This window comes from Brenneria sp. L3-3C-1 (assembly GCF_016456245.1).
Lineage (GTDB): Bacteria > Pseudomonadota > Gammaproteobacteria > Enterobacterales > Enterobacteriaceae > Brenneria.
The window spans coordinates 172,538-230,208 of the sequence record NZ_JAEMHF010000005.1; the positions used below are offsets into that span (position 1 = coordinate 172,538).

Below are 57,671 nucleotides of genomic sequence, written 5' to 3' on the forward strand. Positions count from 1 at the left end.
TGGTCAAGGCGATTATCGACCTGCATAATGGCAAACTGTATCTGGAGTCAGACAATCCCGGATTAACCGTCTATCTGTGCCTTAAACGTGGTTGAAAGAGTGAATATCCCTGCAAAAAAAGTGCATATCCAACCTTGCCGCCTTGACCGTGGATTTGTATTACTATTTGATTTTTATTGTTAATTTTTCGTATTGAAAGATTAACTAATATTAATGTTCTGCATCTTGTAGTGTTTGATAATAAGTCTCATTATTACTCTTATTAGCGTCATGGCGCCCGATATTCGCCATGATCCCTTTGGCTGCGGATAAGAGAATCTCCCCATGAATAAAATGAAAACCCCATTGCGTACTTTCCTGCGTGATGAAAGCGGTGTGACGGCGATTGAATACGGCATTCTGGCGGCGGCGATGGCGGCGGCGATCGGCGCTATTTTCGGCAGCGACGGTATTTTCGTTCAGGCCCTGAATGAAAAGTTCAGTGAAATCGCCGACCAGATTACCGGCGCCGGCACCAGCGGATCCGGCACGTCAGGGACGGCGAAATAAATCCAGTGGCGGCGCATTACGCAGACTGGCTGCAAACGGCGTTACTGGCAGGCTGCCTGTTGTGGTGTATCAGCACCGATCTGTTGGCGCGAAAGATCCCGAATCAGGCGGTGCTGATGCTGGCGTTGGGCTGGTTGGCTTTCAGCGCGCTGGATGTGTTGCAGTCCGGCCTGATTGACAGGCTGAAACTGTATCAGACGTTGTGGGCGTTGCCGGGCGCCGCCGTCGTGCTGGTGGTCGGTTTTTTGCTTTTCCTCACCGGCAGGCTGGGCGCGGGCGATGTGAAACTGATGAGCGTGTTATGTCTGTGGGTGGGACATGGGCATCAGATCGTTTTTGTCATGGTAACCGCGCTGGCGGGGGGCGTATTGGCGCTGAGCCTGCCGTTGCTCAATACCGTGCCGGCCGCGGTGACAATGGGAATTCAAACCACCAACCGGATGTTTAAAAGCCGGTTACCCATTCCGCCCGCGCTGCCCGCCGACCTTTTGCAAGGGATCCCTTACGGCATCGCCATCGCATTCGGCGCGACGTACGTCCTGATTTTTCCCTTGTTTTAATTCCGTCGCTGTTTTTTAAGACGCACACACTTGGGTAGGCAAGTTGAAATGAAAGTTAACTCTACGTACGTACTGTCAGGCGCCTTGATCCTGGCGGGTATTGTCGCGCTGATGGTGCGCAGCCATTTGTCGTCACCGCCGCCGGTTCCCCAGCAGGTTGCGGTAAAAGCGCCGGAACAGATTGCCGTGCTGGTGGCGGCGAAAGATCTTCATCCCGGCGATTTTCTGGATTCTTCCTCGCTGCGCTGGCAGGTAACGGCAGAGCCGGTATCCCGTACCTTCAATTTCATTCGCGGTAAAGACAGCCAGACGCTGCTGTTGGGCGCCACCCTGCGCGAGTCGATTACCGCAGGCACGCCGCTGACCAGCAATGTGGTGGTGAAGCCCAACGAGCCGGGTTTTGTCGCCGCCGTGTTGCGCAAAGGGATGCGCGCCATCTCGATTCCCACCAACGCCGTAGCCAGTAACTCCGGTCTGGTCGCCGCCGGTGATCGGGTGGATATCATCCTCAGTTTGCGCAGAGACGAACAGCCGGAACCGCAGACCGGCGGCGGACAGACGGCCGCGCCTCTGCTGGCGTCGCAAACCATCGTGCGTGATTTACGGGTTCTGGCGCTGAACAATCAAACCGACACCGACGTGCGTCCGCGGCAGGACGTGGTGCAGGAAGATGACGCCGAGACAACGGCCTCGAATAGAAGCCGTACGGCCGCCGTCGGCAATCGACCGCGTTCCGTCAGTTACCAGACGGTAACGGTAGAAGTGACGTCGGAACAGGCGGAGATTTTGGCGGTGGCAAAAGAAGTGGGAATGTTGCATCTGGCGCTACGCAGCTCAACGCCGGATGAATTGGACAATGCCCGGCAGGGCGCATCGCCGGTTACCACGCTGTCGCAGAGCACCAGCATTTATAACGGTCTGTCCGGCAGCGGCCATCAGGTAAAAGTGTTTCGCGGCGCGCAAAAAGATGTGCTGACGTTCCCGGCCCGTTAGGACGGGCGAGCAATCCATCCGGCAGCCTCTGAATCGCTCAATCAGCCGGTTTACGGAAAAAATGAAGCCTATTACGGAAATTAAGTAAATGACGATGTTTTCCCTGTTTTTGAAAGCGGATTCCCGGGGTGCGTGTAAACGATGGTTGGCCGCCGGCTGGCTGGCAATGGCATTGTCGCCCGCCACGATTTTCGCCGCGGGCATTTCTGAAGTCGCTGAAACCAACGTGGTGCATATGACGGTGCATCAGGGGCGTTTATTACAGTTGGATGCCTTACCGGACAGCGTATTGGTGGCGGATCCGGAAATAGCCAGTTTCGAACTGCCTTCTCCCGGCAACCTGTTTATCTATGCCAAGAATGTGGGAACCACCACGCTGTACGCCATGGATGAGAGCGGCAATGTCATCAATGCCATCCGCATCGTTTCCGAACACGATCTGAAAGCCTTAAGCCAACGGATGAAGCGGGAATTTCCCAATGCGGACATTCAACTGGAAGCGGGGATCCCCAGCGGCGTGATTGTGCGCGGCAGCGTTGATACCCCGCAAGACGCCAAACGGGTGATCGACAGCGTACAGGCTTATATCGTCGCCTCCGCCTCTACGGCCGGCGGCAGCGGCGGCGGAGCGAATGGCTTGCCCGGCAGCAGCGAATCGTCCGGCAAAGTGATCAACCAGTTGAAGATTAAAACCCCCTCGCAAATCAATATCCGCGTCCGGGTGGTGGAAGTGTCCCGCAACCTGACGCACGAACTGGGTTTTAACTGGGAAGCCTCGCTTAACCGGGGCGGCGCCAACTTTGGTTTGGGCACCGGTACGCTGGGCGGCTTTTTTGATTCCAGCACCGGGGCGTTTACCGGCGTCGAGGGGAGCAGCTTCTTTGGCGCCAACGTCGGCGGCGGAGAAGGATCGCTCAGCGGATTGTTGTCCGCCATGAACAAACAGGGCATGGCCTCCGTGCTGGCGGAACCGAACCTCACCGCCATGTCGGGCGAAACCGCCGCCTTTGCCGCCGGCGGTGAAGTGCCGGTGGTGGTGATCACCAATAACAACGTCAATATCGATTACAAATCGTACGGCGTGATCCTGCGCATGACGCCGACCTTACTGTCCGCCAACCGCATCAGCCTGCACATCGCCCCGGAAGTCAGTGAGTTAACCTCGGTCGGGGCGGTCACGCTGGAAGGCGGATCAACCATTCCGGCGCTGACCGTGCGCCGCGCCGATACCACGGTGGAACTGGCCAGCGGGCAGAGTTTCGCCCTGGCCGGCATGTTGCGCAGCTCCAACAGCCAAACGGTGACCGGCGTGCCGGGGTTAAGCCGCATTCCGATTATCGGCCGTGCTTTTGAAAACGAATCAGCAAGTCATGAGGAAACCGAACTGGTGATCATCGCCACGGCGTATGTGGTGGAGCCGGTGAATGCGGGCGATCTTCAGATGCCGGGGCAGGGCGTCAAAACGCTGGACTCGGTGATGCCAAGTTATGGCGCTGTGGGCTATCTCTACTGAGCCTGATGATTAATGGTGAGCACAATGCATAAACACAATATTCACACATTCCCGCGCGCCGCGCGCCAGCCGTCCGGCGGGCCGATTTTCGGCCTGACGCTCTGCGCCCTCTGCTTGCTGCTGACGGCCTGCGGCGATAGCGCCGTCAACAGCCAGCGCTTGCAGCGCTATGACCAGCCCGCGCTGGCGCCGATTGACGTCCGGCCTTCTTCGCTGGCGGTCACGTTGCAGGTGGCGGCAAACGGGCGCGGCTTTACCCCGGAATCGCTTAAACAGCTCAATGTGATGCTCAAGGATCAGGGGCGGCTTTCCAAACAGACGTTAACGCTGATCCCCCGTAGCGCCCGCGGCGAGCAAATGGCCGCCAGGCTGGCGAGCGTGCTGAAGAACGCGGGCGCCGATGCGCAAAAAGTCAAACTGATGCGCGCAGCGACGGCCGGCGCTCAGTCCGGCGATGTGGAGGTGATTTCCGAGGCGCTGGCGGTAAAAACCACTCGCTGTCAGGTGAACGATCCTGGTTTGCTGATGGTGAAACCGTTTGAAGGCATCGGCTATCTGGGCTGCGCCACGCAAAACAATCTGGCGATGATGGTGGCGGAGCCGCGCGATCTGATTCAGGCCAAAGCGCTGGATGATGCGGACGGCGTGGTTGCGGTCAACAGCATCGAACGTTATCAATCCGATGAGGTGAAAGAGCTCATCGACATTAACTTTGATGATTAAGGGCCGGCATTCCATGAGTGAAATTACCCTTAACGACGGTGAAGAGCTGGCGCTGCCGCTGGTGGCGTTTGTCCATACCGAACACGACGTCGCTGATATCAGCGACCAATTGGCCCGCCTGAAACAGCCGGAGGCGCCGGTTATGCCCGGGGGCATCGCCGCCGCGCGGCAATGGTGCGAGCGGAATGCGCCGCCGCGCATTCTGCTGGTGGATTTGGACGGCGCGCACTGGCCGTTGCCGGAGCTGGACGAATTGCTCAACGTTTGCGGCCCCGCCAGTCAGGTGATCGCCACCGGCAAAGCGCAGGATGTCGGTTTGTATCGGGCGTTGTTGCAGGCCGGCGTGGTGGACTATCTGCTAAAGCCGTTCACGCTGGATTTGCTGGCGTCGACGTTGGCGAAATGCGAAGGCCAGCAGGCGGGGCCGGAGTATGCCCGTATGGGGCGCACCGTTGCGGTGGTCAGCGCCAGCGGCGGCAGCGGCGGCAGCGGCGGCAGTACCGTGGCCATGGGACTCAGCCGGCTGATGTCCGGCGAGCGGCACTTACCGGTCGCGCTGGTGGATTTTGACCGTCGCAATGGCGATCAGCTGTTGCTGCTGGGGCAGAACGAAGATGCCGGGCTGGCGGCGGTGCTGGGTACGCAGGAGCTGGATACCCGGCTGTTGCAGCGCGCCATGCTGCGGGTGGATACGCGTCTGCACCTGCTGGCGCAGAAACCGGAACTGGGCGAGTTAAGCCCGGTCGAGGTGGACAACGTGCTGAACCTCGGCGGGGCGCTGTGCCGCATGTTTAATCAGGTGATCTGGGATTTACCCAGCAGCTACCCGCCGGGGGCGCTGGACGTGCTGACCTACGCGGACTTACGCATCATCGTTACCGAACTGACGCTACAGGATGCGCGCAATATCCGCCGGGTGTTGCATGAAATCGGCGATGAAAGCGAAGGACAACGCCTGTTGCTGGTGCATAACCACGGCCGGTTTGTCGGCAACACGCCGCTCAGTCGCGAGCAGTTTGAACAGTTTGTCGGCCGGAAGATCGACGCGGTGCTGCCGAACGCCGGCCATGCGCTGGCGCAGAGCCTCAGCCTGGGCGCGCTGAATCTGGCGGCGGCGCCGGCGTTCCAGCAAGGGTTGCGCCAGCTTGTCGATCTGGCCTGCGGCGTGCGCGCCCGACCGGTGGAAAAACGCTGGTTTTCGCGCTGGTTGAAACGGGCATGAATACCGCTGACATTGCCGGTTTATCAAAAGGTTAAACACTATGCTGATTCGTAAAAACAATTTATATAAAAACAACCAGCAAAAAGGCGAGGCGCATAACAGCGCGTCCCAGCCTGCGACGGCCAGCGTAACCGAACTGAAAGCCCGTCCGGCGGCGGAAAATCGTGCGCAGCCGGCGGTAAATAACCCGATGGTCGCCACGCCCGCGGCAAGACAAACGGACGGTCGCACCAGCCAGCGGCGTCTGATTCGTTCTCAGCTTTACGATCAGATCGATGCCGGCAAGGCCGCCATCATGGGGCGCGACAAGCTGCTGGTGCAGATTGAAACGGTGATCCGCCGTATCTGCGACGAACAACGTTTACAGCTTTCCCGGCAGGAAGAAGAAGCCATCGCCACGGAAATGCTGGACGAGATGACCGGGATCGGCCCGATCCAGCCGCTGCTGGCGGACGATACCGTCAACGATATTCTGGTTAATGGCGCGGGTCAGGTGTTTGTCGAGCGTTTCGGCAAGCTGGAACTTTCGCCGATCACCTTCATTGACGAAGAGCATGTGTTCAATACCGCCCAGCGGATTGCCGCGGCGGTGGGGCGGCGTATCGATGAAGCCAGCCCGATGGTCGATGCCCGTCTGCCGGACGGCAGCCGCGTCAACGTGATTACCTATCCGCTGGCGATCGACGGCACCACCATCTCCATTCGTAAATTCATGCGTCGCAACCTGTCGCTGGAAGCGCTGGCGGAAAGCCGCTGTATGTCATACGCGATGGCGGATGTGTTGAACAAGGCGATGCAGGCGCGGGTGAATGTGATTGTCTCGGGCGGCACCGGCGCGGGGAAAACCACGCTGCTGAATGCGCTGTCGCAGAAGATCGGCAGCACCGATCGCATCATCACCATTGAAGACGCCGCCGAGCTGCAATTGCAACAGGAACATGTGGTCAGGCTGGAAACCCGCCCGATCAGCGCCGAAGGCACCGGACGCGTCGATCAGCGCGATCTGATGCGTAACGCGCTGCGTATGCGTCCCGACCGCATCATCCTCGGCGAAGTTCGCGGCGGGGAAAGTTTTGACATGTTGCAGGCGATGAACACCGGCCATGACGGCTCGCTGTGCACCGTGCATGCCAACACCTCGCGTGATTCGATACAGCGGCTGGAAAACATGGTGATGATGGCCAATATGCAACTGCCGCTGATGGCGATCCGCCGTCAGATCGCCAGTGCGGTGCACCTGATCGTCCAGATCGAACGTATGCGCGACGGCATGCGCCGGGTGGTGTCGATTACCGAAGTGTGCGGCATGGAGAATGAAGTGATCCAGCTACAGGATCTGTTTACTTTCCAGATCAAAGGCATGGACGCGCAGGGGATACTGACCGGCGAATACGTTCAGCATATTCAGCGCCCGCAGTTCTACAGCGATAAAGCGCATCTGTTTGATGCGCAGTGATGGACTGAGGAGACGCCGATGACCCCGTTATTGCTCAATCTGATTACCTTGCTGGTGTTTTGCTGCGTGCTGCTGGCGCTTTTGGCCTTTCATGGTTGGCAACAGGCGCGCCAGCGCCGCGCGCGCAGTGAACAGCGTTGGCGGCAGATTTTAGCCGAAGCGGCGCCGCAGACGGAACAACCGGTCTCCGATTCCATTCTGCGTGATGAGATAAAAACGCCGTTGATGCGGGTGCCGGTGTTGGGACGCTGGCTGGCGGGGATCTGGGCGCAACTGGCGTTTATCGGCTGGAAGAAGAATTTACGTCAGCGGGCGCTGCTGTTGGCGCTGCCGGCGCTGATGCTGGGAATGATGATGGGGCAAAAAACACTGCTGCCGTTAACGCTGGGGCTGATGTTCTCCCTGCTGCTGTTCGCCGCCATCGGGACGTTGCTGTTTCGCGCCACGCTGCAAAAGCACCTGAAAGCGCTGCGCGAAAGCCTGCCGGAAGCCATTGACGCCATTACCCGCAGCTGTCGGGCGGGGGTGCCGGTGGCGAATACTTTCGCCATCGTGGCGGAGCATTTAACCGGGCCGCTGTCGGCGGAATTTAAAACCATCGACCACTGGCTGAAGTTGGGGATCCCGCTGCGTCAGGTGATCCAGACCTCGGCGGGTCGCGTACCGATGGCGGAATACCGTTTCTTCGTGGTGATCCTGATTATCAATCAGGAGGCCGGCGGGCGACTGGGGGAAACGCTGGAGCGGCTGTCCGCCACGCTGCGCGATCGCCGCGAGTTGCAGCTTAAGGTGCAGTCCAAAACCTCGGAAGCGCGGGCGTCGGCGAAGATCGTCGCGGCGCTGTTTCCCTGCTGCCTGGCCTATTTGTATATGAAATCTCCGGATGATTTCAGCTTTCTGTTTTCCGATCCGGTGGGAACGACGGTGCTGATTTATGCCTTGTGCAGCGTCGCGCTGGGGATGCTGGTCACGCATTTTATGGTCAAGCGGATAAGTTAAGGACGAGGGAAGAGCCAACATGACGATATTTAGCGATCCCTTATTACTGCTGGCGCTGGGTTTGATTGGCGCGGGGATATACCTTGCCCGTTACCACAACGGCCAGCGGCGGCACCGCCAACTGGCGGAGCGCATGCAGGCGCATTTGCCGGCCTCCCCTATAGGGGAGGCCTCTCAGGATACTATCCTGAGAGGCCAGGGAACAACCCTTACTCCCTGGCTGGAAAAAATTCTTTTACCGATAGCGCAACAGGGCTATCGCCTCTCCGGATCCGAACGGGATCGTCTTAATTTACGCCGCCTGCTCGATCTGGCCGGCTTACGCCGCAGCGAAGCGGTGGGTTGGCTGGTGATGGGCAAATTCCTGGCGGGTTTCCTGTGCGCCATAAGCCTGGTGTGGGGCTGGCTGCCGCCTGCCGATCGTTTGGGTATGACCGGCATCGCCGCCGGGCTGATCGGCTTTTTCGTCGGCGCGCTGCTGCCGGAATGGTGGCTGAAATGGCGCGCCGCCGGCCGGGGCGAGAAGCTGGCGCGGGCGGTGCCGGACGCGCTGGATTTAATGGTGGTCTGCGCCGAGGCCGGGTTGCCGATTGGCCGCGTATTACAGGTGGTCTCGAAAGAGCTGGGGCTGTCGTCGCCGGAAATGGCCGATGAGCTGCACTACACCGCGGCCGAGTTGCAGATCCTCGCCGATCGTACCCAGGCGATGGTGCATCTGGCGGAAAGAACCCGGGTGGCGGAAATCGAAAGTATGGTCGCCACGCTGATTCAGGCCGAACGTTACGGTACGCCGCTGTCGCAGGCGCTGCGCACCATTGCGGATGAAAGTCGTAAGACGCTGATTCTGGGGCTGGAAGAAAAAGCGGGGAAATTGCCCGCGCAGCTCAGCATCCCGCTGATGGCGCTGATCCTGCCGCCGATTATCGCCATTATGGCCTCGCCGGCGCTGGTGCGGGTGATTCGCCTGCTGGCCCAATAACGATGCTTTCCCCGGCAATATTGACCGGAAATGAACAGACAATAACGGATGGAGTGCTCGACGATGGTCGGTCTGATAACAACATATAAACGCGGCGCGTCGTTTCTGGCGTTGCTGGTGATGAGTACGCTACTGGCGGGGTGCGCCAGTTCCACGGCGATCAAGGGCACCAAAGACGAAGGGCTGCGGCTGGCGCGCTTACTGCGCGATCAGGGACGGATTGAAGCGGCCACGGAAGTCTATGCCCGTATCGACAGCCGCGGCGAACTGAAAGGCACCGAACTGCTGGAATACGCCAGCGTGGCGGCGCCGGTTCGTCGGCCGCAGCAAACGCTGGAGCTGTACGGCCGCGCCCGGCATGCGCTGGGCGGCGACACCAACCAGTTAAAACCGCAGGAAGCGCTGGCTATCTGTTTAGGCATGGGGCGCGCGCATCTGGCGCTGGGACGCAATGCGATGGCGCAGAAAGATTTTAGCTGTGCGCTGCAAGCCCAGCCAGACAACGCCGGGGCGCTCAATGGCATGGGCGTGGTGATGGATGCGGCCGGTAAACACACTGAAGCGCGTCAACTGTTTGAAAAAGCGTTGCAGGTCAACCCGGCCGATGTCGCCGCCATCAACAATCTGGCGCTTTCCTGGCTGGCCAGCGGCGATGCGGATCAAGCTATCGGCTTGTTGCGATCGGCGGATAACGCTAACCCGGCCGGCAAGCTTAACCTGGCGCTGGCCTATCTCGACAGCGATCGGGAAGAGGACGCCCGCAGTACGCTGGCGACCATCGCGCAGCCGGATCGTATCGACGGGCTGATCGACGCCTTGAATCAACGCCTACAGCAACTGCGTCAGGACGGCTCCCGCGGCGAAACCCTGTTGCTGTCCAGTCGTCAGCGCCTGCAACTGAGCAGCCCTGAGTAAATGGCGATGATCCCGGTTAACGAACGGAACTGGCGCAGTACGCGCGGCGTGATCGCCACAGAGGTGGCCTTTTTGATGCCGGTGGTGCTGGTCGGCGTGATGATGCTGTTCGAACTGGCGCGTATCGCGCTGGTGATTGCCGTGGGCAGCGCGGCGCTGGATAAAGCGGTGCAGACATTTCGTCTTGACGATCTCCAGAGCGACAGCGCCGAACAGATGGGCGGCAATCTGAAAGAACGCATGATCAGTTCGGCATACGGTTATCTGCAAGAAGAGGATTTAACCGTCAGCGTGTTGCATTTCGACAATCTGAGTCAACTGGGCGGGCTGACGATCAATAGCGACAGCGAGGACAGCGGCACGCTGCCGGTCTGGTCGGTCACGGTGCAGATCACCAAAGCGTTTATTACCCCGTTGCCGGAGGTACTGACGCTGGGGGATACCTTCCGCTACCAGTACAAGCATGTTTTCGGCACGGAACTGCGTAATGACTAGTTTCCGCCCGCGCGGCTGGCGTCGCTTCCGCTCTTCCGTCCGTGCTTCCGTCGCCGTTGAAACGGCGCTGGCGCTGCCCATCGTGTTGGCAATCGGCGCGCTGTGCGCGGATATCTATACCGTCGGTCTTGAACGTGAACGCATGGAGCAGCGGGCCGGCGCCATCGTCTCAATTCTCGGCATGCAGCGGGAACTGACGCAAGAAGGGTTGCAAGGTCTGCTGGATGCGGTGCTGCCGGAGGAAGGACTGGGAAATTACCAGTTGCTTATCAGCAATGTGCGCCAGACCGGGGAGCTGTACTGGCAGCTTGATCGCGGCAATTCGGACCAACTCTGTACCGCCAATCAGGCCGGTTACGGCGAACACTATCCGGGCGATTTACCGGAAAAAGATCAGGAAACCGGCAGCGAGAACATTTCTATGGTGGTGGTGGAACTGTGCCGTGAAGGGAAAGACATCAGCCTGGCCGGCGGGCTGTCGCTGAGTAACCTGCTGAACGTCACGATGGTAAACCGGACCGGGGATGGCGTGATTGCGTTGGATAGCGCCCTGGGGCAGGAAGCCGGACAGCCGAAAGAGGAATACGAAGACAATGAAGGATAATTCCGGTGGCCGTATGCGGCGTTTGACGCATGCCCTGCGAGTTTTTGCGCGGCAGGAGCGCGGTGCGGGCGCGTCGCTCTACGTGTTGGGCGCGATGGCACTGCTGGTCAGCGCGGCCTTCATTGTTGATTCTTCCACCGCGACGGGCGATGCGGCGCAGATTAAACGCGCCGCCGATGCCGCGGCGCTGGCGGTGGGGCATCAGGCGCTGCTGAGCGGAAAACAGAATGAAAACGTCAGTCAGGAGCAACTGACGGAGCTGGCGTTCGATTATATCCGGGCGAATCTGGGCGTGAACAGCAAGCTGGCCGAGGATATTACCTTTGATAAGGTGAGTCTGAGCGAAGGGCGCAACGGCGACAACTATCCGACCTATACCGTGACGGTCGGCTTTACCGCCTCTCCGGAATTCTTGACGCTGGCATCCTCCGAGCAGCAGATCCACTCCACGGTGGAGGTGGTCAACCGTTCGACGGAAGTGTCCCTGATATTGCCCAATACCTTGAATGAGGACAGCGCTAATCTGGCGGTGTTGCGCCGTATCGGCAATGAGTTCGCGGAGAATCTGATCGGCGACAGCGATAACGTCTGGCTGGCGCTGGTGCCGCATAGCCAATCGGTTAGCGTCTACGACAATGATCATAGCAACCGCATCCGGCAGTGGGCCGCATCCGGCGCGCTAAGACCGGTGGAACTGACCTCGCTGTTCAGCGTCGGCTACAGCGGACTGGCCGATGCCCGTATGCCCGATCGGCGCGCCAAACTCCTGTGTATGTACCGGGGACTGGCGCGGGGGGAAAACTATTTCTGGGACGAAGCGCCCAGCGGGCAGTTCAACATTTATTACCGCGCCGATATACCGTCGAACGACACCAATTTCGGCATCGAACCCTACACCATCAGTTGGATCGGCCCCAACCCTGATTTTGGTCAGGCTACCGGCGTGAATGATACCCGCACCTTGATCACCGATCGCGGCTGCCCCAGCGCCGCTCTGCTGCCGCTGACCAACGATCTGGACAAGATCGCCGAACGCCTCGACGAGATGTCCCGACGTTTCAATACCAACTACGCCATCGCGCTAGGCTGGGCGGCCATGGCGCTGGCGCCTGAGTTTCGCGGCAGCGCCGGTTGGGATCTGGATGACGATTTGCCTAAGGATTTTGACGAGGGCAACGGCGAACGCATCAAGGCTATCGTCATGCTGGTTAATTCCACCGGTCAGCGCTGGTTCGACACTGACAGCTACAACAGTTATGTGGGCAACCCCATAGACGGGTGTTCCGTCTCCGCCAGTGAGGCCAATTGCAACAATTACGCGGCGCTTACCACTGAGCGTTTCGCCAACCTGTGCGCCAGCTTTCGTGCTCGTAATCTTAAGTTCTACATGATTACCACCGGCAACGACGAGGCGACGGATGAAGACGGCGCCATTGCCAGCGCTTCGGAATTTCGCCGTATTGCCGGGGCGGGATTACAAAGTTGCGCCGAGAAAAGCAGCGATCTGACGTATTACAACGGTGAGGACTTTGTCGCCTCGGAAAGCAAAATCAGGGATCGCCTAAGTGACATTGTTGACGAACTGCATCAGAAAAGCAGTTTCGTTCGATTGATTGAATAACGGCCCATGTGCCTTTTGACTGACAGGATATGACACCATGACCTATTCACGTTCCGCATCGCGCGCGGCACACCGGCGCCTTCCTCAGCAGGCATGGGCGCTGGAACCTCGCATGATGTTCGACGCCGCCGCCGTCGCCACGGCGGAAGCGGTGGTGGCCGCCACCGACACCGCGCCCGGCGTTACCGCCAGCGGGGCCGAAGCCACCGTTACCATTGATGAATCCTCCGGTAGCCAAAGCGTGGATATGTTCAGCGGCGTCAGCGTCACGCTCGACAACAGCAGCGAGTCATTATCCTCGTTGGTGATAACCGTGGATAGCAGCGGCGGCAACCAGGCGCTGATTATTGACGGCAGCGCTATCTCCCTTGAGACCGGAAGCGGCGCCACGACCGGCAAAAGCTATTTCTATTCTGTCGCGGTCAGCGGCAATACCACCACCGTCACGATCGCTCTCGACTCGGTGGAAGACACCACGGCTTCCGACGTCGCCAGCCTGATCGACGGTATTGCCTATAGCACGCTGGATAACACGGTGGAAAGCGGCACCGTCACTGTGACCCTGTCCACTTTGAGCGACAACAGCGACACGGCGCAATTGGGCATCAGCTCCACCATCACCATCGACAGCCAGATCAACGTCGCCCCGGTGTTGTCGGATGATGGCGCGCTGGAAGCCGCCGAATCCATTACCGTTGGCGACATCGCGGAGGTCGTCTATTCCGGCGACGGCAACTACGCCTACGCCGCCGGAGAGGGCGTAGTTGCCGTCTTTTCCATTGATGACGGCGGGCGTCTGATGCTGGCCGACACGCTGGCTGTCGATGGAATGAGCAAAGCCACGGAAATGGTGATCAGCGCGGATGACCGTTCGATCTACGTCATTGACGGCAGCAGCAACGTATATGTCTTCAGCGTTGGCGACGACGGTAAGATCGATAATGTATCAACCGTCGCTACCGACAACGGCGACGTAACCGGCGGGATGGCGATCGCTGACGATGACGCCTGGGTCTATGTCGGCACCGAATCGAACGGGGTGGTGATCTACAGCCGCGATGCCGCCACCGGCGCGCTGACCTATGTAGGGCGCGCGCCGGACGACAACAGCCGCGAGGGTGTGATCGCCGCCGCCGGCGACTATGTTTACGTGATTTACTCCGGCGCAGGTAATTTCGGTTCAGTCAGCCTGAGTGTTTACCAGCGCAATGACGACGGTTCACTTGACGCCATCACCAACGTGACAGTCAGCGACCTCGATACAGACTGGGATAATATTGACTGGAATAACCCGAACTACACCAACGATGTCAGCGATGCCACTCTGGCGGTTTCGGCGGATGGTCAGTATCTCTATATTGCGGCGCCGCTCAAAGAGGTGGTTTTAATCTATCAGTTCAGGGATAACGCCCTCACCCAGCTTGATACCCTTTCCATCAGCGGCATATCCAGCATCGCCTTAAGTGATGAGGACGGTTTGCTCTATGCCGTATCCGTCGACGGCGGCATCAGCGTCTTCTCGGTCGCCGGCGACGGCGCGCTGACCCTGAGCAGCCGTATTGCCGGCGGCGGCAGTGATATTGCTATTTCCGCTGACGGCCTGTCCATACTGGTGGCCGGCGGCAGCGTAAACCGCTATACCAGCGCGCAGACGTTGGATCAGGGGGAGGCGCTGACCTTTGCCGCCGGCCTGACGCTGAAAGATAGCAACTATGACGTGCTGAGCAACGGCGCGGGCAACTACAACGGCGCCGGTATCACCGTCAGCGCCAACGTTGACACCGGCAGCTATGGTTTCGCCGATGGAAACGGACTGAGTTTGTCGAACGGCGTTATTTCCCTGGACGGCAGCGCCATCGCCGCCTTGAGCGCGAGCGATGATGGCGTGCTGACGGTGATTTTCACCGCCGACGCCACCACGGCGGTCGCCAACCAGGTGCTGCAACAGCTCACCTACGCCAACGCCGGCGCGACGGTCGGCAGTTTTATCCAGCTCAGCGTGATCGCCAGCGACGCGACGCTGGCCAGCAGCGCCGTGGCGATTACCCTGCGGGTGAATGCGGCGCCGCAGGTCAACATCGATGCGTCCACCGGCTATAGTCTGAGCGCCGCCACCAGTGAGACGCCCTACAGCTTCACGCTGTTCTCCGGCCTGTTCGGCGATGCCGACGGCGACAGCCTGACCTGGAGCGTCAGCGGTTTGCCTGAAGGTCTGACTTTCGACGCCACGACCCGTACCATTTCCGGAGCGGCGCTGGCAACCGGCAGCTTTATCGTGACCGTGACCGTTACCGACGTCTCCGGCGCCAGCGCCGCGCTGGAACTGGATTTGACGGTCGAACAGATCGCCAACCGCGCGCCGGAAATCAACGAGAACGTCTCCGCCACGCTGGCCTATGCCACCGAGGGCGCCGCCTACGGCACGACGCTGGACAGTACGATGTTCAGCGACGCCGATAGCCTCTACGGCGACAGCCTGACCTGGCGCGTCAGCGGCCTGCCAGACGGTTTCACCTTCGATGCCGCGACCCTGACCATTTCCGGCTCTTCCAGCGCGGTGGGCGACTACACCGTCACCGTGACGGCGACTGACGAGTCGGGCGCCGGTTCTTCAGTCGAATTGACGCTGCGGGTGATCACCACGGATGAGGCCAACAACAGCGCGCCGTCGCTGGATGCGGATGACAGTGAGCTGGCGTACACCGTCGAGGGTAATCTGACCGGGTTCAGCCAGTACGTTTACAACCTGGAGCTGTCTTCCGACGATCGTCACCTGATCGTGCTGGGCAATGACTCGAATTCCCAACTGCTCTCGCCTTCGGGCAATAGCACTCTGTATGTTTACAGTCGCGACAGCGAAACCGGCAACCTGACGTTGGTGCAGACGTTCGTGCAGGGTACGGCTGACGATGGCGACGACTCCAACGGCATTGAGATCAATGGCCTGGACAGCGCCACCTCGGCGATCTATTCCGCCGACGGCAAGTATGTCTATCTGGTGGGCAAGAACGCTGCCGGCGTTTATGCCATTACCGTGCTTGGCGTCAACGAGGGCGGCGCTCTCAGCGCCACCGACCTGAGCGTCGAGATTACCGACGCATCGCAAATCAAGGGGATGGCGGCATCGGACGACGGCGATTCGCTGTACATTATTTCCAGCAACACTCTCTATGCCTATTCGGTCGGCGAGAACGGCAACCTGACACTGGCCGGCGCCTATAGCGACAGCTACAGAAGCAGCGACTACACGGCCGGCGCAAGCGCCATCGTCATCGACAACGCTTCCGGCGTGGTCTATGTGGCAGGCGACTCCAGGATCGTCGTCTACACCACCAACGACGACGGCACCCTGACATACGCCACCACCTATACAAATGGCCTGAGCAACTTTATGCGTAGCATGGTCGTCTCCGACAGCGGCTACCTCTATGTGGCCACCGGCGCGGGCGGGAAGATCGTCACGCTGCATTATGACAGCGATGCCAATAGCGTCACCCAAATCGCTTCTATTTCTGTTGCGAACGTCTGGGGTGTGTCTCTTTCGGCCGATGGCACTGCGCTCTATGCGGGTTATTTTATCGGCAACATCTATGTCTACCGCGTCAACGAAGACGGCTCGCTGTCCCAGATCAGTACGCTGTCCAACAGCAGCGGCCGGGCTAACCGCTTTGCCGTTTCCTCGGACGGCTCCAGCATTTACTACGGCGGTTTCTACAACGCTGCCGGCCTGGGCCAGATCAGCGCCGGCGCGGTGGCCGCGTCCTACACCGAAGGCGCCGCCGCCCAGCCGCTGACCGCCATCACCTTGTCCGACGCCGATTACGACGCGCTTAACGGCGGCGCGGGCAACTACAACGGCGCGAGCATCACGCTGGCGCGTGCAGGCGGCGCCGACGCGGCGGACAGCTACAGTTTTAGCGACGGCAACGGGCTGACTCTGGCCGATGGGGTGATTTCGCTCAACGGTACGGCCATCGGCACCTTTGTGAGTGCGGACGGTACGCTGACCGTGACGTTCACCACAGACGTTACCACCGCCACCGCCAATCTGGTGCTGCGCCAGATCGGCTACAGCAATACCAGCAGCGATCCGGGCGGCAGCATTGCGCTTACGTTGACCGTAGCGGACCAGTACGCCTCATCGAGCCTCGATCTGCTGCTCAACGTCACCGAGATTAATGATGCGCCGATTGTGGAAACCACCGGCGGCAGCGTGGTTTACACCAGCGGCGGCAACGCGGTTAAGTTGTTCGACGACAGCGCGGTTTCAACGGTTGAAGCCGGCCAACAGGTCAGCAGCGTCACCCTGACCGTCTCCGGCCTGACGGACGGCGAAAGCGAAACCCTGACGGTGGGCGGCATCAGCGTGGCGCTGATCGACGGCGCCAGCGCCAGCGGCAGCATTGACGTCGCCGCCGATGACGGCAGCACCGTCAGTTATGGCTATACCCTTGCGGTCAGCGTGGTCGACGGCATCGCCACCGTGACGCTTAGCGGCAATCTGCCCGCCGCGGCGACCGCCACGCTGCTGGATAGCGTCGGTTATGCCAATAGCAGCGACAATCCGACCCTCGGCGCACGAACCATCACGCTCACCTCGATTCAGGACAGTGGCGGCACCGACAATGGCGGCGTCAACAGCACGACGCTGGCGATCGCCAGCACGGTCACCGTCAGCCTGACCAACGCCGCGCCCGCCGTCGCCGCGACCGGCAACACGGCCACCTTCACGGAGAACGGCGAAGCGGTGGCGCTGTTCGACGGCGTGACGCTCTCCACCACCGAGCCGGGGCAGGCGATTGCCAATATTACCCTGACCGTCTCCGGCCTGACCGACGGCGCGAGTGAAACCCTGACCCTCGACGGCAGCGTGGTGGCGCTGGTTGACGGTTCCGGCGTCACGGCCGGCGGCTACAGCTATAGCATTACTCTGGAAGGCGGAACGGCCATCGTGGTTATCAGCGACAGCGACGGGATCGCCGTGGACGATGCCACGGCGCTGATCGCCGGGCTAAGCTATGCCAATCAGAGCGATGATCCCACGGCGGCTACGCGCACCATCACGTTGACTTCCGTTCAGGACGACGGCGGTACGGCCAACGGCGGCAGCGATACCGTTTCACCGGCTATCGCGGCGAGCATAACGGTGGTTGCGGTTAACGATGCGCCGGTGATCGATGCAACAGCGGCTGATGTCACTTACGCCACTTCCGGCAGCAACGTCAGTCTGTTCAGCGATGTTTCCCTATCGACGGTGGAAAGCGGTCAGACTCTATCCGCCATCACCTTTACCGTTTCCGGCCTGCTCGACGGCGGCAACGAGTCGCTGACCGTCTCGGGCACACGTATCGGGTTGGTCGATGGCAGCGGCACGCTCGATAACGGTTACGCTTATAGCGTTACCCTTGACGGCGATACCGCTACCGTGACGATTGTCAGCGACGGCGGTATCGCCGCCGATGCCGCCATCGCGCTGATCGAACAGACCCGCTACGCCAATCTCAGTAATACCCAGACCGCCGGCGTGCGCACTATCGCCCTTAGCGTGCGGGACAGCGGGGGACAGGACAACGGCGGCAGCGATACCGCCGCGTTGCAGGCGGTCTCCTCCGTTGACGTGGTGAACAACTCAGTACCTGAACTCAGCGCCGCCGCCGATTACACCAATCTGGATGTCGCCGCCAGCCTGACGGCGATTAGCGGTCTTGCCGACATTACGGCCGGTGCGCTGACCACAGCAGGCGATTACCTGTATGTGGTCAGTAGCGATGGCGATATTGCCGTGTTCAGTCGCAACGCCCACACCGGCGAACTGGCGCTGTTGCAGACGCTGGATAGCGGCGTCTCGTCCGTCTCGCTGATCGAAGTGAGCGACGATGGCGGCACGGTGTTTATGCTTGGCGCGGACGGGGGCAGCGTAACGGTATTCAGCCGTGATAGCCGCGACGGTAGCCTGACGCTGGTTCAGACGCTGACCACCGAAAACGTCGTCGACCTGACCCTGTCCGCTGACGGCAGCGCGCTGTATGTGGTGGACGGCAACTACTCCGGCCTGTTGGTCTACACCCTGGATACCGACAGCGGCCAGTATGCGCTGAGCCAGTCCGTCGCCGCTTCCACCAGCAGCGAACCTTATCTGTTCACTGCGGTGGGCATTGAGGTGGTGGGCGACTACGTGTATGTGATCACCAATCCGGCCGCGGAAACGGTCGCCAATACGCTGATTGTCTATCAACGCGCGACGGACGGCACGCTCAGCGCGGTCGCCTGGCTGCGCGACGGCGCGGCCGCGGGCGAAGACGCCGTTGCCATGTCCAGCCCCGTCGCCATCGCCGTTGCCGGCGATGGCGGCACGATTTATGTCGCCAGCCAAGATGGCGTCGCCGCATTCAGCCTTGACGCCGCCAGCGGCGCGTTGAGCTATCTCGGCGCGGTTGGCGACTTGTCCAACGTAACGGATATCGCGTTGTCCGGCGACGACGGCACACTGTATGTCACCCGTTCGGACGGCAGTATCAACCGCTACAAGTCCGAGGGCGGTACGCTGACGCTGATTGAAACGCTCTCCAGCGCGTCGACGGCCGCGCTGGCCGGCGCGCAGCGCGTGGCGACCGGCGCCCATGGCGCGGTGGTGGTGATTGGCAGCGGCGGCGTGGTCAGCCTAAAAGACGCGCTGACGCAAATCACCATTGATTACCACGAGCAGGGAACGGTTCTGCCTGCCGATGTGATTACCCTCAGCGATGCGGATTACGACGCGCTGGCCGACGGCGCGGGCAACTATAACGGCGCGGTTATCACACTCGTGCGTGAAGGCGGCGCCAACGGCGACGATGGTTATGGATTCGTAGACGGCAACGGTTTGACGCTGACAGACGGTACGCTCTATCTGGACGGCGCGGCCATCGCCGACTTCACCAGCGACGGCGGCGCCCTGACGCTGACCTTTACAGCGGATGTGACTGGCGTCATCGCCAATCGGGTACTGCAACAGATCAGCTATACCAACGCCAGCGACGATCCGGGCGCGAGTATTCGGCTGGCGATCGCCGCGACCGATGCCTATGCCGCCAGCGTCAGTGCGATATTGGCGCTAAACGTCACCGAAGTTAACGACGCGCCGGTGCTGAACGCCACCCCCGCCGACACCGTTTATGTGGAAGGCGCCGCCGCCGCCGCTCTGTTCAGCAACGCCGGCGTTTCCACCGTGGAAGCCGGGCAGGCGCTGAGCGCTCTGACGCTGAGCGTTTCCGGTCTGAGCGATGGGGACAATGAAACCCTGACCCTCGACGGCGGCGTGGTGGCGCTGGTCGACGGTTCCGGCGTCACCGCCAGCGGCTATGCCTATAGCATCTCGCTCAGCGACGGCATCGCTAGTGTGGTGATTTCCAGTGCGACCGGCATTTCCGCCGCCGACGCGGCCATACTCATCAACGGCATGGCGTATGCCAACGCCAGCGACGATCCGACGGCCGGCGCGCGAACCGTCACGCTGACGGCGATTCAGGATAACGGCGGCCTGGATAACGGCGGCAGCGACACCGCCGCGCTGAATATTGTCGCCACCGTCGGCGTCACCGCGGTCAACAATGCGCCGGTACTAACGACCACGCCCACCGATGCCAGCTACGCGGCAGGCGATAATGGCGCACCGCTGTTCGATGGCACCCACGTTTCCACCGTGGAGGACGGCCAGTCCATCGCGGCGTTGACCATCACCGTCTCCGGCGTGGTCGACGCTGCCGAAAGTCTGCTGGTCGACGGCACGACCGTGACGCTGACCGATGGCGTCAGTGTGACCACAGTCGGCGGTCTGAACGTGACGGTCGCCGTCGATCAAGGCACCGCTACGCTGATTATCACCAGTAACGCCGGACTCAGCCAGGCCGACGCGCAGGCGCTGATCGACGGCCTGACTTACGCCAACACCGACGGCACGGTTTCCACCGGCGAGCGGGTCATTAGCCTGACGGCGGTACGGGACGACGGCGGCACCGCCGCTGGCGGTGAGAACACCACTGCGTTGTCGATCGCGGCCAGGGTAAATATCGTCAACAGCGCGCCGCAAGCGACGGACGCCGAGGTAGAACTGCCGACGGCGACGCGGGCCGCGGCATATAGCGCCACGCTATCGGGCGATCTGTTTAGCGACGTCAACGGCGACACGCTGAGCTGGCGCGTCGACGGGCTACCGGACGGTCTGGGCTTTGATCCCGACACGCGAACCATCAGCGGCAGGACGCTCGCCGTCGGCAGCTTCGAGCTGACGGTAACGGTAAGCGACGGACAGGGCGGAACCGCCACCCGGAACCTGACGTTGGCGGTGGATAAACAGCCGGTATCGCCGGTTTTCCTGCCTCTGTCCAACGCGCCGGGCATGATGGAGCGAGGATGGGACGCCCGGCAGGAAGAGGAGCGGCCGGAAGAGGCGATAGGCGGCGCCTCCCGTCCGGTTACGCGCGCAATGCCTTCCGTATCCAACCTGGCGACAGGGGCGACGTCGTTGTCCGGCGACGCGTTGTCCACCGAGCGATATCCGCTGGTGAACGGGGAAATGGATTACGCCGCAACGCCCTGGCAGTTGGATCCGGTGATGGCGACGCTGATGCCGCCGCTGGACGCGGTGGATTTTTCATCTCTGCGAACCACACCGGAAAACGCGCGACTTGGGCAGCAGATGCCGCAGTCGGACGGGCCGGACGCCAAAGTCGCTTTCTCCGCGCAACTGCAACAGGAACAGAGTGCATATCAGGCGCAGAAAGAGTACGACGAATTACTGAACGCCTTAAGTCAGTTAACGGAAAACACCGCGTCACCGGCGGCGTGACGTGAATTTAGCGCCGCATAAAAACAACATAAACACACTACATTGATGGGGAGAACCCTAGTGAATCAGCACATAGCAAAACTCCGGGATAGCAAGCAACAGTCTGCCGGTTCCCGGGCGCTGAAAGTAGCGGTAACGCTGGCCTGTCTGGGGCTGGCCGGCTGTGCGGTCAAGCCTGAACCGGTGACCACGGAGCAACAGGTGGCGCAGGCGCTAAGCGATCGGACGCAGATGTTCGCCAATCAGGAGCCGGTGCGCGGCACCATTACGCTGGACGAGGCGATTGCCCGGGCGCTGAAATACAACCTGCAACAGCGGGTGGCGCTGATGGAACAGGCGATGGAAGATAACCTGATCGGCGTTTCCAGTCTGGACATGTTGCCTAAGCTGGCGGCGCGGGCGGGGCTGCAAACCCGCAATAACGTGGCCGGATCCAGCAGCGAATCGGTGACCACCGGCGAGCAGTCGTTGGAAGCCTCCACCAGTCAGGATAAAACGACGCGCACGGCGGATTTGTCGTTGAGCTGGAACGTGCTGGATTTCGGCATCAGCTACTTCAACGCCAAGATGCAGGCGAACAAATCGCTGGCGGCCGAAGAGCGCCGCCGCCGCGTGGTGGCGGATATTACCCGTCAGGTGCGTACCGCCTATTGGGAAGCGGCCACCGCCCAGCGCTTGCAGCCGGAAGTGACGGCCGCGCTGGTCGACGCGCGTCAGGCGCTGGAATATGCCCGTCAGACCGAGCAACAACGTTTGCTGGCGCCGGTAGACGCGCTGCGTTTCCAGAAAAATATGCTGGAAATGGTGCGCCAGCTTGAAATCGTCGACAGCGATCTGGTGATGGCCAAGTCCCGTCTGGCTGCGCTGATGAACCTGCCGCCGGCCAGCAAATTTGATCTGGCGGCGCCCGTCGAAAGCAGTCTGGCGGCGCCGAAAATGGCCTATACCCTCGACGATCTGGAAAACTTCTCGATGGTGAAACGGCCTGAAGTGCGCGAAGAGAGCTATCTGGCGCGCAATGCGGTATTGGAAACCCGTAAATCGCTGCTGCGGCTGCTGCCCGGCGTCTCGCTGTTCGCCGGCATCAATGGCGACAGCAACAGCTATCTGGTGAACCACCAGTGGGCCAGCGCCGGGTTACAGGTCAGCGGCAACCTACTGAATGTGCTGGCATGGTCGCCGGTAAAGCGCGCCGGCGAGGCCAACGAAGAACTGGCGGAAGCGAGGCGTCAGGCATTGCGCATGGCGGTGCTGACGCAGGTGAACGTCGCCTGGCAGGAGTATCAGCAAAGCACGCGCATGTTTAACCGTTATCAGGAACTGGCGCGTATTCAACGCGGCATTCTCAATCAGACCGAGTTAAGCGTGCATAATCAGGCGGCGACGCAGATGGAGCAGGTGCGCGTCAGCACGGAAACCATCCTCACCACCCGCGCCCGCGACCGCAGCTTTGCCGATGTGCAGAATGCGCTGGGCGCGGTGTATCAGGCCGCCGGGCTGGACGTGCTGCCCGATCATGTCGGCGATACCAGTCTGGCGGCGTTAAGCAATACCATCGCCCGCACTACCAGCAATATTGAGACCGGGAGCGTGCCGGTGCCGCGTCTTTCACTGGCTGCGCCGGGCGCGGCGGCGACAACCGTAACGCCGGTGGTCGCTCAGCCGGTCGCCGTCGCGGCGACGCCGGCCAAACCCTACCGTACGGTAAACACCGACATGTGGGACAACCTGCAATCCTTACAAGCCGGAGGCGCCCATTGATGAAAGCGCGGCAGTTTCTGTTGGCGGGGGCGCTGCTGACGCCGCTGTGGGGGCAGGCGGCCGATAACAGCGATATTCGCGTGCAGCTCAGCGCGGTGCGTTACACCACCCTTTCCAGTGAAATTTCGGCCAAAGTCACCGATATCGCGGTGAAAGAGGGCGAGCATTTTAAGCAGGGCGATACGCTGTTGAGCTTTGACTGTACGGTGCTGAAAGAAAAGCTGAATTATTCCGCCGCGGCAGAACATGCCGCCCGTAAAAAACTGGCTATCGCCAACCGGCTGGACAAGCTGAACTCGATCAGCCTGTCCGAGGTCGATCAGGCCCGTTCGGCGGTGGCGATGGCGCAGGCGGAAAGCGGCGTCAACCGCGCCATGCTGCAACGCTGCGCCATTAAAGCGCCGTTCTCCGGCCGGGTGACGGAAAGCAAAGTGAAGCGCTGGGAGTCGGTGCCGGAAGGCAAGGAACTGCTGGCGATTTACGATGACAGCGCCTTTGAGCTGGAAATGATCGTGCCGTCGCGCTGGCTGGCGTGGCTAAAGCAGGGGAATCCCTTTCAGGTGACGCTGGATGAAACCGGGCTGAGTTATCCGGCGGAAATCAGCCGCATCTCTTCGGCGGTGGAGCCGGTCAGCCAGTCGGTCAAGGTGTTTGGGCGTATTACCCAGTCCACCGCCGGGCTGCTGCCGGGCATGAGCGGCGTCGCGCTGATTGCCCCGCCCGCGCCGGACGGCGCTGCGCCATGACCATCAATCATCCCGCCGGGCAGACAGCAAACGAGGCGGATAACCGTCTGGCGCTGCTGGCCGAGCTGTTGCAGTTGCAAAGCCGCGCCAGAGCGCGGGAAACGCAGGATGAGCTGGCGTTCTTCATGGTGAATGAAACGCACAATCTGGTGAAGTACCGCCAGGCGTTGCTGTGGGACTGCGAAAAGCAGCGCCTGCGTACGGCGTCCGGGCTGGCAACCCTCGATCCCAATGCGCCGTTTTGCAGCGAATTCAGCAACTTGTGTCGCCAGTGGCAACAGCAAGGGCGGCAGACGCAATCCCTGCGCTGGCTGGATCTGCCGGCCAACGATCGGTTGCTGTGGCAGGAACATCTGCCGGAATTTTTGTTGTGGCTGCCGCTGCGGCGTCCGCAGGGGGAACAGCCGCTGGTGCTGATTCTGGCGCGCGACCGCCCATGGCAACCCGCCGAGCTGGTGCTGCTGGAAAAGCTGGCCGACGCCTATTCCCACGCCTGGCTGGGGTTAGGCAGACATCGGCGCGCTACAGCAGACGTCCGTCCCAACCGCCGCCGCCTGATGCTGGCGGGGGCGATCGCGTTGTTGCTGATTATGCTGATCCCGGTGCGCCAGTCGGTGCTGGCGCCCGCGGAGATCGTCGCGCATCGTCCGGTGATGGTGCGGGCGCCGGTGGCCGGGGTGGTGGACGACATTCTGGTGCGCCCCAATCAGCAGATCGCGGCCAATCAACCGCTGGTGCGTCTGGACGCCCGCGAACTGGAAAACCGGCTGGAATCGGCGCGGCAGGCGTTTGCCAGCGCCGATGCGCAATTCCGTCAGGCGCAGCAGCAGGCGCTGTTCGATGCCAATAGCAAGGCCAGTCTGGCGGTGCTGCAAAGCCGCCGGGGACAGGCGCAAAGCGAGATGGATTTTCTGCAACGGCAACTGGCGCGTATGCAACTGGTTTCCCCGCGTGACGGCGTGGCGATTTTTGATGATGCCAGCGACTGGATCGGCCGTTCGGTGGCGATTGGCGAACGTATCATGATGATTGCCGATCCGCACGATGTCGAACTGGAGATCCAACTGCCCGCCGCCGACGCCATCGCGCTGGAGAAAGGGGCTGATGTGCGCCTATTCCTCAACGTGGCGCCAAATTCGGCGCAGTCGGCGCAGTTGGAACACATCGGCTACCGTTCTGCTCCCACGCCGGACAACATTATGGCTTATCGGCTGCGGGCCAGGTTCACCCAGGATGATCCGCTGTTGCGCGTGGGGTTGAAAGGCACGGCGAAAGTGTATGGTCATCGCACCGTGCTGTTCGTCTACCTGTTGCGTAAGCCATTGGCGACGCTGCGCGTGTGGCTGGGCGTATGATGATGCCGTTTCCGCCATGAACAACCGTCCGGTTCCTGCGCTTAGCCCGCTGCGGGATGAACTGATCCTGCATGCCGGGCCTGCCAACCGTGACGGATCGCCCAGTTGGACGCTGGAAGATCCGTTGCGCGGGCTGTTTTTCCGCATCGGCTGGGCGGAAATGGCGATGCTGTCGCGCTGGTCGCTGGGGGATGCGGCGAAAATTGCGGCGGCGATCAACCAGACGCTGCCGCTGACCGTCGATGACAGCGACGTACAGGATTTCAGCCGTTTTTTGCAGGCCAATAGCCTGACGCGGGCAACGGGCGATGAGGCGCTGGCGCAGTTTGGGCGGCAATTGGCGAAAACGCGGGTGTCGGTGTGGCGTAAGTTGCTGAAGAACTATCTGTTTTTCCGTATTCCGCTGTGTCATCCGGATCGCTTTCTCAGCCGTACCCTGGCGTGGGTGGAACCCTTTTTCAGCCGTTTATTTTTAACTCTGACGCTGATGGCCGCGGTGTTGGGGCTGTTTCTGGCCGGGCGGCAATGGGAAACCTTCAAGCACACCTTTATGCACTTTTTTACTCTGGAAGGGGCCGCGCTGGCAGGCATCACGCTGTGCTGCACCAAAGTGCTGCATGAACTGGGGCATGCCTATACCTGTAAGCGCTTTGGGGCGCGGGTCGCCACCATGGGCGTCGCCTTTCTGGTGCTGATGCCGGTGCTGTATACCGATACCTCCGGCTCATGGAAGCTGACCCGTCGCCGGCAGCGTATGGCGATCGGCGGCGCCGGGATGCTGACCGAACTGGCGCTGGCGGCCTGGGCGACGCTGGCCTGGAGCTTTCTGCCGGACGGTATGCTGCGCAGCGCGGCCTTTATGCTGGCGACCACCACCTGGATTATGACGCTGGCGATTAACCTCAGCCCGTTTATGCGCTTTGACGGCTATTTTCTGCTGTCGGATTGGCTCCAGATCCCGAATCTGCAAAACCGGGGGTTTGCCATCGGCCGCTGGCAGATGCGTGAATGGCTGTTCGGATTGGGCGATGCCCCGCCGGAGCCCTTTCCCCGCTGGCTACGGCGCACGCTGGTCGGCTATGCCTTCTGCGTGTGGATATACCGGCTTTTTCTGTTTACCGGCATCGCCATTCTGGTTTATCACATGGCGTTCAAGCTGCTGGGTATGCTGCTTTTCGCGGTGGAGATCGGTTATTTCGTCATCATGCCGGTGGTGAATGAACTGCATGAGTGGAGCAAACGCCGCAAGGATTATCGTATGAATCGCAATATGATCGTGACGCTGACATCAGGCTGCGTATTACTGCTGCTGCTGGCGATCCCGTGGCAGAACACGGTGTATGCGCCGGCGCTGTTGCGCGCTGAACAACAGAGCAGTTTATATATGCCGTTGCCGGCGATGATCGACGGCATAGCCGTTCAGGTCGGGCAGCCCGTTCAGGCCGGACAGACGTTATTCACGCTGGCGGCCGATACGTTAGTGCATGAGCGGCAACAATTGGAGCGCCAAATCGCCACCCTGAGCTGGCAAGGGGCATTTCAGGTATTCAATAAAGAGACGGTGGGCGAACATCAGCGGGTGAATCAGGAACGCCAGGCCGCGTTGCAAAAGCTGGCGGTATTAACGCGGCAGTCGGCGCAGCTGACGGTACGCGCCCCGATAAGCGGCGTGGTGGCGGACATGGCCATGCCGCTGGCGACCGGGGAGTGGCTGGCGCAGGGCGAATGGCTGGCGGTGATTACCAAACCCACCGGCGGGCTGGTGGAGGCGTTCGTCTCGGAAAAGGATTGGCAGCGGCTGAAAACCGGCGGGCAAGGGCGTTTTTACCCGCGGGATGCCAGCCGCCCGTCGTTGCCGGTGACCATTGTGGATATCGACCATACCGCCACCCGTGATTTAAGCGCCGTACCGGAACTGGCTTCTACATACGGCGGCGATATCGCCACCTTAAGCGATGCGCAGCGCAAACTGCATCCCGAGCAGGTGGTTTACCGGGTAGTGCTAAGTCTGCCGGCCGACAGCGACAGTCAACCACAGATGCTGCGCGGCACGGTGGCAATGGACGGCGAAGCGCAAAGCCTGCTGGTGCGCGGCTGGAAAGTGGTATCGGCGGTATTGATACGGGAATTGTCGTTTTAGTCATCATTCTAACTATACGCCATTGACGTATATAAGATGGCGCATTATATTCGCTTTAAATCTACGCCACTGACTGATACTCATGCTATTTATTGAAACGGATATTTTCACCGAAGACGTCAAGGAGCTTCTGAGCGACGACGAGTATCGCGAATTTCAGGTGTTTCTAGCCGATAATCCCGATTTTGGCGATGTCATACAGAATACGGGCGGGCTGCGTAAAATACGCTGGTCGTGCAGAGGTAAAGGAAAGCGCGGCGGTGTAAGAGTGATTTATTTTTATAAAGTCTCCGCTTCTCACATTCGACTCTTGCTTATCTACAAGAAGGGCGTACAGGATGACCTTAGCGAAGATGAGAAACAACAACTTAGAGCACTTAACGAGGGTTGGTAGATGGATAAAAAACTTTTCGAACGTCTCACCCAAAGTATGGGCCAAGTAAATGAGATTATTGACGGTAAGCGTAAACCAGCGGCGCAGACTATTGTGACCTCGGTTCAGGTAAAGGCTATTCGCCACACAACGGGACTTTCTCAAACCAAGTTTGCCAAACTGATAGATGTTAACGTTGCAACGCTTCAGAACTGGGAGCAGGGACGTAGAGATCCTACCGGGCCGGCAAAAGCTTTGCTGCGTGCTATTGAGCGGGATCCTGAACACGTTATATCGGCCCTGGCCTCGGGTCATTAACCCTGTTATGACCCGGCCAGACAGATTGCGGGACAACATCTTACTAGCGGTTGTGCTCTGGCATTCGCCCAACGGGGCGGCGTCACTAAGTGACGAGCACCGTAAAAATATTGCCCGCGTCCGGCACGGGCAAGTTATTTGTCCACGCTTAATGCGAACCGCTGCGCGAAGCGCCGACGCCGGTTTGTGAACGCACAAACTGTGAATGGAAACGGGCGCGCTCTTGCTGACCTGCGGCGGAGCGATCGGTGATGGAGAATAGCCAGATGCCGATAAAGGCCACCAGCATGGAGAACAACGCCGGATATTCATACGGATAAATCGGCGTCGCGTGGCCGAGAATTTTCACCCATACCGTCGGCCCCAGAATCATCAGAATCACCGCCGTCAGCAATCCGGCCCAGCCGCCGATCATCGCCCCGCGGGTGGTGAGTTTCGACCAGTACATCGAGATGATGATGATCGGGAAGTTGCAGCTAGCGGCGATGGAGAAAGCCAGACCGACCATAAAGGCGATGTTCTGATTTTCAAACAGAATCCCCAGCGCGATGGCGACGATGCCCAGCACCAAAACGGTTATTTTCGAGACTTTCAATTCGTTACGTTCGGTGGCTTTGCCTTTTTTGATGACGTGGGAATACAGATCGTGGGAAACCGCCGATGCGCCCGCCAGCGTCAGCCCGGCGACCACCGCCAGAATGGTGGCGAAGGCGACGGCGGAGATAAATCCCAGGAAGAAATTACCGCCTACCGCATCGGCCAGATGAACGGCGGCCATGTTGTTGCCGCCAATCAGCGCCCCGGTCGCATCCTTAAAGTCAGGATTGGCGCTGACCAGCAGGATTGCGCCAAAGCCGATGATAAAGGTCAGGAAGTAAAAATAGCCCATAAAGCCGGTGGCGTAGAACACGCTTTTCCGCGCTTCTTTGGCGTCGCTGACGGTGAAAAAACGCATCAGGATATGCGGCAGGCCCGCGGTGCCGAACATCAGTCCCAGCCCCAGCGACAGCGCGGAGATCGGATCGGAAACCAGCCCGCCGGGGCTCATGATGTCAACGCCTTTCGGGTGAACGGCCATGGCCTGCCTGAACAGGCTGTCAAAGCTGAAGTTGACGGATTTCATCACCATGACCGCCATGAACGTCGCGCCGAACAACAGCAGCACTGCCTTGATGATCTGTACCCAGGTGGTCGCCAGCATCCCGCCAAACATCACGTACATCACCATCAGGATCCCGACCAGAATGACCGCGACATGATAGTTAAGGCCGAACAGCAGTTCGATCAGTTTGCCCGCGCCGACCATCTGGGCGATCAGGTACAGCGCCACCACCACCAGCGAGCCACAGGCCGACAGACTGCGGATCGGGCGCTGTTGCAGACGATACGACGCCACATCGGCAAAGGTGTAACGCCCGAGGTTGCGCAGGCGTTCGGCGATTAAAAACAGGATGATCGGCCAGCCGACCAGAAAGCCGAGCGAGTAAATCAGCCCGTCATAGCCAGAGGTATAGACCAGCGCGGAGATCCCCAGAAAGGAGGCCGCCGACATATAGTCGCCGGCAATCGCCAGTCCGTTCTGAAATCCGGTGATATTGCCGCCCGCGGTATAGTAATCGCTGCGCGAGCGTGTCCGTTTGGACGCCCAATAGGTGATATACAACGTGGCGCAGACAAACAGCAGGAACATCACAATGGCCTGGATATTCAGCGGTTGACGCTGAACCTCACCGGTCAGGGCTTTGGCGGCCAATACCGCCGGAGATAAAGCGAGCAGCCCGAGCAGCATCATGAAACGCGTTTTCATTGCTTTACCTCGTTCAGTAACTGTTTGGTCAGGCGATCAAATTCACCGTTGGCACGGTAGACATAAATACCGGTGAGAATAAAAGAGGTGACGATCAACCCAACCCCAATCGGGATCCCGCGTGTAATGCTCGATCCGGAAGCGATTGGGGTTCCCAGCCAGCCGGGGGCAAAGGCGATCAACAGAATAAAGCCGACGTAAAGCACCAGCATGATCAGAGAAAGGATCGTCGCGAAGCGCTGCCGTTTATTCACCAGTTCTCTAAACAGGGGGTTACTTTCAATCCGTTGATAAATGTCATCATTCATCGTAAGTCTCCAGTAAACGATTGATCGATCGCAGCCACACGCCATCGAACCGCTATCTGGCCCGGTGGTGTGTGAAGGAACAAGGGATTACACGATCATGGGGAGGATGTGCTCATGGCCTGCTTTTCTTCCAACAGCTTTTCGACGACGCCGGGATCGGCCAGCGTGGAGGTATCTCCCAGATTGCTGGTGTCGCCCGCGGCAATTTTGCGCAGAATGCGGCGCATGATTTTGCCGGATCGCGTTTTCGGCAAAGAGTCCGTCCAGTGGAGAATGTCAGGTGTGGCGATCGGCCCGATCTCTTTGCGAACCCAGTTGCGCACCTCGGTATACAATTCGCTGGACGGTTCTTCACCGTGGTTAAGCGTGATGTAGGCATAAATCGCCTGGCCTTTCATATTGTGCGGGATACCCACCACCGCCGCTTCGGCGATTTTCGGGTGAGCGACCAGCGCCGACTCGATTTCCGCCGTCCCCAGACGGTGGCCGGAAACGTTCAGCACATCATCGACGCGGCCGGTGATCCAGTAGTAGCCATCTTCGTCACGGCGGGCGCCGTCACCGCTGAAGTACATCCCTTTAAAGGTGGAGAAATAGGTTTGTTCAAACCGATGGTGATCGCCGAACAGGGTTCGCGCCTGACCGGGCCAGGAATCGGTAATCACCAGATTGCCTTCGCAGGCGCCTTCCTGCGGGTTGCCCAGATTATCCACCAGCGCCGGTTGAACGCCGAAGAAAGGATAGGTGGCCGACCCGGCTTTCGCTTCAATCGCGCCGGGCAGCGGGGTGATCATGAAGCCGCCGGTTTCCGTCTGCCACCAGGTATCGACGATCGGACACTTGCCGTTGCCGATCTTGTTGAAATACCACTCCCAGGCTTCCGGGTTGATCGGTTCGCCGACGGAACCCATGATTTTCAGCGATTCCCGCGACGTGCCTTCGATGGCTTTGTCGCCTTCCGCCATCAGCGCCCGGATCGCCGTGGGGGCGGTATAGAGAATATTGACCCGATGCTTATCGACAACCTGTGCCATACGCCGCGCGTCCGGCCAGTTGGGAACGCCTTCGAACATCAGCGTGATGGCGCCGCAGGCCAGCGGGCCGTACAGCAGATAGCTGTGGCCGGTGATCCAGCCGACATCCGCCGTACACCAGTAAATATCCCCCGGATGATAGTCAAAGACATATTTGAACGTCAGCGTCGCGTAGACCAGATAACCGCCGGTGGTGTGTAATACGCCTTTGGGTTTTCCGGTGGAGCCGGAGGTATAAAGGATAAACAGCGGATCTTCGGCATTCATCTCTTCCGGCGGGCAATGTTCGTCAGCCTGCGCGATCAGATCGTGCCACCAGAGGTCGCGTCCGTTTTGCCATTCGCCCTGTTTTCCGGTGCGACGGAATACGATCGTGTTGGTGATGGTCTTGACGCCCGGATTTTTCAGCGCTTCATCAATGTTTTTCTTAAGTGGGATGACGCGTCCGGCGCGGATGCCTTCATCGGCGGTAATCACCAGCCTGGCGTTGGAATCGATGATTCGCCCGGCGATAGCCTCCGGGGAAAAACCGCCGAAGATAACGGAATGAATAGCGCCGATGCGGGCGCAGGCCAGCATGGCGACGGCCGCCTCCGGCACCATCGGCATGTAGATGGCAACCACATCGCCTTTTTTAATCCCCAGAGATTTCATGGCGTTGGCAAAGCGGCAAACCGATTGATATAACTCGCGGTAGGTGACCTTTTTGCTTTCTTTGGCGTCGTCCCCTTCCCAGATTATCGCCGTTTGATCGCCGCGCTCTGCAAGATGGCGGTCAAGACAGTTGGCCGCGACATTCAACGTGCCGTCTTCAAACCAGCGAATACGAATATGACCGGGGTCAAAGGACGTATTTTTCACTTGCTGATAGGGTTTGATCCAGTCGACGATTTTCCCCTGCTCACGCCAGAAAGACTCAGGGTCGTCAATGGATTGCCGGTACAACCGGGTATATTGATCGGCATTTATCAGGGCTGTTTCCGCAATGGCGGCAGGTATGGCATGTTTATGATGTTGAGTCATGTGCGCTTCTCCTTAAACATGTTAAGGATATGTCAATCAATGGTTAATTGTAGTTAACTGGCAATATTTGTTTCTTTTTTGAGCGATGGATCACGCAATGCAGGAAAGTAATCAGCGGATGGCCTAAAGTTATTGCCTAAGCCCTTAGGAAATAAGCAAGTTACGGCATGAAAACAGCATTTCTTCAAGTGATATATGTCACGCTATAAAAAATTATGAGAATTATTCCCTGCTTCGCGACGGGTATAACGATCAATCTATTGTTTTCAATAGATTGCGTCTATTGTTATTCCCAGTTTGATCGTCCTTTACGATCAAAAAGCATAAAGATCTCTCTTATTCCGCCGATAGTGACAACATCATTGAGGTATATTTTTCCCGCTATCGCTATTTAGATTTATCTGATTCAACCGGCTGGTTGGTATGGATAATCTACAATGCAAGACGATACGTTAATAGAAACGCCGCTCTATTGACGAAGAACAGCAGCGAACGGTTTGTCAGTCAGGCCGGAAGCTAATTTTTATTTTTGTTTTTTATTTAGCAACATCCGGTTTCCAAAACTAAACAACTTAGATAACTACATTATGCCGGTGCCCTATGTGATCCGGTGGGTTGAATGCTTATCGCCGGGGTGTCTGAGCGAGAACTTGCCTGGTAGCGACCTGCGATACCTTTTTATACAGCATGAAGCAGAGGAAATAATGAGTCTGATATTTGGCCGGAATGAGATCATTGGCATGCTAAGTCAACCTGTTCAGAATGAACGGCGTGCTGCCGCAGTGATTGACGAGACATGTAAAGTTGTCTGCGCCAACTCTGCTTTTAACGCCCATTTTGGACTGCGCGCCGAAATGAACGCGTCGGTTTCCATCGATGACGTACTGCCGATTAACGTGAAGTTCGCGTATCAGGATTTTATCACCAATTCCAATGTGTTAAGTACCCGCGTGGTCTCAGACCTGCTGTCGGACGGCTTTACAAAAAAACAGCTGAGTACGTTATCTTTCTCTAAATTGAATGTCGAAAACCGTGTGCTTTCTTTATTAATCCTCAACCAGGATTCAGCGGAATCGCCAACTAATCTGGATTCTTAAACACACGGTATTGGCGAGCATAAATAGCAGAGTTTTATGACGTTTTGATTAACAAAGATGAGCAACGTCAGCGAATGTAACGCCAGGCGCAAGGCCGATATCAATAGCAACCGGTTGCATTGATCTGCGAGTTATTTGCATAAGGCCTGTCGGGTTTAAAATTCATTACCTACTCTTATTGATCTGTCTGATAGCGTTTCAGAAAGCGAAGCGTTCGGGCATTCGGTTTTGGTATCATTCTCCGAATTAGAGAAGAGAAAACATGAATTACTCTAAATGACTTAACCATCATAAAAATAATGGCAATGGTGGTTTTTATCGCTTGCCGAATTATTTGCCAGGTTGTCTTTTCTTGTGTGGTTTATACTTTCTTCGATGAGTCTACTAAGCAATATTGTTTATACATAAAATGCTATTTTATTGTTCCAGACAGCCGACAACCTTTCCCGTGCTGATACGTCGCGGGCGACCCATGTTGGCAACCCCGTCACTCTCTTCACTTTTGTTATCGCCGTAAAAGCAATAATCCATTTTAGATCATTAACATATTGGTTTTTTAACCCCGGAAATGATCGTTGTCATTAATCTCAGTATCTTCGATTTTTGTATTTATGATCTCATCCACTATTCTACTAACTAACATTTTTTGATTTTGCGGTTCCCCTTTTGCGCTCCTCAGTTGGCATACCTTCTGAAAACGATAATTTTTTTAATCTAAAGGGGATGAATAATGGCAAGATTGCGTACCCATCTGTTGGCCCGCGCCATACGCGCCGGGATGCTGGGGGCCGGTTTCGTTATGACACTGCCGGCGGTGGTGGCGTACGCCGCGCCGGCGGCGGCTGTTCAGCAGTATCATGTACCGTCGGGGCCGCTTAATCAGGTTTTAAATCAGTTCGCACAACAGTCCGGCGTGCTGCTCTCTTATGATCCGGCGCTGGTTGCGGGGAAAAACAGCGCCGGCTTGCAAGGTCGTTACAGCGTCGAGCAGGGGTTTCAACAGTTGCTCGGCGGCAATGGCCTGACGGCCCGCTACAGCGCTGACGGCAGCGTAACGCTGGCGCCGCAAACCGCGAATGCGCCGGCGGCGGCTTCAGGATCGACAGCGGCTAACAACGATCGGATTGTGGTTACCGCGCCGCCCAACACGGCATTAAAGCTGGACGTTCCCCTTTCAGAAACGCCGCGGGCGGTTTCGGTGGTGACTGAACAACAGATTCAGGAGCGCGGCGCGCAGAAGATCGATCAGGCGCTGCGGTATAGCACCGGTATTCTGGCGACGCCTTACGGGCCGGATAACAAAGCTGAATGGGTAACGATTCGCGGCTTCAGCGATCAGTCCCGCTTTCAAAACGGGCTGGCTACGCTGAATGAAGACGGTTTTTACGGCCAGCAGATCGAACCGTTCGGCGTGGAGCGTATCGAGGTGCTGAAAGGCCCGGCCTCGGTGTTGTACGGGCAGAATCCGCCGGGCGGTTTGGTGAACGTGATCACCAAGCGACCGACACGTCTTCCCCAGGGGCAGATCGAACTGGAATACGGTTCCGACGACTATCGTCATTTAGCGATTGATAGCTCCGGGCCGTTGAACGACGACGGTTCAGTATTGTATCGCGTGGTCGCGCTGGCGCGAGACACCTCGGGCGAGGTTGATTTTGCCGAGAGCAAGCGTTTCTATCTGGCGCCCAGCGTGACATTGCTGGGAGAAGATACCGAGTTAACGATCCTGGCCAGTTATATGGATACCCAGTCGGGTATGACCAATGGGTTCAAACTGCCATACGGCACCCTGCATAACACGCCGTTTGGCAAGGTTGGTTATAAAACCTCGCTCGGTGAGCCGGGTATTAACCACCACAATACCCGCCAGTTTAACCTCGGGTATGAGTTTACCCACCATCTAAACGATACCTGGACGTTTCATCAAAATCTGAATTACGCCTACCTGAACATGGATCTACGGGGCGCCTATGTCCTGGGTATGGTCAGCGATCGCGAGGCTTACCGTGGGCTGACCTATCGTGATGGTTTTGCGCAAAACTGGTCGACGGATAACCGTATGGTGGGCGAGTGGCAGTTTAGCGACGTTGAGAATACCTTGCTGCTGGGGGTGGATTATCGTCGGGCCAATACGCAAAGCCGCGACGCCAACTTGTATTCTTTCGGCGATCCGATTGATATCTTTAACCCGGTTTACGGCAACTATACTTCGCCGACCGATAGCGAGCTTTTCGATCACCGTTCGGGACGTCACCAGACGGGTTACTATATTCAGAATCAGATTAAATATAATGAGCGCCTGATCTTCCTGTTGGGGGGCCGCTACGATGTGGCGAAATCCCGCGATCGCAATCTCACGTCCGGCGCTGACACCCGTACCGATGACACCAAATTTACCAAAACCGCCGGCTTGATGTATCTGTTCGATAACGGCCTGTCGCCCTATATCAGCTACTCGGAATCTTTCCTGCCGGTTTCAGGGCGTGACGGCTATGAGCGCCCCTATGTTCCTGAAGAAGGGCAGCAGACTGAAGTCGGGGTAAAATATACGCCGGAAGGATTTAATGGCTACGCCTCGGCGGCGTTGTTTAATCTGGAACAGAAAAACGTTAAGACCACCGATCCCGCCAACCCCAATATCACCGTTCAGGCCGGGGAAGCGCGCTCCCGGGGCGTGGAACTGGAGTTCAGCGGCGAGGTGTATTCGGGGCTGACGTTAACGGCGAACTACACCTATAACCAAGTTGAGACCACCAAATCCGGCACGGTCGGCGAAGTGGGCAAGCGCCTGCCAGGATTACCGGAGCATGTGGTTTCCGGCTGGGTGAGCTATGCGTTTAACGGGCCGCTGGAAGGCCTGACGGTCGGCAGCGGCGTGCGGTATGTGGGAAGTTCTTACGGCGATATCGTCAATAGCGCGGAGATGAAAGTACCGGCTTATACCCTGTGGGACGCGATGATCGCCTATGACTTCAGTAAAGACTGGCGGTTGCAGGTTAATGCGACCAATCTGGCCAATCATGAATATGTCAGCGCCTGTAATTTCTGGTGCTATTACGGCGAGGGCCGTAACGTAAGCGCCAATATCAGCTACCGCTGGTAAGGCGTCTCTTCCCAGGGAAGGGAAAAGGCCTGCCGGTCGCGAGCGCGGCGAAAATTCATTGACTTTATCGATAGTGATAATGAAAATCATTTCATCGCTATGACATCGAGTTACGCCCGTGAATAGTCCCGCGCTCGCTTATTCAAATCAGACTGAGTCTTTTGTGGTTCAGCAGATTTATCACGACCATCACTCCTGGTTACAGGCCTGGCTGCGTCGGCGTTTGGGATGTTCGCAGCAGGCGGCCGATTTGGCGCAGGATACGTTTTTACGGCTTATCAGCCAGCATCAGGCGATGCGAATCCGCGAGCCTCGCGCCTGGCTGACCACCGTGGCGCACGGTTTGGTGGTGAATCACTGGCGGCGCAAGGATATTGAAAACGCCTACCTGCAAGTGCTGGCGGAGCAGGAGAGGTGCGACACGCCTTCGCCCGAGCAGCAAGCGATAGTGGTTGATGCGCTAATCGAGATTGATAGCATGCTGGCGACGCTGCCCGCCAAGGCGCGTCAGGCGTTTCTCTGGGTTCATCTTGACGGCCTGACCTACAAGCAGGTCGCCGAACGATTGGCGGTCTCCGAGCGGATGGTAAAAAAATATATGGCGCAGGCGATGCTGAATTGTCTGCTCTGTCAGGACTCATGATCTCCGCGGTTAAATCCGATATTCCAAAAGAGGTGCTGTATGCCGCCGCAGAGTGGTATGCCACGCTGTACGATGAAGCGTGCAGCGAACGCGATCGGCAGGAATGGCAACAGTGGCTGATGCGTGACGATACGCACCGTCTGGCCTGGCAACAGGTCGAACAGATCCATGCCCGTTTCCATGCGGTAGACGGCCAACTGGCGTCTTCGGTGCTGCGCCAGCGCGGGCAGGAACGGCGGCGGATGCTCAAACTGCTGATCATCGTCGCTCTGACCGGGGGGCTAGGCGCCGGATTGCCGTGGGAAAGCTATGCTGCCGACTATCGGACGGGCACCGGCGAAACCCGCGAGCTGAAGATTGCCGATGGCATGAGCGTCTGGCTAAATACCGATTCCGCCCTGAATCAACAAACCGGCGGCGCCCAGCCGCTGACGTTTCAGTTGGTCAAAGGGGAACTGATGATGGAAAACCGCACCGCTCAGCCGATCGGGCTGATGACTCCCCACGGACGGGTTGATGCGCCATTACCCTGTCAGATTGTTTTACGCTATACCCCGGCGCAGAGTTTCCTTTCCGTATTCGATGGCGAAGCCATGCTGCATACCGCGGCGTCGGCGCAGCAGGTCGCCGCTGGGCAACAGATTGTGTTTAACCAGGACGGCGGCAGCCCTCCCACGCCCGTCGAGCGCTTTCGGGAAAGCTGGCGCACCGGTGTGCTGGTGGCGGATAATATGCGTCTGGATCAGCTTATCGATGAGTTTTCCCGTTATCATAATGGCTATTTCCACGTGGATAAGCAGGTGGCGGGGTTGCGTATTTCCGGCGTGTTTCCGCTGCGCGAAACGGATCGCTTACTTGCCGCATTGGCCCGAACGTTGCCCGTTCAGGCGACAAAACGCTTTTCCTGGTGGATTGACATCAGCCAACGTTAAAACCCGCTGGCGTTTCCGCGCTAAAACGCCAAGAATAACTGCTTAAAACGTCGATTTGGCATTTAGCATTAGTTTTACGCATACGGGGCGTCATCATGCAGTTATTGAATCTGAAACAAGCCCGGTTTTTGAGCTTTTTCTTTATTATGGGGGGCCTGTTACTGTTGCTGCCCTTGCGTCTGTTAGCCTGTTTTATCGCCGGTTTTCTGGTTTATGAAATCGTTAATCTGCTGACACCCTATTTTCAAAAAGTGATTAGCGGTAAGCGCGCCCGCTGGATGGTGGTGGCGATCATCAGCACGCTGGTGGTCAGCCTGTTGAGCCTGCTGTTCGGCAGTCTGGTCGGCTTGCTGATGCAGGAAATGAAAGATACCACGGCGTTTAACACGCGCATCGCCTATATTCTCAACGATATCCAGCAGCAGTTGATGCTGTATCTGCCGGGATATTTGCCGGTTAGCGTCGAAGAGTTGCAGCATGAGTTTCTGCAATGGGTGCAGCAGCATATCGCTATCCTGCAAAACATGGGGAAAAGCTTTCTGCACGGTTTTGTCACCATGCTGATTGGTATGGTGCTGGGCGCCATTATCTCTTTATATAATGTGGAAAGTGATGAAGAAAAACCGCTGCTGAAGGCTGAATTGCTGCGTCGGGTATCGCTGTTGTCGGCCTCATTCCGCAATATTGTTTTTGCCCAGGTAAAAATTTCCGCCGTCAATACCGTACTGTCCGCGATTTTTATTCTCGGGGCGTTTCCCTGTTTCGGCATTCATTTGCCGTTCTCTAAAACCCTGGTGGTTTTGACGTTCGTCTTCGGCTTATTGCCGGTTATCGGTAATTTAATTTCCAATTCGATTGTGTTTATTTCCGCGCTGTCTATTTCCTTGCCGATCGCGCTGGTGGCGCTGATTTATCTGATGCTGATTCATAAGTTCGAATATTTTCTCAACGCGCAGATTGTCGGCACCCGAATTAAAGCCCATGCCTGGGAAATTCTGCTGGCGATGCTGGTGTTTGAAGCGGCGTTTGGTTTATCCGGCGTGATCGCCGCGCCGATTTATTATGCTTATCTGAAAAGCGAACTGAAAGAAGCGGCGCTGATTTGACGACCGGCGGCGAAAGCGCCATGCGGGAAGCGTGAAAAATGGCGTCCGTGCCATTTTTCACGAGATGAGCAATCAGGAGTGATCGGCGTCGGACGCTGGCGCGGCGGCATCCGTTTGCGGCGCGGTATTGTCCTGTGCGGGCGTTTGGGCGGCGTCGTTTGGCGCGGATTCTTGCGCCGCATTATCCTGCGGCGGCGCGACGGCGGGATCTGCCGCATCCGGCGCAATCGGCGCCGCGACGGATTCAACCGGCACCGTAGGCGCCGCTTCTTCAATCAGACCGTTGATCTTGACCGGCATGCCGGAGCGTTCCTGAAGTGCCTTGTCAAGTTGGTGCTGGTTGACGCCGGCATCGGCGACCACTTTGCCGACTTTGGCGCTGATGGTCAGCGGCGTCGGGGCTTCGGAGTTAAATTCTTCCACGGTGCGCGACAGCGGGTGATGAACTTCCACATAACGCGAACCATCCGGTTCCACCGTTGCCTTGATCGGTTCGTTGATAAATTGCACGCGCGTGCCGACCGGGACGTGATCGAACAGGTATTTTATGTCATCCGCCCGTAAACGCACGCAGCCGTGGCTGACGCGCAGACCGATGCCAAAATTGGCGTTGGTGCCGTGAATGGCGTACAGCCGGCCGATATACAGAGCGTAAAGCCCCATCGGGTTATCCGGGCCGGCGGGGAAAACTTTCTGTAATGTTTCACCGCGCGCGGCATATTCCGCATGCATGGCGGCCGTCGGCGTCCAGGTCGGGCCGGCTTTTTTACGCTGTACCGACGTCGTCCAGTCAATCGGCGTATCCTTGCCCAACTCACCGATGCCGATCGGCAGCACCACGACGGTTTTGGTGCCTTTCGGGTAGTAATACAGGCGCATTTCCGCACTGTTGATCACGATACCTTCGCGCGGCGCGTCCGGAAGAATCAATTGATGAGGAACAATCATGGTGCTGCCCGGCATCGGCAGGTAGGCATCAATTCCCGGGTTCGCCTCCATCATGTTGCTCAGCCCCATTTGATATTGGGCGGCAAAATGCTCTAGCGGCAACGTACTGTCCGTGGGGATAGTAACTTCCAGATTATCTCCCACCAGTCGGCTGTTGGCCGCGGGCAGAGGGTAGACAACGGCAAAAGCGGCCTGGCTGAATGCCGCGGCTGCCATAACTAAGGTAAGGATCGCGCGAATACTCATTTTCATGTCTTTGTTGAGTGGTAAATGCCATACCAGAAAAGCGGGATCTGGTTTGTTCTGGGTCGATATGACCGGATGCGCATTATATGTGCACAACCGCCTCGGAGGGAAACAACATGTGTAACGAATCACACTTTTTTATCTTGAATTGTTCTTGCGGTTATTATTCAGCGCCAGTCGGCGCTGGTTATTCATTCGGCAGGCGCGGTATGTCGAAACGGCGGTTCGCCAGCGCAGGCAATACCTCCCGTGCGTAACCCAGGCGGGCAGGATCGATATCCGCGTAGAGCAGCGCCGGTACTTCAGGAGCCTGAACGACGACGACGCCCAAGGGATCAACCACCATGCTGTTGCCGATATTCTTGACGCCGCATTCGCCGACCGCCACCACATAAGCGGTGTTTTCCAATGCGCGCGCGCGAACCAGCAATTCCCAGTGCGACTCTTTTAACGGCCCTTTGATCCAGGCGGCCGGCAGAACCAGGACGTCGGCGCCGTCCAGCGCCAGGCGTCGGGCCAATTCGGGGAAACGAATGTCGTAACAGGTCATCAGACCGATTTTCAACCCCGCGACGGCGACCAGCGGCGGCACTTCATCGCCGGGAACGACGTTTTCCGATTCCCGCATTGAAAAGGCATCGTACAGATGCAGTTTCCGATACTGGGCGATGATCTCGCCGTTACGAATGGCGATGAGCACATTCCACACTTTTTCCGCACCGTTCGGCACATGAATGCTCATTATGACGGTCATGTCGCTGCCTTTGCTGGCCGTCAGCACCTGGGTGATGAACGGGCCGTCCAGCGGTTGAGCGGCGGTCAACACCAGCTTGGGATTGGTGATGTCGCGCGCCAGAACGCCTTCAGGCAATACCAGCAGATCGGCCCCCGCACGCTGTGCGTCCGACATCAGCGCGGATATCGTCGTGACATTATTTTGCCAGTCGCGGTCAACCGCGAATTGCCCGAGTGCGACCTTCATATCCGTTTCCTTTTTCCAGACCATCGATAAAATTCGATGCGTTACTCTGATTCCCCACCTGGCTTCCCCCTTGACGGAGGACGGGCCGAGGCGGGGCTGGACCACTTACTCCTGCGGGTTTTTCTCTGTTTTTCCGGCCATCATGGTCAGGAAATCATAGCGGCGGCGCAGATCCAATTCGGCCTCTTGGTAAAGCAGCGCGGTTTCTTCCGGCATCTGGGTATTCAGACGGCGGAAACGCTGCTCTTTCAGCAGGGTGTCGCTCAGGCTGCTGGAAGGCGGACGGGAATCGGTCACCAGCGCCGCTTTTCCTTCCTCGGCGCGGCGCGGATCGAAGCGATAGAGCGGCCAGAATCCGGTGGCGGTCAACTGGCGCATCTGGTCATGGCTGAATGCCAGATCGTAGCCGTGTTCCTCACAGGGACTGTAAGCAATAATCAGCGACGGCCCCGGCCAGGCTTCCGCTTCCTGAATCGCTTTCACCGTCTGGTTAAGCTGCGCGCCCAGTGAAATCTGCGCCACGTACACGTGGCCGTACATCATTACGTTGATGCCGAGATCTTTGCGCGCCTTGCGTTTGCCTTTTTCGCCGAACTTGGTCACCGCACCCAGCGGGGTGGCTTTGGACTGCTGGCCGCCGGTGTTGGAGTAACACTGGGTGTCCAGCACCAGCACGTTGACGTTTTCGCTCAGGCTCATCACGTGATCCAGACCGCCGTAGCCGATGTCATATGCCCAGCCGTCGCCGCCGATCAGCCAAATGGATTTGTCCACCAGATGATCGGCGGCGGCGGTCAGCGCCATGGCGGCGTCGCCGCCGAGATCGGCCAGCAGCATCCGCAGTTGCGCAATTTGCTGACGACGCAGTTCCGGTGCGATCGCTTCTTCCTGTAGCGCGGCGACTAAATCGGCCGGCAGTTGCGGCGCCAACTCGTGCAGTAAACGCACGGCGCGCTGGCGATGCTGATCGACGCTCAGGCGGAAGCCCAGACCGAATTCGGCGTTATCTTCGAACAGCGAGTTGGCCCAGGCCGGCCCGCGCCCGTTGGCGTCGGTGGTCCACGGCGTGGTGGGCAGGTTGCCGCCGTAGATGGACGAACAGCCGGTGGCGTTGGCCACCAGCAGGCGATCGCCATACAACTGGGTCAGCAGTTTGATGTAAGGGGTTTCGCCGCAGCCGGAGCAGGCGCCGGAATATTCAAACAGCGGCGAAATCAACTGAGAAGTACGGATATCGATACGTTCCAGCTTGGATTTGTCGATTTCCGGCAGTTGCAGGAAGAAGTCAAAGCTCTCTTTTTCGACGTTCAGGTTATCCAGACGCGATGCCATGTTGATGGCTTTAATCTCTGGATTTTGGCGATCTTTCGCCGGACAAACTTCCACGCACAGATTACAGCCGGTGCAGTCCTCCGGCGCGACCTGCAAAACATATTTCTGACCGCGCATATCGCGGGCTTTCACGTCCAGCGATTGCAGCGACGACGGCGCGTGTTCCATCGCCTCGGCCGGCACTACTTTGGCGCGAATGGCGGCGTGCGGGCAGGCGGCGACGCAGTGGTTGCACTGGGTACATAGTTGGGGCTGCCACAGCGGAATTTCTTCCGCGATATTGCGTTTTTCCCATTGGGTGGTGCCGGTCGGCCAGGTGCCGTCCGGCGGCAGCGCCGAGACCGGCAGGGTATCGCCCAAACCGGCCAGCATTGTCGCCGTCACGGTTTTCACGAAGTCCGGCGCGGCGTCGGAAACCACCGGCGGGCGCAGCGGGCTTTGCGGGTTGACCGCTTCCAGCGGCACGGCCGATAAGGCGGCCAGGGTGGCGTCGAGCGCCAGCCAGTTGCGTTCAACCAGCTCCTGACCTTTACTGCCGTAGCTTTTTGCGATCGCCGCCCGCAGTTTTTCGACGGCAAGCTCACCCGGCAGGATCTGCGACAGATGGAAGAACGCCATCTGCATCACGGTATTGATACGGGCGCCCAACTGGCATTCACGGGCGATCTTGGCGGCATTGATGCAGTACACCTGGGCCTTGCGCTGATTAAGGCCGGCCTGAACGTCCTGCGGCAGACGATGCCACAAATCATCGCTGGCGTACGGGGCGTTAATCAGGAACACGCCGCCGGGCTTCAGCCGTTCCACCATGCTGTACTTATCGATGAACTGCCACTGGTGACAGGCGACGAAATCCGCCCGATCGATCAGGTAGGCGGAATTGATGGGGTGCGGGCCGACGCGCATATGGGAAACCGTCAGACTGCCCGCTTTCTTGGAGTCATAGACAAAATAGCCCTGTACAAACATCGGCGTGGTTTCGCCGACGATCTTGATCGCGTTTTTGGTGGCGGATACGGTTCCATCGCTGCCCAGCCCATAGAACAAGGCTTCCAGCGAGGCGCCGGTAGGCAGATGCTGTGTCGGCAACGGCAGTGAAAGATGCGTGACGTCATCATAAATCCCCACGGTGAAGCGCGGTCGTGGGTTGGCAAGCGCTAACTCATTGAATATAGCCTGCACGCATTGCGGGGTAAATTCTTTGGATGACAAGCCATAACGACCGCCAATCACCCGCGGCATTTGCGAGCGCTCACCGATTGAGAAGGCTTCCGCCAGCGAGGTCATCACATCCAGGTACAGTGGTTCGGCCAGCGCGCCCGGTTCTTTGGTGCGATCCAGCACGGCAATGCTTTTCGCCGTCGGCGGAATGGCTGCCAGCAGATGTTGCGCGGAGAACGGACGATACAGGCGCACTTTCACCACGCCGACCTTCTCGCCGTGCGTCAGCAGCGTATCGATGACCTCTTCACAGGTGCCGACGCCTGAACCCATCAGAACAATCACGCGGGTGGCTTCCGGATGACCGTAATAGTCAAACGGCCGGTACTGACGTCCCGTGGCGGCGGCGAAATCGTCCATTGCCTGTTCAACATGCCGATAAGCGGCGTCATACCACGGGTTGGTCGCTTCCCGCGCCTGGAAAAAGGTGTCCGGGTTGGAGGCAGTTCCACGGATCACCGGATGTTCGGGAGTAAGCGCTCGCTCACGATGCGCATCGATGGCTTTCTGCGGCAATAGCTGGCGCAGCGCTTCATCGCTCAGCGGTTCGATCTTGTTGATTTCATGCGAGGTGCGGAAACCGTCGAAGAAATGGATAAACGGCAGTCGACTGTTGAGACTGGCAATCTGTGCGATCAGCGCGAAGTCCTGCGCTTCCTGCACGTTGCTGGCGCACAGCATGGCGCAGCCGGTCTGGCGTACCGCCATCACGTCTGAGTGATCGCAGAAAATGGATAAAGCGTGGGTCGCTACCGTACGGGCTGCCACATGCAGGACAAACGGCGTCAATTCGCCCGCCAGCTTATACAGCGTCGGGATCATCAGCAGTAAACCCTGCGATGAGGTAAATGTCGTCGCCAGCGTCCCGGTTTGCAGTGCGCCATGCACGGTGGCGATGGCGCCGCCTTCCGACTGCATTTCAACCACGCGGGGCGTGTCTCCCCATATATTCGTTCCGCCGTCGCTCGACCAGGCGGCGGCCTGCTCGGCCATGGTGGAACTGGGCGTAATCGGGTAGATGGCGATAACTTCATTTGTTCGCCAGGCCACAGAAGCGACCGCATTGTTACCGTCGGTGGTGATCATGACTTAACCTTTTGCTCACAAAGCCCTTCATCTTTCAGATTGCGCGTGCGTCGGCTTGCGGCATCATGAAATTGATCGGGCATAAACAGAAATACGATTCTTATCCGGGGGGATTATCGCATTTCGGGTAAGAAGATGATGAATCGATACGCGTGGAGTTGTATCAATATGTGTTTTGGTCTATTTGACACTATTATATACCTAGCGGATTGTGGTGTCTTTGCCTGCCCATAATCCTACTGTGAGAGGCGCTGATTTGAAGGAGCCGAATGGTGGCGACGAATGAATTAAAAGACCGGTTGGTTTCGGTATTGGCCGCGTTGCAGGCACAAGGCATGACCCCGGAACAGGCTGTCGACCATATCCTTCAGTCTTTCGGGGGCAATGTCGGCGAGATCTCGGCTATTTCCGTCATTACGCCGCAGCTGATCGCCGACGTATTGATCACGGTATATCAGGATGCCATTTCCGCCCGGCAAATCGCCACCATCCTGCACCGCCTGGGTTATGACCGACAGGCGGTGGCAAATACCTTGCGCGAGTATTTTCCTGAGCTTTCCCGCGCGCGCGGTGGAGATACGGGAGCGTGATGATAACGCGCCGCCTGACGGAAACGTGATTCGCCGGCGTGTTGAATCCTCCTCGATCTCAGCGCGCAAGGGGCGCATATCCGCGAGCCGAAGGTGGGGTAGTCATGTATCGCAGCATCAGTGGGGATGATTATCAAAAAGTATTCGTCGTCGGTGATATCCACGGCTGCCATCGGTTATTGCTGGATGCCCTGTCGGCCCGAAAATTCAACCGTCAAACCGACCTGCTGATCTCGGTTGGCGATCTGATCGATCGCGGGCCGGACAGTATGGCCTGTCTGGCGTTGCTGGATGAACCCTGGTTTACCGCCGTGTGCGGCAATCATGAGCGAATGGCGCGGGCCGCGCTGAGCGAGGATAACCACTGGCTTTGGGAACGCAACGGCGGAACATGGTATGCCGCGCTTAATCCGGCGGATAAATCTCTCGCCGCGCAACGGATAGCCCGAACCTCCAGCCTGCCGCTGGTCATTGACGTACATATCGGCAGCCGCCGCTATGTGATTGCCCATGCCGACTACCCGGCGAACGACTACGCGTTCGGCAAGGCGGTTGATGAGGATGCGCTTATCTGGGGGCGTACCCGCATTACCCGGGCGCTGGCGGGCGCGGGAAGTCCGATCGTCGGCGCTTATCTGTTTATCTTCGGCCATACGCCGCTGCACAAACCCCTGATCTTTTTTAATCAGCTCTACATCGACACCGGAGCCGTATTCGGCGGCCTGCTGACGTTAATCGAGTTACGCTAACGACAACGCTGTCGCATCCTGCCGCTGTTTCAAAAGTCCGTGTCGCATATCGGCCGGCGTCGGCGTTTCCCACTCGGAAAAAACCAACCATAAGATCTCTATTATTTAGAGTATATGCGATTAATAACTTTTCTTATGAATAGAGGTAATCATATTTTTAATGATGTTTTAAAAAATTATTAGATTATGAATCGTGTTTTATTGATGGAGTTATTAATTAGTCTCCTATTAATATTGTTTTATTGGGTCGGCTGTATTATTAATAACATGAATGTGTAACGTTTATTTGTTATTCGTTATAAGGGAATTCGACTTATTATTTTTATTTCTGTGATCTGGTTAAAACTTGATAAGCATTCTGATTAAAATGCTTGCGTTAATTATTTAATTGGATAGGATTGTTCCGCCATATTTAGATGCGTTAAATGTCATCTTTTTATCGGTTTCAATTATCGGTTCTACTATTTTGATAAGCGCCAGACTGTGACGAGCAGCCATGCGCAGCGCTTCTTTGCGCGTCTTTCAGACGGTGGTGCGTATCAATTTATATTAACCTTACTGATTGTTATTTTATTGTAGTGAAATATTTAATTTATCAACATTAACGCTTAGGAGAGAAGTGATGCGTAATTTTTTAAAGAAACTACAAAAAGACGAACGTGGCGTTTCCGCACTGGAATACGCCATTCTGGCAGGGGTGATCGTGGTGATTGTCGCCGGCGGAATAACAACTTTCGGCGATAAGGTCGATACGCTTTTTAAGAATGCTAATACATCGATTGAGAAAGCGGTTACCGAAAGCGAAGCGAAAAAATAAATCGTTAATGCTTTTTATTAAGCTAACCATTACCGCGTCGCTACTGGCGTTATTTGGGCTATTAATCCGCGCCGATTTAACCCGGCGCTGTTTGCCCAACCGGTGGGTATTGTATTACGCCCTGTTATTTCCCTTGTATGCCTTTTATCAGGGGCTGAACGGGGCGCAATTCGCGACACATTGTCTGGTTGGCGCGATCGCCTTTGCGCTGCTGCTGCCGCCGTTTATACGCGGCGGCGTCGGCGGCGGCGACGTCAAGTTGGGCGCGGTAGTCATGCTTTGGGCCGGGCCGCTGTACGCGGCCCCGGCTTTGGTCGTCATTGGTCTGGTCGGCGCGTTGATCGGCGTGGCGGGTTGGCTGGCGGATAAACTGGCAAAGCGGCCGCCGGCGGTCGCCGATCCGGTAAACGAACCGTCACTGGCTTATGCCCTGTCGGCCCGGCGCGGAGTGCCCTACGGCGTGGCGCTGGTCGCGGGCGGAATAACGGTGCTGATCCTCGGCCAGGGTTAATGATCGCTTTTTCAGTCATCTGCTAATCCATTTGGGAGTGGTCTGTCGATGTCTTCGGTATTGAAACTGGCCTTGATTCTGCTGGCGGCGGCCCTGCTGGCGGCGCTGGCCCGCATGATGTTCGTCACTAGCGAGCAGAGCGACGCGCCGCCGGAACAACGTGTGCAAGTGCGTATCACCGCGGCTGCGTTGCCGGAAGGGTTGCTGCTGCGCGAGGGGGATCTGGGTTGGCAAGCCTACCCGGAAAACAAGGTGCCGGAAGGGGCGCTGACGGCGGACGGCCGCGCGGCCAATCTTAACGGGGCGCTGCTGCGCAAACAGATGGCGGCGGGGACGCTGATTCTGGAGAGCGATGTCATCCGCCCGGACGCCCCGGGTTTTCTGGCGGCGGTGTTGAAACCGGGCATGCGCGCCGTCTCGGTGCCGGTGGATGAGGTTTCCGGCAACGCCGGGCTGATTCAGCCGGGCGATTTCGTCGACATTATCCTCACCCAGCGCCTACGTCAGGACGAGAACAACCCCCGTCATGATGCGCGGGCGGTGGTGAGTGAAACAGTGGTCGAGCGGGTGCGTATTATCGCCGTCGGCTCCAGCATACAGCGCAAAACCGAAGATAACGGCAAGCCGATCCGCGCCGGCACCGTGACCATTGAAGTGGCGCCCCGGGCGGCGGAGGCGGTGACCGTGGCGGCGCAGTTGGGCAGCCTGTCCATGGCGCTGCGCAGCTTCGCGGTGGACGAGCGGGATGGGGGCGAGGGCGACGCTCAGCAGCAGGCGACGGCCTCGGTGGTGGCATGGGATAAGACGCTCGGGAAGGAGAACCGGCCAATATGGGGCGGCGATGTCTCCCGGGCATTGGGGAACGGCGCATCGGCGTCATCGGAAGGAAATGCGCGCCCGCTAGCGCCGCGTCAGGTGGTGATTATGCGGGGCAGTCAACGTCAGGAACAGGAGTTTAGCTCTCATGCTCGCTAGGATTTCATTGAGCACTTTTATGCTTACGCTGGCTATGGCCGGTTTGCTGTTGACGACGGCGGTTAAGGCGCAACAGACGCTGGCGCTGTCTGTCGGGGCGGGGAAATTAATCAACGTCGCCGCTGAAATGACGACGGTATTCGTCGCCGACCCGGAGATCGCCGATGTGCAGTCGCCGGCTCAGGGCGCGGTGCTGGTGCTGGGGAAACGGGTGGGCACCACCTCGCTGTACGCGCTGGATGAAGCGGGCAAACCGCTGCTGCAACGCACGGTGGTGGTGCGGCATAATTTGGGCGAACTGCAAAGTTCGTTGCGCCAGCGTTTCCCGAAACTGCGGCTGGCGCTGACCTCGACGCCGGGTTCGATCATGGTTACCGGTTCGGTGCCGGATGCCGAAGCCGCCGAGGCGGTTGTCCAGACCATTCGTCCCTATCTGGCGGAAAAGGAGCAGTTGCTCAACCAGTTGACTATCGCCAGCCCGGTGCAGGTGCATCTGCGGGTGCGCGTCACCGAGGTGTCGCGCCAGGTCGTTCAACAACTGGGGGTGAACTGGGAGGCGGTTTCCACCCCGGGAAACTTTCTGCTTGGGCTGGCTGGAATGCGGGACTTTGCGACGACCGACGCCGCTACGGGGGTGAGGAACTATACCCGGGCATCGGGCGCCTATGGCGGTATCGGCGGGTTCCGTACCGGCAATACGTCGATTGAAACCATGATTGACGCGCTGGATAAGGAAGGCTTAATCAGCATTCTGGCCGAGCCTAACCTGACCGCGGTGTCCGGTCAGACCGCCAGTTTTCTGGCCGGCGGGGAGTTCCCGGTTCCTATCCGTCAGGAATCCGAATCGATGAGCGTGGAGTTCAAACCATTCGGCGTGGCGCTCGATTTTACCCCCACGGTATTGGGCGACGACCGCATCAGCCTCAAAGTGCGTCCAGAAATCAGCGATATCGATCCCAACAACAGCATCGTGATGGAAGGGTTGACGATCCCCGGGGTGTCCGTGCGCCGCGTGGAAACCACCATCGAACTGGCGAGCGGCCAAAGTTTCGCCATTGGCGGTCTGTTGCAGAACAACGTCAGCGATGTGCTTTCTAAAATCCCGGGGCTGGGTTCGGTGCCGGTGTTGGGCAAACTGTTTTCTTCTACGGATTATCAAAACAACAAAAGCGAACTGGTGGTGATCGTCACGCCGTATCTGGTGCGGCCCGCGGCCGCCGCGCAACTGGCTACGCCGCTGGACAGCATGCGGGCCAATTCCGATATCGAATTTATCGTGAACAAAAAGATCGGTTATGACCCCTTGCAAAATGAAGTTCCCCGCCTGACGGGATCGGCTGGTTTTGTGTATTAGTGATTCGTTGACATAAAGGAGTATGAGGATGGCTGTTGATACAAGACTGCGCCTGTCCGCGTTACTGCTCATCGCCGGCGGCATCGGGCTGATGGCGGGGTGCGCTTCATGGCAGCGGGATAAGGCCGGTATGCCGGATGTTTCATCAATCAAATTGCAGCAGTACGGCAAACGGTGGGTGGCGATGCCGCCGGATTGCTACCCGTTGCTCCAACCCGACTATCACTGGAGTCATAACGGTCGCCGACAAGTGGCGTTCGGCTGTGCGACCTACACCAATCTGGCGGTGAGTCTGGCGCGGCCGCAGGACTTATCCCGGCCCCGGGTGTATAGCGGTATGCAAGCGGATGCGGCGGCCTTATCGGTGACGCGCTATCGCCAGAATACGGTCGAGCCGTTGCGGCAGACGCACTCTACTTCAAAATCAGGTGATTAGGCGGATAAGGATCTATGAGCGTACTGGGTGAGAAAGAGCGGGGTGAGCAGCGCGCGGTAAATTTCGCGGCATTTGTTCATGATTCCGACAGCAAAGAGGAACTGACGCGTTTCCTGAAAGCCGGCACCCTGACCGATAGCCGGGTTGAGCGCGGCGATATCGATGATGCGATCGCCTGGCTGAAAAAAACCGGCCGCTCGCCGCAGCGCCTGATGGTGGATATTTCCGGTTCCAGCGGGCCGCTGGATGAGCTGGAACGGCTGGCCAACGCCTGCGAGCCGTCGGTGCGGGTCTATGTGGTGGGGGATCGCAATGACGTCGGTCTGTATCGCAATCTGCTGCAACGCGGGGTGCAAGACTATTTGGTGAAGCCGTTGGGAACCGAATTATTGCGTCGCGCGCTGGAAGCGGACGAGAGCAACAGGGTACGTCAGCGGCGGCTTGGCAAAGTTATCGCCGTTATCGGCACGCGCGGCGGGGTCGGCACCACCAGCGTGGCGACGCATCTGGCCCGGGGGCTTGCCGACGGCGGCGCGCATCGGCGCGTGGTCTATATCGATCTCGATTTTTATGGCGGCGCCGGTATGGGGATGTTGGGGCTGGCGGGCGGGAACGCGCTGATTGAAATCATGGGCAATGTGAACCGTCTGGATCCGCAGTATCTGGAACGGACGCTGTCTACGGTGGACAATCGGCTGTATGCCCTGGGCGGCGAACTGGATTTTATGGACGCCTATACGCCGGCGGAAGGCGCGCTGGGCGCGTTGCTGACCACGCTCAGCCAACATTTCCACTATGTGGTGCTGGATGTGCCGCAGCGCGGCGGCGAACTGGCTTCCGAGGTGTTTTCCCATGCCAGTCTGGCCTGCGTGGTGGCGGATCGATCGGTTTACTCCGCCCGAACGCTGGTCAGGCTGGCGCGCCATATCGAAGCGCATCCCAACCCGGCTACCGTGTACAGCATCGTCAACCAGCCACAGCCGCTGAACCGTAATAAAGTCAATATCGACGATTTCGTTAAGGCGGTGGATCTGGCGATCGCGGTTCACATCGGCTACGACGCCCAGTCGCTGTCGCTGGCGGAAAATCTGGCTGAGGCGCTGCCGGAGCGCAGTGAGTTTGCCCGCGGCGTTAAACAGCTTACCGGCGTATTGACCGGTGAAGCACAGGCCAGGCAGCAGGCGTCATGGTGGCAGAAGATACTCAGCAAGGGGTCAGCATGAGCTTCGGCCGCAAATTGACCGCCGCGCCTGAAACGGCGCCGGCGCCGCGTGTGGCGACCCCGCCCCTGGAAAATAATCGCGGCCGGGAACACAAAGAGGCCGCCGTGCTGGCGCCGGTGTCGGACGCCGCCGCTTCCGCACGCGATCCGCTGGCGACGTATCGTCTGCCCGAGAGCGAGGCGACGGTAGTGCGCTCCGAATATTATGTGCGGATCCGGCAGACCGTGTTTTCCACCATTGATGTCTCCAGCGCGCTCAATCGTACCCGTGAGGAGGTAAAGCGCGATGTTGAAGCCATTATCGCCGAAACGGTGGTGATGGATAACATGCCGGTGACGCAAACCGAGCAACGGTTGATGGGACAGGAGATCCTCAACGACATGTTCGGCGTCGGGCCGATTGAGCCGTTGTTACAGGATGAAACGGTGTCCGACATTATGGTCAACGGCCCGGATCAGATTTATGTGGAGCGTTTCGGCAAGCTGGAGCTGACGCCGCTTAAGTTCCGCGATAATGCGCATGTCATCAGCGTCGCCCAGCGTATCGCATCATCGGTGGGGCGGCGGGTGGATGAAAGCAGCCCGATGGTGGACGCCCGTCTGCCCGACGGTAGCCGCGTCAACGTGATTTTACCGCCGCTGGCGATAGACGGCGCCTCGATCTCGATCCGTAAGTTTTCACGTCGGGATCTGACGCTACAGCGGCTGGTGGCGAGAGGCTGCCTGTCGCCGGCGATGGCGCGGGTGCTGGAGATTGCGGCGGCCAGTCGGCTCAACATTATTATTTCCGGCGGCACCGGTTCAGGCAAAACCACGCTGCTCAATGCGCTGTCGCGGTTTATCTCTGTTTCCGAGCGGGTGATTACCGTTGAGGATGCGGCTGAATTACAGCTACAGCAGCCCCATGTCTTAAGACTGGAGACGCGCCCGGCGAATCTGGAGGGGATCGGCCGGGTGGCGCAGGGCGATCTGGTTCGCAATGCGCTGCGTATGCGGCCGGATCGCATCATTCTGGGGGAGACGCGCGGCGTGGAAGCGCTGGATGTGCTCCAGGCGATGAATACCGGCCATGATGGTTCGATGACCACGCTGCACGCCAACAATCCGCGTGATGCGCTGATCCGTCTGGAAAGCATGGTGCTGATGGCGAACGGCAATCTGCCGCTGTATTCCATTCGCCGGCAGATTTCCAGCGCGGTGCATCTGATTGTTCAGGTTGAACGCATGCGTGACGGCGCCCGGCGCGTCACCAGCATTACCGAACTGGCGGGAATGGAAGGGGATGTGATTGTCACCCAAGAGCTGTTTCACTTCAGTTACGATGCCAGCGCCTTTGACGATGACGTCAAGGGAACCTTCGACAGCAGTGGCATGCGCCCGGTTTTCGCCGAGCGGGCGCGCTATTACGGCATGGAAAACGCGTTGCTGGAGGCGGTGCGGCCATGAGTCAGGCAGATGTGGTGATGATGGCGGCTTTCGCCGCCAGCGTATTGGCCGGTCTGGCCGTTATCGTCGTGAGCAACGCGCTGCGCCAGCGGGCCGGCGCGCGCATCCGGCAGCGTTTGAAAACGATCTCCGGCGTATCCGCCAACGTTTCGCGGCAAAAAATCCTGCTGGAACTGGCGCGGGCGCAGGCCGCCGCGCGCCGCCGCCGTCGGCGTCAGGCTATGGGAACATTGGGATACTATCTTAACCGCCTGGATACCGTCGGCGGCAGGCAGGGAAAGCGGACGCTGGCAATAGCCGCGGCGGCGGTGCTCCTGCTGGCCGCCACTCTGCTGTCCTATGGTTTTATCCCGGTTAGCTGGTGGAGCCTCCCGCTGGCGTTGCTGGTTGCTCCGCTGGCGGCGGTCGTCTTTATTTACCAGAAACAGGTTGCGCGTTTTCAACTGCGGTTTCTCGATCAACTGCCGGAGGCGATGGATATGATCACCCGCGCCAGTCAGGCCGGGATCCCGGTCACCCAATCCATTCGCAATGTCGGCGACCACGTAGCCGCGCCGCTCGGGCCGGAATTTCTGAAAATGGGCGACGGGCTGCTGTTGGGCAACGATATTCAGGAGGTGGTGGACGAAGCGGTATTGCGTATCGAATTACCTGACTTTGCCTTTTTTGCCGTTTGCCTCGCCTTGCAACGCGACACCGGCGGTTCGCTGGTGGAAGCGCTGGATAATCTTTCCGCCATTATCCGGGCGCGGCGCGATCTGCGGCTGAAAACCAAAGCGATGACCGCCGAAGGGCGCTTGTCCGGCACGATCCTCGCGCTGCTGCCGTTTTTTATCGGCGGCGCGCTGTATGCGCTTAACCCCGATTACATCAGCATTCTGTTTGAGACGCCCAACGGGCGAAATCTGTTATGGACGGCGGGCATCATGCTGGCGCTGGGCGTGATGTCGATTCGCAAGATTGCCAAAATGGAGGTTTGAGTGGATCTGTTTAATCTCATCTATCTGCTGTGCGCGGTCGCCGGGGTGGCGCTGTATCTGTATGCCCGCATCGGGCGCCGCGCCAGGCTGGCCGAACGGCTGCGCGCCGAAGTATTACGCAAGCGTAACCAGCAACAGGGGCCGGTTCAGTCCTGGCGGTATCATGCTTTGCCTCAGCGAATGATGCGGATGTTGCAGCATATCGGCCGCTTTGCGCCGCTGTTCAGCGCGGCTCAGCGCACGGAAATCGCCGGCAAACTGGTTTCCGCCGGATTCCGCGGCCCTCAGGCATTGATTGTCGTCGCGGCGCTATCGTTGTTGTCGATGCTTTCGCTGGCCGCGCTGGTGGCGATCTTCGTCTGGCCGTATCTGGAGGGCAACCGGCTATATGGTATGGCGCTCGGCCTGGTGGCGCTCTATCTGGGGACGCTATTTCCGCGCCTGTTGCTCGACCGGCTGGTGGCGCGGCGTCAGCGTCTGATCCAGCAAAGTTTACCGGATGCGCTCGATCTGTTGGTGATCTGCACCAACGCCGGGCTGGGCCTGAACAGCGCCATCCAGCGGGTTGCCGAGGAGATTGAAATCGTCTGCCCCGCGCTGGCGTATGAGCTGCGTTTAACCTCCGGGGAAATGCAGCTCAGCAGCGATACCGAAACCGTACTCAAGCGGCTGGCCGCGCGCACCGGGCTGGATTCCATCAACTCGCTGGTGAATACGCTGCTGCAATCCCGTCAGTATGGCACGGCGATTACCCAGGCGTTGCGTATTCTGGCCCGCTCCGAACGCACCGCCCGCATGATGCGGCTGGAAGAAGCGGCCGCCAAGCTGGCGGTGAAAATCACGCTGCCCATGATGCTGTTTATTCTGCCCACGGTATTAATTGTGGCGGCAGGGCCGTCGGTGCTGGGGTTGATGGCTTTTTTCGCCGAACAGCCGTAATAAAAATATAACCGGAAGGATGATGGCGATGGATTATAAATATCGGATAGGCGTGGTGCTGTGTGTACTGATTTCGCTGGCGGGCTGCGTGGTTCCCCCGCATGCGGATAAAACGGCCCAGCGGCACGCGACCATGGGGGAGAGCGACCTGCGTATCGCGGCCAGCGCGCTACACAGCGGGGATCTTAATGTCGCGCTGCCAATCTATAGCCGTTTAATCGAGCGACAGCCCGATAATGCCTCGGCCTGGCTGGGGATGGCGGACATTCATTTCTTATCGGGCGAACTGGGCGCCGCCAGTAAAGCGTACGCGACCGCGCAGCGGCTGGAGCCGGAAAATATCGACGCCCAGTTGGGGCAAGCCCGGGTTTTGGTGCGACAGCGCAACCTGACGGCGGCCATTGCCCGTTTCCAGTCTATTCTCAGCCATTTTCCCAACCATCCGTTGGCTTTGTCCGGGCTGGGCGTCAGTTACGATCTGGCCGACGATCCCGATCGGGCGCAGAGCACCTATCGGCGCGGGTTGAGCCTGCATCCCGATGATAGCGCGTTACGCACCAATCTGGGGTTATCGCTGGCGCTGAACGGGAAACCCCGCGAAGCGATCAATGTCTTGCTGGGCGACAGCGGCGTGTCCGGCAAACTGCCGCAGGAGCGGGACAATCTGGCGTTGGCTTATGGAATGCTGGGGCGGGATGACGCCGCCGAAGAGATTCTGATGAGCAACCAGTCACGCAGCGCGGTAGAGGACAATCTGGCGTTCTATCACTACCTGCGTCAGAACATGAGGTGATGCGATGAAAGCGTTAACCCTGTTCCGTCTGTTGCGCCGTAATCCGCGCGGCGTTAGCGCGCTGGAGTTCGCGCTGGTGGCGCCGTTGTTGTTTGCGGTGGTGTTTATTGCCGTTGAAGTGGCTTTCATCATGCTGGCCGATGCGCATCTGGATATTGCCGCCAATCGGGTGGCGCGGATGGGGCGCATCGGTATTGAGGGGGATTGTCGACAGGCGGTGCGCGGCGTAATGAAAAACACGCTATCGACCTGGGTCAGCAGCGAAAAGGCGATATATGTTGATGCCAGGATCTACACCCCTGGGGAAGATAATCAGTTCAGCGATCTGAACGACGAAAACTATCAGCCGGTATGTGACGCCGGCAAGCGGGGCGATATGGTGATCTATCGGCTGGGCTTTGATCGCCCCGGCCTGACGGGATTTCTCTTCTGGCTGGGCTATAACAAAATGCGTTTTGAACGCGTGATCCTGATTCAGAACGAACCATGAGACAGCGAGCGATGAATATCTGTGGTTATCTGCGGCAACGTGTGGCGCAGGCAGCGTTGTGGCGTGTCGGGCGAAACTGCCGTGGGGTGGTGGCGATCGAAGCGGCGCTGATTATTCCCCTGGCGGTGTTTCTGATCATTGGGGCGTGGGAGCTATACCACTATTTTCGAACGGCGGCGGTGGTGGATCGCGCGGCATTTATGGTGGCCAACAGCTTGTCGATGCAGCGTGAACTGAAAGACGGCAATGGGTGTCGTTTGGCGGATGATATTTGTACCTATCAGACCATTGCGCCGGATTTGATGACCCCGCTCGATTATCAACGCAATGGCGGTTTAGTGATTAGTTTCTATACCGCGGAAGAGGCCAACGGCGAGGCTGTCTGGCAAACGATACCGGAAAGGCCGTCGAAAATTTTTAAGGGCAGCGGCAACAGCCGCGTTCCGGTTTCGCAGTTGGCCCCGCCGGCGGGCTTCCCGCAGGCCGAGGTCGGCGATGCGGCCATTGTGGTGGAAGTCTTTTATCACTACACCCCGTTTGCGATTGGCTCGACATTTTGGCGGGCGCTCGGCGCTGAACGGCAAATCGTCAGCCGGGTATTTTATCGCCCGCGCTTTATCCCGTTACGTATTGAGTCTGAATAGTATGAAGGCGGCAGCAGCCATGACCACACTCCGATTATTTATTCGTAAACTCCTGCACGAACAGCGCGGCGCGGTAACGGTGACCTATCTGCTTTGTTTTCCGGTGATCTTGTTTATGTTGCTGGGATCGATTGATTTTATTCGCTACAGCCTGGCGCAGGGCAAGTTGCAAAATGCGCTGGATGCGGCGGCGATTTCCGCCGGACGTAATCTGGAAAAATTTACCCCGGAGGTCGGTTCCGACCATGAAACCCGCTGGCGCGCCGACGCCGCCGGCTATTTTCACAGCAATATGCCGCAGGGTTTTCTCGGCAGCCGGATCCCGCCTGAGTCGCTGAAGATCGATTACGCAACGGGGAATACCGGACAGGGCGCAATCGGCGCACAATTGGTACAGATGTCGGCCAGCGGTACGCTTCCGTTGCTGACCACCGGGATGATGGAGAGAACGTCCTTTAATTTATCGGTGGCGAATGAAGCGGTGCGCCGCAGAGGCGATCTGGAAATGGTGCTGGCGCTGGATAATACCGGTTCGATGGGGCAGGGCAATCCGAAAAAAATCGATGCATTGAAAGCGGCGTCGAAAAACTTGGTCGCGTCGCTGTTGCAAGATAGCCGTAACGGCGACAGTGATGTCGCTATCGGTATCGTGCCGTTTGCCGATACCGTCTACGTTGGTAGAGATAAGGCACACTGGCTGTCGCCGTC

General features: G+C 58.5%; 47 protein-coding genes (2 of these 47 running past the window's edge). 41 read left to right on the forward strand and 6 right to left on the reverse strand.

Annotated features, from left to right (window positions below; genetic code table 11):
* From JG725_RS12515 to nadS, 21 genes are all read left to right on the forward strand, one after another.
* Positions 1-95: the 3' portion of a HAMP domain-containing sensor histidine kinase gene (locus JG725_RS12515; protein WP_199378236.1), read on the forward strand. Its footprint begins 1,360 nt before the window's first position; 95 of the gene's 1,455 nt are visible here — the last part of the coding sequence; its start codon lies beyond the left edge, outside the window; the stop codon is at positions 93-95.
* Positions 96-324: 229 nt separating this feature from the next.
* On the forward strand, positions 325-549 hold the full coding sequence (locus tag JG725_RS12520) for a Flp family type IVb pilin (RefSeq protein ID WP_172290082.1): 225 nt from the start codon (positions 325-327) through the stop codon (positions 547-549).
* 5 nt (positions 550-554) lie between these two features.
* Entirely contained in the window at positions 555-1,109 is a 555-nt protein-coding gene (locus JG725_RS12525; protein ID WP_199378238.1) for a prepilin peptidase, read from the forward strand.
* Positions 1,110-1,157: 48 nt separating this feature from the next.
* Complete coding sequence (gene cpaB / locus JG725_RS12530) at positions 1,158-2,102, forward strand: Flp pilus assembly protein CpaB (protein WP_172290080.1); 945 nt, start codon at positions 1,158-1,160, stop codon at positions 2,100-2,102.
* An 88-nt stretch (positions 2,103-2,190) separates the two neighbouring features.
* Positions 2,191-3,615, forward strand: a complete 1,425-nt coding sequence (locus JG725_RS12535) for a type II and III secretion system protein family protein (protein ID WP_172290079.1) — start codon at positions 2,191-2,193, stop codon at positions 3,613-3,615.
* 24 nt (positions 3,616-3,639) lie between these two features.
* A complete protein-coding gene (locus JG725_RS12540; protein ID WP_199378241.1) occupies positions 3,640-4,338 on the forward strand; it encodes a CpaD family pilus assembly lipoprotein in 699 nt (232 codons plus the stop codon).
* 13 nt (positions 4,339-4,351) lie between these two features.
* A complete protein-coding gene (locus JG725_RS12545) occupies positions 4,352-5,560 on the forward strand; it encodes a hypothetical protein (RefSeq protein ID WP_199378243.1) in 1,209 nt (402 codons plus the stop codon).
* A 40-nt stretch (positions 5,561-5,600) separates the two neighbouring features.
* Entirely contained in the window at positions 5,601-7,016 is a 1,416-nt protein-coding gene (locus JG725_RS12550) for a CpaF family protein (protein WP_172290076.1), read from the forward strand.
* 18 nt (positions 7,017-7,034) lie between these two features.
* Entirely contained in the window at positions 7,035-8,015 is a 981-nt protein-coding gene (locus JG725_RS12555; RefSeq protein ID WP_199378245.1) for a type II secretion system F family protein, read from the forward strand.
* Between the two features lie 19 nt (positions 8,016-8,034).
* Positions 8,035-8,994 carry a type II secretion system F family protein gene (locus JG725_RS12560; protein ID WP_199378248.1) on the forward strand — a complete coding sequence of 320 codons (960 nt, stop codon included), beginning with the start codon at positions 8,035-8,037 and terminating at the stop codon, positions 8,992-8,994.
* A gap of 63 nt (positions 8,995-9,057) precedes the next feature.
* A complete protein-coding gene (locus JG725_RS12565) occupies positions 9,058-9,909 on the forward strand; it encodes a tetratricopeptide repeat protein (protein WP_199378250.1) in 852 nt (283 codons plus the stop codon).
* Positions 9,910-10,404, forward strand: a complete 495-nt coding sequence (locus JG725_RS12570) for a TadE/TadG family type IV pilus assembly protein (protein WP_370541732.1) — start codon at positions 9,910-9,912, stop codon at positions 10,402-10,404.
* Positions 10,397-11,008: a TadE/TadG family type IV pilus assembly protein gene (locus tag JG725_RS12575; protein WP_172290071.1), complete on the forward strand. Its 612-nt coding sequence runs from the start codon at positions 10,397-10,399 to the stop codon at positions 11,006-11,008. Before JG725_RS12570 ends, JG725_RS12575 begins: the two co-directional genes overlap by 8 nt.
* Positions 10,998-12,629 carry a pilus assembly protein gene (locus JG725_RS12580; RefSeq protein ID WP_199378252.1) on the forward strand — a complete coding sequence of 544 codons (1,632 nt, stop codon included), beginning with the start codon at positions 10,998-11,000 and terminating at the stop codon, positions 12,627-12,629. Before JG725_RS12575 ends, JG725_RS12580 begins: the two co-directional genes overlap by 11 nt.
* A 37-nt stretch (positions 12,630-12,666) precedes the next feature.
* Positions 12,667-21,456, forward strand: coding sequence for a putative Ig domain-containing protein (locus JG725_RS12585; RefSeq protein WP_199378254.1), 8,790 nt, complete (start codon positions 12,667-12,669; stop codon positions 21,454-21,456).
* Positions 21,457-21,516: 60 nt separating this feature from the next.
* The gene (locus JG725_RS12590) at positions 21,517-23,217 is read left to right on the forward strand and encodes a TolC family protein (RefSeq protein WP_370541733.1); all 1,701 of its coding nucleotides are present in this window, start codon (positions 21,517-21,519) and stop codon (positions 23,215-23,217) included.
* Complete coding sequence (locus JG725_RS12595; protein WP_199378258.1) at positions 23,217-23,963, forward strand: efflux RND transporter periplasmic adaptor subunit; 747 nt, start codon at positions 23,217-23,219, stop codon at positions 23,961-23,963. Before JG725_RS12590 ends, JG725_RS12595 begins: the two co-directional genes overlap by 1 nt.
* Complete coding sequence (locus JG725_RS12600; RefSeq protein WP_199378260.1) at positions 23,960-25,318, forward strand: efflux RND transporter periplasmic adaptor subunit; 1,359 nt, start codon at positions 23,960-23,962, stop codon at positions 25,316-25,318. The genes JG725_RS12595 and JG725_RS12600 overlap by 4 nt, the downstream gene beginning before the upstream one ends.
* A gap of 16 nt (positions 25,319-25,334) precedes the next feature.
* Positions 25,335-27,458: an HlyD family efflux transporter periplasmic adaptor subunit gene (locus JG725_RS12605; RefSeq protein WP_199378262.1), complete on the forward strand. Its 2,124-nt coding sequence runs from the start codon at positions 25,335-25,337 to the stop codon at positions 27,456-27,458.
* An 82-nt stretch (positions 27,459-27,540) separates the two neighbouring features.
* Positions 27,541-27,852, forward strand: coding sequence for a type II toxin-antitoxin system RelE/ParE family toxin (locus tag JG725_RS12610; protein ID WP_199378265.1), 312 nt, complete (start codon positions 27,541-27,543; stop codon positions 27,850-27,852).
* A complete protein-coding gene (nadS, locus tag JG725_RS12615; RefSeq protein WP_199378267.1) occupies positions 27,853-28,149 on the forward strand; it encodes a NadS family protein in 297 nt (98 codons plus the stop codon). It abuts the gene before it with no gap.
* Positions 28,150-28,297: 148 nt separating this feature from the next.
* Here the strand turns inward: nadS and actP are convergent, their stop codons facing one another.
* The 3 genes from actP to acs form a co-directional block, all read right to left on the reverse strand.
* Positions 28,298-29,956, reverse strand: coding sequence for a cation/acetate symporter ActP (actP, locus tag JG725_RS12620; RefSeq protein WP_199378269.1), 1,659 nt, complete (start codon positions 29,954-29,956; stop codon positions 28,298-28,300).
* The gene (locus JG725_RS12625; protein ID WP_172290062.1) at positions 29,953-30,264 is read right to left on the reverse strand and encodes a DUF485 domain-containing protein; all 312 of its coding nucleotides are present in this window, start codon (positions 30,262-30,264) and stop codon (positions 29,953-29,955) included. Before JG725_RS12625 ends, actP begins: the two co-directional genes overlap by 4 nt.
* A gap of 95 nt (positions 30,265-30,359) precedes the next feature.
* Positions 30,360-32,321, reverse strand: a complete 1,962-nt coding sequence (gene acs, locus JG725_RS12630) for an acetate--CoA ligase (protein ID WP_199378271.1) — start codon at positions 32,319-32,321, stop codon at positions 30,360-30,362.
* Between the two features lie 704 nt (positions 32,322-33,025).
* On the opposite strand from acs, the gene JG725_RS12635 reads away from it, so the two are divergent.
* The 5 genes from JG725_RS12635 (at position 33,026) to JG725_RS12655 (ending at position 39,202) form a co-directional block, all read left to right on the forward strand.
* The gene (locus JG725_RS12635) at positions 33,026-33,418 is read left to right on the forward strand and encodes a transcriptional regulator (protein ID WP_172290060.1); all 393 of its coding nucleotides are present in this window, start codon (positions 33,026-33,028) and stop codon (positions 33,416-33,418) included.
* 730 nt (positions 33,419-34,148) lie between these two features.
* Complete coding sequence (locus JG725_RS12640) at positions 34,149-36,521, forward strand: TonB-dependent siderophore receptor (RefSeq protein ID WP_199378273.1); 2,373 nt, start codon at positions 34,149-34,151, stop codon at positions 36,519-36,521.
* Between the two features lie 118 nt (positions 36,522-36,639).
* Positions 36,640-37,164 carry a sigma-70 family RNA polymerase sigma factor gene (locus JG725_RS12645; RefSeq protein WP_199378275.1) on the forward strand — a complete coding sequence of 175 codons (525 nt, stop codon included), beginning with the start codon at positions 36,640-36,642 and terminating at the stop codon, positions 37,162-37,164.
* Complete coding sequence (locus JG725_RS12650; protein ID WP_233356416.1) at positions 37,140-38,096, forward strand: DUF4880 domain-containing protein; 957 nt, start codon at positions 37,140-37,142, stop codon at positions 38,094-38,096. Before JG725_RS12645 ends, JG725_RS12650 begins: the two co-directional genes overlap by 25 nt.
* A gap of 95 nt (positions 38,097-38,191) precedes the next feature.
* Positions 38,192-39,202: an AI-2E family transporter gene (locus JG725_RS12655; RefSeq protein ID WP_172290057.1), complete on the forward strand. Its 1,011-nt coding sequence runs from the start codon at positions 38,192-38,194 to the stop codon at positions 39,200-39,202.
* A gap of 72 nt (positions 39,203-39,274) precedes the next feature.
* Here the strand turns inward: JG725_RS12655 and JG725_RS12660 are convergent, their stop codons facing one another.
* From JG725_RS12660 to nifJ, 3 genes are all read right to left on the reverse strand, one after another.
* Positions 39,275-40,402 carry a L,D-transpeptidase family protein gene (locus tag JG725_RS12660; protein ID WP_199378277.1) on the reverse strand — a complete coding sequence of 376 codons (1,128 nt, stop codon included), beginning with the start codon at positions 40,400-40,402 and terminating at the stop codon, positions 39,275-39,277.
* A 181-nt stretch (positions 40,403-40,583) separates the two neighbouring features.
* Positions 40,584-41,378, reverse strand: a complete 795-nt coding sequence (locus JG725_RS12665) for a deaminated glutathione amidase (RefSeq protein ID WP_199378280.1) — start codon at positions 41,376-41,378, stop codon at positions 40,584-40,586.
* Positions 41,379-41,483: 105 nt separating this feature from the next.
* Positions 41,484-45,017 carry a pyruvate:ferredoxin (flavodoxin) oxidoreductase gene (gene nifJ, locus JG725_RS12670; protein ID WP_199378282.1) on the reverse strand — a complete coding sequence of 1,178 codons (3,534 nt, stop codon included), beginning with the start codon at positions 45,015-45,017 and terminating at the stop codon, positions 41,484-41,486.
* A 269-nt stretch (positions 45,018-45,286) separates the two neighbouring features.
* Here nifJ and JG725_RS12675 point away from each other — a divergent pair, with 269 nt between their 5' ends.
* The 15 genes from JG725_RS12675 to JG725_RS12745 all read left to right on the forward strand — a co-directional run.
* Positions 45,287-45,607 carry a hypothetical protein gene (locus JG725_RS12675; protein WP_172290053.1) on the forward strand — a complete coding sequence of 107 codons (321 nt, stop codon included), beginning with the start codon at positions 45,287-45,289 and terminating at the stop codon, positions 45,605-45,607.
* A gap of 104 nt (positions 45,608-45,711) precedes the next feature.
* A complete protein-coding gene (locus JG725_RS12680) occupies positions 45,712-46,356 on the forward strand; it encodes a metallophosphoesterase (protein ID WP_172290052.1) in 645 nt (214 codons plus the stop codon).
* 622 nt (positions 46,357-46,978) lie between these two features.
* A complete protein-coding gene (locus JG725_RS12685) occupies positions 46,979-47,173 on the forward strand; it encodes a Flp family type IVb pilin (protein ID WP_172290051.1) in 195 nt (64 codons plus the stop codon).
* Positions 47,174-47,180: 7 nt separating this feature from the next.
* The gene (locus JG725_RS12690; protein WP_199378284.1) at positions 47,181-47,684 is read left to right on the forward strand and encodes a prepilin peptidase; all 504 of its coding nucleotides are present in this window, start codon (positions 47,181-47,183) and stop codon (positions 47,682-47,684) included.
* A 48-nt stretch (positions 47,685-47,732) separates the two neighbouring features.
* Entirely contained in the window at positions 47,733-48,659 is a 927-nt protein-coding gene (cpaB, locus tag JG725_RS12695; RefSeq protein ID WP_199378286.1) for a Flp pilus assembly protein CpaB, read from the forward strand.
* Entirely contained in the window at positions 48,649-50,013 is a 1,365-nt protein-coding gene (locus JG725_RS12700; RefSeq protein ID WP_199378288.1) for a type II and III secretion system protein family protein, read from the forward strand. Before cpaB (JG725_RS12695) ends, JG725_RS12700 begins: the two co-directional genes overlap by 11 nt.
* 28 nt (positions 50,014-50,041) lie before the next feature.
* On the forward strand, positions 50,042-50,449 hold the full coding sequence (locus tag JG725_RS12705; RefSeq protein WP_199378289.1) for a CpaD family pilus assembly lipoprotein: 408 nt from the start codon (positions 50,042-50,044) through the stop codon (positions 50,447-50,449).
* 14 nt (positions 50,450-50,463) lie between these two features.
* Positions 50,464-51,672, forward strand: a complete 1,209-nt coding sequence (locus JG725_RS12710; RefSeq protein ID WP_199378291.1) for an AAA family ATPase — start codon at positions 50,464-50,466, stop codon at positions 51,670-51,672.
* Complete coding sequence (locus JG725_RS12715) at positions 51,636-53,117, forward strand: CpaF family protein (RefSeq protein ID WP_370541737.1); 1,482 nt, start codon at positions 51,636-51,638, stop codon at positions 53,115-53,117. Before JG725_RS12710 ends, JG725_RS12715 begins: the two co-directional genes overlap by 37 nt.
* Positions 53,114-54,097 carry a type II secretion system F family protein gene (locus JG725_RS12720; protein WP_199378293.1) on the forward strand — a complete coding sequence of 328 codons (984 nt, stop codon included), beginning with the start codon at positions 53,114-53,116 and terminating at the stop codon, positions 54,095-54,097. Before JG725_RS12715 ends, JG725_RS12720 begins: the two co-directional genes overlap by 4 nt.
* Positions 54,098-55,036, forward strand: coding sequence for a type II secretion system F family protein (locus tag JG725_RS12725; protein WP_199378295.1), 939 nt, complete (start codon positions 54,098-54,100; stop codon positions 55,034-55,036). It begins immediately after the preceding gene.
* Positions 55,037-55,064: 28 nt separating this feature from the next.
* The gene (locus JG725_RS12730; protein ID WP_199378297.1) at positions 55,065-55,829 is read left to right on the forward strand and encodes a lipopolysaccharide assembly protein LapB; all 765 of its coding nucleotides are present in this window, start codon (positions 55,065-55,067) and stop codon (positions 55,827-55,829) included.
* Positions 55,830-55,833: 4 nt separating this feature from the next.
* The gene (locus JG725_RS12735; RefSeq protein ID WP_199378299.1) at positions 55,834-56,319 is read left to right on the forward strand and encodes a TadE/TadG family type IV pilus assembly protein; all 486 of its coding nucleotides are present in this window, start codon (positions 55,834-55,836) and stop codon (positions 56,317-56,319) included.
* On the forward strand, positions 56,316-56,963 hold the full coding sequence (locus tag JG725_RS12740; protein WP_199378302.1) for a TadE/TadG family type IV pilus assembly protein: 648 nt from the start codon (positions 56,316-56,318) through the stop codon (positions 56,961-56,963). The genes JG725_RS12735 and JG725_RS12740 overlap by 4 nt, the downstream gene beginning before the upstream one ends.
* A 19-nt stretch (positions 56,964-56,982) precedes the next feature.
* On the forward strand, positions 56,983-57,671 hold the start of the coding sequence (locus JG725_RS12745; protein WP_199378304.1) for a pilus assembly protein. The gene runs 1,102 nt beyond the window's last position; only the first 689 of its 1,791 coding nucleotides appear in the window; it begins with the start codon at positions 56,983-56,985; the stop codon falls past the right edge of the window.

What these genes read in the sequence shown, in the direction of transcription:
- JG725_RS12520 (WP_172290082.1), top strand. Translation starts at nt 325, where the DNA reads ATGAATAAAATGAAAACCCCATTGCGTACTTTCCTGCGTGATGAAAGC.
- cpaB (WP_172290080.1), top strand. Translation starts at nt 1,158, where the DNA reads ATGAAAGTTAACTCTACGTACGTACTGTCAGGCGCCTTGATCCTGGCG.
- JG725_RS12535 (WP_172290079.1), top strand. Translation starts at nt 2,191, where the DNA reads ATGACGATGTTTTCCCTGTTTTTGAAAGCGGATTCCCGGGGTGCGTGT.
- JG725_RS12540 (WP_199378241.1), top strand. Translation starts at nt 3,640, where the DNA reads ATGCATAAACACAATATTCACACATTCCCGCGCGCCGCGCGCCAGCCG.
- JG725_RS12545 (WP_199378243.1), top strand. Translation starts at nt 4,352, where the DNA reads ATGAGTGAAATTACCCTTAACGACGGTGAAGAGCTGGCGCTGCCGCTG.
- JG725_RS12550 (WP_172290076.1), top strand. Translation starts at nt 5,601, where the DNA reads ATGCTGATTCGTAAAAACAATTTATATAAAAACAACCAGCAAAAAGGC.
- JG725_RS12555 (WP_199378245.1), top strand. Translation starts at nt 7,035, where the DNA reads ATGACCCCGTTATTGCTCAATCTGATTACCTTGCTGGTGTTTTGCTGC.
- JG725_RS12560 (WP_199378248.1), top strand. Translation starts at nt 8,035, where the DNA reads ATGACGATATTTAGCGATCCCTTATTACTGCTGGCGCTGGGTTTGATT.
- JG725_RS12565 (WP_199378250.1), top strand. Translation starts at nt 9,058, where the DNA reads ATGGTCGGTCTGATAACAACATATAAACGCGGCGCGTCGTTTCTGGCG.
- JG725_RS12570 (WP_370541732.1), top strand. Translation starts at nt 9,910, where the DNA reads ATGGCGATGATCCCGGTTAACGAACGGAACTGGCGCAGTACGCGCGGC.
- JG725_RS12575 (WP_172290071.1), top strand. Translation starts at nt 10,397, where the DNA reads ATGACTAGTTTCCGCCCGCGCGGCTGGCGTCGCTTCCGCTCTTCCGTC.
- JG725_RS12580 (WP_199378252.1), top strand. Translation starts at nt 10,998, where the DNA reads ATGAAGGATAATTCCGGTGGCCGTATGCGGCGTTTGACGCATGCCCTG.
- JG725_RS12585 (WP_199378254.1), top strand. Translation starts at nt 12,667, where the DNA reads ATGACCTATTCACGTTCCGCATCGCGCGCGGCACACCGGCGCCTTCCT.
- JG725_RS12595 (WP_199378258.1), top strand. Translation starts at nt 23,217, where the DNA reads ATGAAAGCGCGGCAGTTTCTGTTGGCGGGGGCGCTGCTGACGCCGCTG.
- JG725_RS12600 (WP_199378260.1), top strand. Translation starts at nt 23,960, where the DNA reads ATGACCATCAATCATCCCGCCGGGCAGACAGCAAACGAGGCGGATAAC.
- JG725_RS12605 (WP_199378262.1), top strand. Translation starts at nt 25,335, where the DNA reads ATGAACAACCGTCCGGTTCCTGCGCTTAGCCCGCTGCGGGATGAACTG.
- JG725_RS12610 (WP_199378265.1), top strand. Translation starts at nt 27,541, where the DNA reads ATGCTATTTATTGAAACGGATATTTTCACCGAAGACGTCAAGGAGCTT.
- nadS (WP_199378267.1), top strand. Translation starts at nt 27,853, where the DNA reads ATGGATAAAAAACTTTTCGAACGTCTCACCCAAAGTATGGGCCAAGTA.
- actP (WP_199378269.1), bottom strand. Translation starts at nt 29,956, where the DNA reads ATGAAAACGCGTTTCATGATGCTGCTCGGGCTGCTCGCTTTATCTCCG.
- JG725_RS12625 (WP_172290062.1), bottom strand. Translation starts at nt 30,264, where the DNA reads ATGAATGATGACATTTATCAACGGATTGAAAGTAACCCCCTGTTTAGA.
- acs (WP_199378271.1), bottom strand. Translation starts at nt 32,321, where the DNA reads ATGACTCAACATCATAAACATGCCATACCTGCCGCCATTGCGGAAACA.
- JG725_RS12635 (WP_172290060.1), top strand. Translation starts at nt 33,026, where the DNA reads ATGAGTCTGATATTTGGCCGGAATGAGATCATTGGCATGCTAAGTCAA.
- JG725_RS12640 (WP_199378273.1), top strand. Translation starts at nt 34,149, where the DNA reads ATGGCAAGATTGCGTACCCATCTGTTGGCCCGCGCCATACGCGCCGGG.
- JG725_RS12655 (WP_172290057.1), top strand. Translation starts at nt 38,192, where the DNA reads ATGCAGTTATTGAATCTGAAACAAGCCCGGTTTTTGAGCTTTTTCTTT.
- JG725_RS12660 (WP_199378277.1), bottom strand. Translation starts at nt 40,402, where the DNA reads ATGAAAATGAGTATTCGCGCGATCCTTACCTTAGTTATGGCAGCCGCG.
- JG725_RS12665 (WP_199378280.1), bottom strand. Translation starts at nt 41,378, where the DNA reads ATGAAGGTCGCACTCGGGCAATTCGCGGTTGACCGCGACTGGCAAAAT.
- nifJ (WP_199378282.1), bottom strand. Translation starts at nt 45,017, where the DNA reads ATGATCACCACCGACGGTAACAATGCGGTCGCTTCTGTGGCCTGGCGA.
- JG725_RS12675 (WP_172290053.1), top strand. Translation starts at nt 45,287, where the DNA reads ATGGTGGCGACGAATGAATTAAAAGACCGGTTGGTTTCGGTATTGGCC.
- JG725_RS12680 (WP_172290052.1), top strand. Translation starts at nt 45,712, where the DNA reads ATGTATCGCAGCATCAGTGGGGATGATTATCAAAAAGTATTCGTCGTC.
- JG725_RS12685 (WP_172290051.1), top strand. Translation starts at nt 46,979, where the DNA reads ATGCGTAATTTTTTAAAGAAACTACAAAAAGACGAACGTGGCGTTTCC.
- JG725_RS12690 (WP_199378284.1), top strand. Translation starts at nt 47,181, where the DNA reads ATGCTTTTTATTAAGCTAACCATTACCGCGTCGCTACTGGCGTTATTT.
- cpaB (WP_199378286.1), top strand. Translation starts at nt 47,733, where the DNA reads ATGTCTTCGGTATTGAAACTGGCCTTGATTCTGCTGGCGGCGGCCCTG.
- JG725_RS12700 (WP_199378288.1), top strand. Translation starts at nt 48,649, where the DNA reads ATGCTCGCTAGGATTTCATTGAGCACTTTTATGCTTACGCTGGCTATG.
- JG725_RS12705 (WP_199378289.1), top strand. Translation starts at nt 50,042, where the DNA reads ATGGCTGTTGATACAAGACTGCGCCTGTCCGCGTTACTGCTCATCGCC.
- JG725_RS12710 (WP_199378291.1), top strand. Translation starts at nt 50,464, where the DNA reads ATGAGCGTACTGGGTGAGAAAGAGCGGGGTGAGCAGCGCGCGGTAAAT.
- JG725_RS12715 (WP_370541737.1), top strand. Translation starts at nt 51,636, where the DNA reads ATGGTGGCAGAAGATACTCAGCAAGGGGTCAGCATGAGCTTCGGCCGC.
- JG725_RS12720 (WP_199378293.1), top strand. Translation starts at nt 53,114, where the DNA reads ATGAGTCAGGCAGATGTGGTGATGATGGCGGCTTTCGCCGCCAGCGTA.
- JG725_RS12730 (WP_199378297.1), top strand. Translation starts at nt 55,065, where the DNA reads ATGGATTATAAATATCGGATAGGCGTGGTGCTGTGTGTACTGATTTCG.
- JG725_RS12735 (WP_199378299.1), top strand. Translation starts at nt 55,834, where the DNA reads ATGAAAGCGTTAACCCTGTTCCGTCTGTTGCGCCGTAATCCGCGCGGC.
- JG725_RS12740 (WP_199378302.1), top strand. Translation starts at nt 56,316, where the DNA reads ATGAGACAGCGAGCGATGAATATCTGTGGTTATCTGCGGCAACGTGTG.